This is a genomic window from Bacillus sp. FSL R9-9410, from assembly GCF_038050385.1.
Taxonomy (GTDB): Bacteria; Bacillota; Bacilli; order Bacillales; family Bacillaceae_G; genus Bacillus_A; species Bacillus_A cereus_U.
The window spans coordinates 403,382-458,565 of record NZ_JBBOTV010000001.1; the positions used below are offsets into that span (position 1 = coordinate 403,382).

Here is a 55,184-nt window from a genome sequence, read left to right on the forward strand (position 1 = left end):
GAAGCATGGAAAGCAATTCATAGAATGACAAAAACAAAAAACGCGTGACGAATGTCGCGCGTTTTTTTTATTTACTAAACCTTTAGCGTACGTTTAATGTAACTTCAATATTTCCTCTTGTTGCTTTAGAGTAAGGACATACACCGTGAGCGGCTTCTACAAGTTCTTGTGCTTCGGCATGAGAAACACCAGCAACATGTACGTCAAGTACAGCAGATAGTCCGAAACCACCATCTGTATCTTTACCGATAGAAACGTGTGCAGTCACTTCTGTACTTTCCACTTTCATACGTTTTGTACGAATTACAAGTTGCAATGCGCTATCAAAGCAAGCTGCATAACCAGCTGCAAATAATTGTTCTGGATTTGTTGCCTCTCCGCCTGCGCCACCTAGTGCTTTTGGCATTTTTACATCAAGATTTAATATGCCATCATCTGAAACTACCTTACCGTTTCTTCCACCTGTAGCTGTTACTGAAGCAGTATATAATTTATCCATGTTTATTCCCCTTTTCTATCATCAATTTTTTTCATTGTTTCAATTAATGTGTTTAATTGGATTAATAAAGAATGATATTCTTGCTTTGTAATTCCTAAATTTGTAGCCATCGTTGTCGGTAATGAACAAGCTATTTCTTTTAAATCTTTACCTTGTTCTGTTAATTCAATACAAACTTTTCGCTCGTCTTCTTTTGAACGAACACGTTGTACAAGTTTTAATGATTCCATCCGTTTTAACATAGGTGTTAAAGTACCAGAATCTAAAAATAGACGTTCTCCAATTTCTTTTACTGTTAGTCCGTCTCGTTCCCAGAGTACGAGTAAAGTAATGTACTGGGGATATGTAATGCCCATTTCTTCTAAATAGGGTCGGTAAAAACGAGTAACCTCTTTAGAACAAGCGTAAATAGAAAAACAAAGTTGGTTATCTAGATGTAAAGGATTTTCTTTCATAAGCAACTCCTTATATTTTTAAATTGTGCACAATTTAATTTTGTAAAATCAATATAACGAAAAATAAATACAATGTCAAATGCATTGCATTGAGAAAGTGAGTACTATATTTTGGAACAATCATACATATTTTCCTTCATGATGAAAGAAGATAGAAAAGATGATGTTATAATTAATATGGAATAGTTTCCATCACTTGATTATGAGGACTTTTTTTGGTAACGTACAAATAGAGTTATTATTTTATAATCATTATAAAGTAGAGAGTTCTTTATTAATCTTACTGAAGCTCCTTTATTACATATGGAGAAAAAATAATCAGTTGTTCACACGATTGTCAGATTCATAAGAGGAAAGTTGTATTATGATAGTAGATAAAGTGATAAAACGGGTGAAGGGGGACATGCTGCGTGCATATTCTTGTTGTTAGTGTAAATTATCGAACAGCCCCTGTAGAATTTCGTGAGAAACTCACATTTCAGGCAGCAGAGCTAGAGCAAGCAATGACTACATTACAAAACCAAAAGAGCGTACTAGAAAATGTCATTGTATCAACTTGTAATCGCACTGAGATTTACGCTGTTGTCGATCAATTACACACGGGACGGTATTACATTAAGAAGTTTTTAGCTGATTGGTTTCAGCTTGAAATAGAAGAAGTCGCACCATACTTGTCTATTTTTGAACAAGATGGCGCAATAGATCATTTATTCCGCGTAACGTGCGGTTTAGATTCTATGGTTGTTGGAGAGACGCAAATTTTAGGTCAAATAAAAGATAGCTTTTTAGAAGCGCAACAAGTAAAAGCGACAGGTACAATTTTTAATGAGTTGTTTAAGCAAGTGGTTACGTTAGCAAAACGTGCGCACTCAGAAACAACGATTGGTGAAAGTGCGATGTCTGTTAGTTATGCTGCTGTTGAGCTCGGAAAGAAAATATTTGGGGATTTAACAGATTGTCATGTACTTATTCTTGGTGCGGGTAAGATGGGTGAACTTGCACTGCAAAACTTATACGGAAGCGGTGCTCGTAAAGTAACAGTTATGAATAGGACGCTTACGAAAGCGGAAGTGATGGCTGAGAAATATATGGGACATGCAAAGCCTTTAAGTGAATTGCAATGTGCATTATTAGAAGCGGATATTTTAATTAGTTCAACGGGTGCATCAGAATATGTCATTACGAAAGAGATGATGACGAAAGTAGAGAGAATGCGCTCTGGTCGTCCGTTATTTATGGTTGATATTGCAGTACCACGTGATATTGATCCTGCGATTGATGAATTAGAAGGCTCTTTCTTATATGATATCGATGATCTGCAAGGTGTAGTTGAAGCAAACCGTGCTGAACGTTTAAAAGAAGCAGAGAAAATTCAATTTATGATTGAAGAGGAAATGGTTTTATTTAAAACGTGGTTAAGTACGCTTGGTGTTGTACCGTTAATATCGGCTCTTCGTGATAAAGCGCTAGCAATTCAAAGTGACACGATGGAAAGTCTTGAGCGAAAAATACCAAACCTTAGTGATCGTGAGAAAAAAGTAATTAGTAAACATACGAAAAGTATTATTAATCAATTGTTAAAAGACCCAATTTTAGTAGCAAAAGAATTAGCTGCTGAAGAGGGAGCTGGCGAAAAATTAGCTTTATTTGCGAAGATTTTTGATTTAGAAGTGGAAGAAGCGGGAAATACGGAAGAAGTAGAACATAAAAGAGCGTGGACACCATCCGTTCCATCTTTATAACTTGGAAGGATGATCGGATGAGTTTTTTAAATAACAGTATTATTTATCATATTGCAATTATTTTATATGCTTGTAGCATTAGTTTATATTTTATAGATTATTTTCAAAGTAACCGAAAGGCGAACCGATTTGCTTTTTGGTTACTTTCGATTGTATGGGTATTGCAGTCTATCTTTATGTTGCTTAGGGCTACAGATTCAGAAACGAATCCTATTTTAACTTTATTGTCAGGGATTTATTTTTATGTTTGGTTATTGATTACGATGTCATTAGTCATTAATCGATTTATGCGCATTGACTTTTTAGTCTTTTTTACAAATGTTGTAGCATTTGGCGTAAGCGCTTTTTCTATTTTTACACCGCTCGGAAAGATGTCGCCAGTACTTGCAGAGCAATTAGTTTCAGAACTTGTATACGTGCATGTCGGTATGGCGATTATTTCTTATGCAACGTTTACTGTATCGTTTATTTTTTCTATTATGTATTTATTGCAATATCGGCTATTAAAAAAGAAAAAATGGAATGCGAGATTAAGAAGGTTAGGGAATTTGCCGAAGCTTGAATCTATGTCTTACGGATTAAATTTATTTTCTGTTCCGTTTTTCTTATTAGCAATTATATTAGGATGCATATGGGGATATACAAAATTGGATAATTTCCATTGGTATGATACGAAAGTAATCGGGTCTTTTGTCGTTCTATTTGTATATTGCGTGGGCTTATATTTACGAGCGGCAGATGTGTTGCAGGGTAAGAAAATTGTGCTGTGGAATATCGGGGCATTTCTCGTAATGCTAGTTAACATTTTTTTATTAAGCAGTTTATCTAATTTCCACTTTTGGTATTTATAATGAGGAGAGAGAATTATGCGCAAAATTATTGTAGGTTCACGAAAGAGTAAACTAGCATTAACACAAACAAATTGGTTTATCGATCAATTAAAAGCGCTTGGTTTACCATATGAATTTGAAGTGAAAGAAATCGTCACAAAAGGTGATGTTATTTTAGATGTTACTCTTTCAAAAGTAGGCGGAAAAGGTTTATTTGTAAAGGAAATTGAACATGCGTTGCTTACGAAAGAAATTGATATGGCTGTACATAGTATGAAAGATATGCCAGCTGTACTTCCAGATGGATTAACGATTGGTTGTACGCCAAAGCGCGTTGACCCTCGTGATGCTTTTATTTCTAAAAACGGAGAATTGTTTAAAGACTTAGCAGAAGGCGCGATCTTAGGGACGAGTAGTTTGAGACGTAGTGCACAATTACTAGCTGCGAGACCAGATTTACAAGTGAAATGGATTCGTGGGAATATCGATACACGCTTACGTAAGTTAAAAGATGAAGATTACGATGCAATTATTTTAGCGACAGCTGGATTACAGAGAATGGGCTGGGACGGAGAAGTTATTACAGAACATTTAGACGAAACGTTATGTGTACCAGCCGTAGGACAAGGCGCATTAGCGATTGAATGTCGTGAGGATGATAAGGATTTACTTCAGTTGTTAGCACATATTAATGATGCAGTAACAGAAAGAACAGTGGCTACTGAACGAGTATTTCTTCATAAACTTGAAGGTGGATGCCAAGTTCCAATCGCTGGATATGCAACTCTTAAAGAAAATGATGCAATCGAATTAACGGCGCTGGTCGGTTCTATGGACGGTTCTGTTTTATTGAAAGAGATAGTAGTAGGCACTGATCCGAAGCAAGTTGGATTAGAGGCTGCGGAACGTTTAATTAAACAAGGAGCAAAAGAGCTCATCCTTGCTGCAAATAAGGAGCAACAATAAATATGGATGCTCTCGCTGGCAAAATAGTATTGATTACACGTGCCCAGCATCAAGCGAAACAAATGAGTGTAGCAGTGAAAGAAAGGAGCGGAATTCCATTGGAAATTCCGCTTTTGCGTATGGAAGGCACATCTCATAGGCAAATTCAACGTATAACAAGGCAACTACATTTGTATGACTGGGTTATTTTTACGAGTAAAAATGGTGTAGCTTTTTTTCTAGATGGTTTGAAAAAGAAAATACCATTAACTATTAAAATTGCTGCGGTAGGCGTGAAAACAAAATTAGAGTTAGAAAAAAGGGGCTATCAAGTGGACTTTGTTCCAACTTCATTTGTTGCAGAAGTATTTGCAGAAGAGTTTGTAAGAAAACTAAGTGGAAACGAGTGCATTCTATTTCCGAAAGGGAATTTAGCAAGAGATGTAATCCCGGTTAAACTTAGGGAATTTGGTGTTTTTCTAGATGAGCTAATCGTATATGGTACGAAGGTGAATGTAGAGAAAAAACAAGAACTTATAACAGCATTGAAATTAGGGGAAGTAAATATTATTACATTTACGAGCCCTTCAACTGTTGATAGTTTTGTTCGTTTACTTGAGGGTACAAACTGGAGAGAATGGACGAAAAAATGTACAATTGCTTGTATAGGGCCTATTACGGAAAAAGAGGCGCTCCTTTATTTTCCACATGTTATTGTGCCGAAAGAGTACACTGTAGAAGCATTACTGCAATGCATTTGTGAATCTATAAAGTGAAACTTTAATCAGTGGGGGTTTTGTTCATCCCCCACTGATTATTAGCCTTCACCAATCGGGCGTTTACGGGCAGTTGATCTCCCGCCTAACTTCTTTGCTCCAGCCGAATTTTGAGGTGGGGGTCTTACTGCCCGCAAATAGCGGGATAAAATAAAAGAATGGGGATAGAAATCTATGAATTCTTTACAATTTAATCGTCATCGTCGTCTAAGACAAAGCGGGGGCATGCGTGCACTTGTGCGTGAAACATTTTTACATACAGAAGATTTTATTTACCCTATTTTTGTATTAGAAGGAGAAAATACTCGTAATGAAGTTCCTTCTATGCCAGGCGTATATCAAATGTCTTTAGACTTATTGCAAGCTGAAATGCAAGAGGTCGTTGATTTAGGCATTCGTTCTGTTATTGTATTTGGTTTACCTGCTGAAAAGGACGAAGTTGGATCATCGGCATATTGTGAGCATGGAATTGTACAGCGTGCAATTAAGCAAATTAAAGATGAGTTCCCAGAGCTAGTAGTAGTTGCAGATACATGTTTATGTCAATTCACAAGCCATGGTCATTGCGGTGTTATAGAAGATGGCGTTATTTTAAATGATGAGTCTCTTGCAGTTCTTGCAAAAACAGCTGTAAGTCAAGCGAAAGCAGGCGCAGACATTATTGCACCATCAAATATGATGGATGGATTCGTAACAGCAATTCGCCATGCATTAGATGAAAATGGTTTCGCGCATGTACCAGTTATGTCGTACGCTGTGAAATATTCATCAGCATTTTACGGACCGTTCCGTGATGCAGCACATGGTGCACCGCAGTTCGGTGACCGTAAAACATATCAAATGGACCCAGCGAATCGTATGGAAGCATTCCGTGAAGCAGAATCAGATGTAATGGAAGGGGCAGACTTCTTAATTGTAAAGCCAGCTCTTTCTTATTTAGATATCGTTCGTGATGTGAAAAATAGCTTTAACTTACCAGTCGTTGCTTATAACGTAAGTGGTGAATATTCGATGATTAAAGCAGCAGCGCAAAATGGTTGGATTAATGAAAAAGAAGTTGTACTTGAGAAATTAATTAGCATGAAACGCGCAGGAGCAGACTTGATTATTACGTATCATGCAAAAGATGCAGCAAGATGGTTACAAGAAGGAGGCGCTAAATAATGAAAAAGTTCGATAAGTCGATTGCGGCGTTTGAAGAGGCACAAAATTTAATGCCTGGAGGCGTAAATAGCCCTGTTCGTGCCTTTAAGTCTGTTGGTATGAATCCGCTGTTTATGGAGCGCGGAAAAGGCTCTAAAGTATATGATATCGATGGGAATGAATACATCGATTACGTATTATCGTGGGGACCTTTAATTCATGGTCATGCGAACGACCGTGTTGTTGAGGCTTTAAAAGCTGTTGCTGAAAAAGGAACAAGCTTTGGTGCCCCAACAGAAATTGAAAATAAATTAGCACAGCTTGTTATTGAGCGCGTGCCATCAATTGAGATTGTACGTATGGTTAACTCTGGAACAGAAGCGACAATGAGTGCACTACGTTTAGCTCGAGGTTATACAGGGCGTAACAAAATTTTGAAATTCATTGGTTGTTATCATGGTCATGGTGATTCTTTATTAATTAAAGCAGGTTCTGGTGTGGCGACGCTAGGTTTACCAGATAGCCCTGGTGTACCAGAAGGTGTAGCGAAAAATACGATTACAGTAGCGTACAACGATTTAGAAAGTGTAAAATATGCTTTCGAACAATTCGGTGATGACATCGCTTGTATAATTGTAGAACCAGTGGCAGGGAATATGGGTGTTGTTCCTCCACAACCAGGATTTTTAGAAGGACTTCGTGAAGTGACAGAGCAAAACGGTGCACTACTTATTTTTGATGAAGTAATGACTGGATTCCGTGTTGCTTATAATTGTGGACAAGGTTACTACGGCGTAACTCCTGACTTAACTTGTTTAGGTAAAGTAATCGGTGGTGGCTTGCCGGTAGGAGCATACGGTGGGAAGGCAGAGATTATGCGTCAAGTTGCACCAAGCGGACCGATTTACCAAGCCGGAACATTATCGGGTAATCCACTTGCAATGACAGCAGGCTATGAAACGTTAGTGCAGTTAACACCAGAATCATATGTGGAATTTGAGCGTAAAGCAGAAATGTTAGAGGCTGGACTACGTAAGGCAGCTGAAAAGCATAATATCCCGCATCACATTAATCGTGCAGGTTCTATGATTGGTATTTTCTTTACAGATGAGCAAGTTATTAATTATGATACAGCAAAATCTTCAAACTTAGAATTCTTTGCAGCTTACTATCGTGAAATGGTAGAACAAGGTGTATTTTTACCACCTTCTCAATTTGAAGGTTTATTCTTATCGACAGCACATAGTGATGCAGATATTGAGGCGACAATTGCGGCGGCCGAAATTGCAATGTCAAAATTAAAAGCATAATTTCTTAGAGAAAATCGCTTTCCATTAGGGGAGCGATTTTTTTTATTCATAAAGTAGCCTTAGGGAACATAAATCTGTAATGACCTATAGTTTGGGAGGGGGAAAAGAAGTGGCAACAGATCATTCATTACGATTTTCATTAAAAGAATCTGTTTGGTTCCAGAAGGGACAGGAAGTCGAAGAACTTTTGTCAATTTCGTTAGATCCAGACGTTGAGATAGAGGAGCTCGATCATGAAGTTATCGTGAGAGGGCAATTAGATTTAACGGGAGAGTACGTTGCAAGGCAAGATGATTCAGCTTATTCATTAAGAGAGCTATCACCAGCAAAGGCAATTGATTATGTAGAAACAAGGGCAGACGGGGTTAATGAGCTTGTCCATTCCTTTCCGCTCGAAATATCAATTCCAAGAAATCGAGTGAAAGTAATTGAAGAATTATATGTATCAATCGAGGAATTTGATTATGAATTAAAGGAAAATGGTTGCTTACAACTATTAGCGGATATATCTATTACAGGTTTATGTGACGAAGAAAGAACCGAGGATGAAGAGGAAGAGACGGCGTATGCCGAGTTGGAAGCTGATTCAGCTGAAGAAGATGAAAGTAGACCTGCGCCGCACGAAGAGGTACCAGCCTATAAAGAATCAGATGGATGGGAAGATTATGCATTTGAACCGTTTCAGTTAGAAGAAAGAAAAGAGCAAGAAATAGAAGAAGAGGAATTAGAAGAACAGGAACTTGTGGAGCGTGAAGAGGAGCAAGAAACGACGCCACAATTTGAATTGTTCGGGCGGAAAAATTTCAAGAAAGAAAAAGCAAAAAAGCAGGAAGAGCCAGAGGAAGAAGCATATTCACAGCGAGATGAAAATGCACTTTATTTAACGAAATTATTTACGAAAGAACCAGAAGAAGAATTTACGAAGTTAAGAATGTACTTCGTACAAGAAGGAGACACAATTGAATCGGTTGCAGAACGTTATGAAACGACTGTACAAAGCTTATATCGTGTAAATCAATCAGAAGATATATATTTAACTACAGGGCAAATTATATATATTCCTGTTTCAAAAGCAACAGCGAAATAAGTGAGTGAGTTTTTTCACTCACCTCTTTTCTTTTCCTAGAAGCTATGTTTTGAATAAGAAAGGGTTATTCGTATGGATATTGAATTACGAAATCGCTATGAACCCATTGTGAGGCAATATAGATTGGACACTCAGCATATGGAAGAGCACGGAAGTGTAATGAAAATTTATACGAATCAAGGTCCGTATGCGTTAAAGAAAATACAAGATAGAAAATTAGAGCGGAATAATTTTTTGCACCATATTCAATATTTGAAGGAGAAAGGTTTTTCGAATTATGTACCTATCTATCATGCGACGGACGGGAATTATGTTTTAAGTGATGGGACGTATAGCTATTATTTAATGCCTTGGTTAGAACGTGCGGAAGGAAATGGCGAAGATAATGATCAATACCATAAGATGTTTCAAACTCTCGGGACGTTGCATCAAAAAACGGTGAAAGAGGAAACTTATACAGAAGAAGATTTAGAAAAACATTATACAAATATATCCGAACGTTGGGAAAATGATGGTGAGATATTAGAAGAGTTTCTTGTAGAATCTGAAGCGAAGTGGTATATGTCGCCATTTGAATTACAATATTGTACGTATTATCACCATGTTATGAGAGCACGTGAGTTCGCAACGAAACAATTAAGTGAATGGCATGATGCAATGAAAGAAAAGGAAACGACACGTACTACTTTCGTTCATGGAAATGTATCGCTTAATCACTTTTTATTTGATTATGAACGAAACGGTTATTTTATTAGTTTAGAAAAGTCTCAGTTTGCTACACCGGTACAGGATATCGTCAGCTTTTATTCAAGGTCTTTAAACACATATCCAATTGCGCGGAGTGACCGCTTTGAATGGTATCAAATGTATCAAAAAAATTTTCCGTTTACGAAAGAGGAGCAGATTCTTATGTTTGCGTATATGACGTACCCGTCGCATTTTATTCGGCAAATTCAGTCGTATACGAAAAGAAGAAAGAGTCGTAATGAAGAAAATGAGCTTCGCGGGGTGAAAAGCCTGCAGCAATCGCATTGGCTCATTAGCAATACAGAATATTTCCTTTCGCAATTACAAGCTGCCCAGCAAGGGAACGGATAAAGTGAAACTTTAATCAGTGGGGGGTTTGTTCATCCCCCACTGATTATTAGCCTTCACCAATCGGGCGCTTACGGGCAGCGGGGCTTCCACCTAACTTCTTTGCTTCAGCCGAATTTTGAGGTGGGGGTCTTACTGTCCGGCAAATAGCGGGATAAAAAAGATAAGTAGGGAGAACCCTGCTTATCTTTTTTTATTAGTTCCATAAAGAGATAAAAGCCGTAGTTTCAAATTTATCTTGACGAATAAGGTTTCGTTTTTTACACTATTGTATATAATAATTAACAATCACATAAATGCATTGAAGGGGAAGAGTATAACATGAAACGTCTTCAGAGAGGGGAACCATTGGCTGGGAGGTTCTCTAGATAGTTATGTTAGAAGGTAGCCCTGGAGCATCTTTTCTGAACGGAATGATTCTTATTAGGAAAAGACGGATTTGTCCGTTATCAAATTAAGAGTATAAGCAAATTCTGAATTTGTTTGTAAATAAAGGTGGTACCGCGATGTCCCTCGTCCTTTTTTGGATGAGGGGCATTTTTTATTTTAAGGAGGGAAAATAATGTCAAACACGGAAAAAAATTTACCAACTAAATATGATCATATGTCCGTTGAAGAAGGCCTTTACAAGTGGTGGCTTGAAGGCAAATATTTCGAAGCAACAGGAGATGAGAAGAAACAACCATATACAATTGTAATTCCACCTCCGAACGTAACTGGTAAGTTACACTTAGGTCATGCTTGGGATACGACACTTCAAGATATTTTAACTCGTACAAAGCGTATGCAAGGTTATGATGTATTATGGCTTCCAGGAATGGACCATGCTGGTATCGCAACGCAAGCGAAAGTAGAAGGGAAACTTCGTGAAGAAGGTATTTCACGTTACGATCTTGGCCGTGAGAAATTCCTTGAAAAAGCTTGGGAATGGAAAGAAGAATACGCTTCTCACATTCGTCAACAATGGGGGAAAGTTGGTTTAGGACTAGACTATTCTCGTGAACGCTTCACATTAGACGAAGGTTTATCTAACGCTGTTAATAAAGTATTCGTTCAATTATATGAAAAAGGCTTAATTTACCGCGGTGAGTATATCATCAACTGGGATCCAGCAACACGCACAGCTCTTTCTGATATTGAAGTAATTCATAAAGAAGTTCAAGGTGCATTCTACCATATGAACTATCCGTTAACAGACGGTTCTGGGCACATTCGCCTTGCAACTACTCGTCCAGAAACAATGCTTGGTGATACAGCAGTAGCAGTTCATCCAGAAGATGATCGTTACAAACATTTAATCGGAAAAACAGTTACACTTCCAATCGTAGGCCGTGAGATTCCGATTATTGCTGATGAATACGTAGAAAAAGACTTCGGAACAGGCGTTGTAAAAATTACACCAGCTCATGACCCGAATGACTTTGAAGTAGGTAACCGTCATGACTTACCACGTATTTTAGTAATGAACGAAGATGGAACGATGAACGAAAAAGCTGGTAAGTACAACGGTATGGATCGTTTCGAATGCCGTAAAGAGTTAGTGAAAGACTTACAAGAAGCTGGCGTATTAGTAGAAATTGAGCCTCATATGCACTCAGTAGGTCATAGTGAGCGTAGCGGTGCAATTGTTGAGCCTTACTTATCAACACAATGGTTCGTAAAAATGGCTCCACTTGCTGAAAAAGCAGTAGAACTTCAACAAAAAGAAGAAGAAAAAGTAACGTTCGTACCAGAGCGTTTTGAAAACACATACTTACGCTGGATGGAAAACATTCATGACTGGTGTATTTCTCGTCAATTATGGTGGGGACACCGTATTCCAGCTTGGTATCATAGAGAAACTGGTGAAGTATACGTAGGCACGGAAGCGCCAGCGGATATTGAAAACTGGAATCAAGATAACGACGTACTTGATACATGGTTTAGTTCAGCACTATGGCCATTCTCAACACTTGGCTGGCCGAATGAAGATGCAGCAGACTTTAAAAAGTTCTATTCAACAGATGCTTTAGTAACTGGTTATGACATTATCTTCTTCTGGGTATCTCGTATGATTTTCCAAGGTTTAGAGTTTACAGGAGAGCGTCCATTTAAAGATGTATTAATTCACGGTTTAGTTCGTGATGAGCAAGGACGTAAAATGAGTAAATCTCTTGGTAACGGTATCGACCCAATGGATGTTATCGAGAAGTACGGTGCAGATGCAATGCGTTACTTCTTATCAACAGGAAGTGCACCAGGTCAAGATTTACGTTTCAGCATGGAAAAAGTAGAATCTACTTGGAACTTCATTAATAAAATTTGGAACGCATCACGTTTCGTATTAATGAACATGGATGACATGAAGTATGAAGAAATCGATTTAACTGGTGAAAAATCAGTTGCAGATAAGTGGATTTTAACTCGCTTAAACGAAACAATCGAAAGTGTAACACGTAACATGGATAAATATGAGTTCGGTGAAGCTGGTCGTTCATTATACAACTTCATTTGGGATGATTTCTGTGACTGGTACATTGAAATGGCAAAACTTCCACTATACGGTGAAGATGAAGCAGCTAAGAAAACAACTCGTTCTATTTTAGCTTACGTATTAGACCAAACAATGCGTCTATTACATCCATTCATGCCATTTGTAACAGAGAAAATTTGGCAGCATTTACCGCATGAAGGCGAGTCTATTACAGTAGCAGCATGGCCAACAGTTCGCGAAGATTTACAAGATAAAGAAGCGGCAGCAGAAATGCACCTTCTAGTTGATATCATTCGCTCTGTTCGTAACATCCGTGCGGAAGTAAATACACCAATGAGCAAAAAAGTTCAAATGCAAATTAAAGCAAAAGACGAGGTAGTACTAGCTCAGCTTACGAAAAACAGCTCTTACATTGAGCGTTTCTGTAACCCAAGTGAACTAACAATTAAGATTGATTTACAAGCGCCAGAAAAAGCGATGACTGCAATCGTATCAGGCGCAGAGTTATTCTTACCGTTAGCTGATCTTATCAATCTTGATGAAGAGAAAGCGCGTCTTGAAAAAGAACTTGAGAAGTTCGGTAAAGAAGTAGAACGTGTACAGAAGAAACTTTCAAACCAAGGATTCGTAGCGAAAGCTCCTGCAGAAGTTATTGACGGAGAGCGTGCGAAAGAGCAAGATTACCTAGAAAAACGCGAAGCGGTTCGTCAACGTCTAGCTGATCTTGAGAAATAAAGTGAAACTTTAATCAGTGGGGGGTGTTCATCCCCCCCCCCGCTGATTATTAGCCTTCACCAATCGGGCGTTTACGGGAGCCCGACTCCCGCCCAACTTCTTTGCTCTAGCTGAATTTTGAGGTGGGAGTCTTACTGCCCGGCAAATAGCGGGGTAAAAATGTTTTCAGAGACTCACTATATTGGTGAGTCTCTTTTCTTTGCGTATAATAGAATTACAGCCCTTTCCGAACGAGAAAGTCCATCGCCTTTAGGCATGGGATGAAAGTGAGGTTGGATACGGAGTGCCACTAAAAATCGTAAGGTTCGTGGTACTTTAAGTATACAAAGTATAGGTAGTTTCATTGGGTCTTTTTGTTGTGATTTTTCGAAAATAAATGATACATTGTAACTATGGTAAATGATTATAGAAGAACGTTGCAAAGTTTATGGACACGTTCTTATTTTGTTTCTACAGCTAAAAATGTAGCAAATGAAAATATGTTGAAAATCAAAAAACAAGGGGTGAAACGTATGTCACAGACCCTAACAGTGAAAGTGAAATTGATTCCAACAAAAGAACAAAGTCGTTTATTGGAAGAAAGTAGTCGTGAGTATATCAAAGTCATGAATATGCTTGTATCGGAAATGGTTGAAGCAAAGAAAAGTACGAAAAAAAGCACAAAAGATATCGAAGCGAATATCCCCAGTGCGGTGAAGAATCAAGCAATCAAAGACGCGAAAAGTTTGTTTGCTACAAAAGTAAAGAAAAGTAATTATAAAATCATTCCGATTCTAAAGAAACCTGTTTGTGTATGGAACAATCAAAATTATTCATTTGACTCCACTCATATTTCAATCCCGTTTAAGGTAAATGGAAAGTCCACTCGTTTAAAGGTCCGTGCTTTATTAATCAATAAAAAAAATCGCAATTTGGATTTGTTAAAACATAAGTTAGGTACACTTCGTATCACAAAGAAATCGAGTAAGTGGATGGCCCAAATATCTGTCACACTTCCTACAAATGAAAGAGCAGGAACGAAAGTTTTAGGGGTAGACTTAGGTCTCAAGGTCCCTGCAGTAGCAATCACAGATGATGACAAGGTTCGTTTCTTTGGGAATGGTAGGCAAAACAAATATAGGAAGCGTAAGTTTCGGAGTGTTCGTAAGAATTTAGGAAAAGACAAAAAAGTGAATGCCATTCGGCGATTTGATGATAAAGAACAAAGATGGATGCAAGAAAAAGATCACAAAATAAGTCGTGAAATCATTGATTTTGCGATTGCTAATCAGATTTCTGTCATTCGATCGTTTGGCACAATTTATTGCTTATAAAGCAACGATAGCTGGTATTCAGATTGAATATGTGAATCCAGCTTATACAAGTCAAAGTTGTCCGAAATGTGCTGAAAAGAATAAGGCTCGAGATAGAAAATACAAGTGTCCATGTGGGTTTAAGACACATCGTGATATCGTTGGAGCGATGAATATTCGCTACGCAACTGTGATTGATGGTAACAGTCAATCAGCCTAAGCACCTATATGGTCTGGTTTAGGAGGGGCAATGAGATGCCCTTATCTTGAAGGCTGTTCAAAACAGAAATGGACTGCGAACGCTTAGTTATTCAAGAATCCCACCCGTAAATCCGTAAGGATTCGGGCTTGCGACTTTAGTCGTGGGAGTCTCAAGAAGTTTGTCTTTTGAAAGGGGAATAGCAAACGTGATACATACATACGAAGAAGCAATAAGCTGGATTCATAGCCGATTGAAATTTGGGATAAAACCAGGACTAGAAAGAATGCAATGGATGTTAGAAGAACTCGGAAATCCAGAGCGTCATATAAAATGTGTTCATCTTGCCGGCACAAATGGAAAAGGTTCAACTTTAACATATATGCGCTACATGTTAGAAGGCGCGAAATATAAAGTAGGAACGTTTACATCGCCTTACATAGAAACATTCAATGAACGTATTAGTGTAAACGGAATACCGATTGCAGATGAAGAGATTGCGGAACTTGTAAATATGGTAAAGCCAGTCATTGAAAAATTAGATGAGACGGAATTAGGAGAAGCGACTGAGTTTGAAATCATTACAGTAATGGCAATTTGTTATTTCGGTAAAGTTAATTTCTGTGATGTTGTTTTATTTGAAACGGGGCTTGGGGGAAGATTTGATTCTACAAATGTTATTCATCCGGTTCTCACGATTATTACGAATATTGGTCACGATCATATGCATATTTTAGGAAATACACTAGGAGAAATTGCATATGAAAAGGCAGGAATTATTAAGTCTGGTGTTCCAGTTATTACTGGTGTGAAAAATGAAGAAGCATTACAAGTAATTCAAAAGGTTGCTAAGGAAAATCATGCAAGCTTATATGAATTTGGAAAACAGTTTACAACACTACATAAACATTCTAATGAAGATGGGGAACATTTTGATTTTGCTTGTCCATTTGCCTCGTTTGAAAATGTTCGGATTTCAATGAAAGGTATTCATCAAGCAGGCAATGCAGCGCTAGCGCTTATGGCAGTCATGTATTTAAAAACATATTTATCATTTTTAATTAATGAAGAGGAAATGAAAGCTGGCTTACAAGAAGCCTACTGGATTGGTCGATTTGAAAAGTTACAAAGTAATCCAGATATTATAATAGATGGTGCTCATAATCCAGAAGGTATTGAAAGTCTTGTAAAAACAGTAGAGGCACATTATAAAAAGAAGAATGTAATAGTTTTATTTACTGCTCTTGGTGACAAACAGTTACATAACATGGTAGGGCAATTAGAAAAAGTTGCTGATGAAATAATATTTACGACGTTTGCCTTTGATCGTGCCATTTCTGCTGACAAGCTTGCATCGTATTCACAACAAGAGTCAAAATTAGTTTTTGAAGATTGGAAAGAGGCAATTGATACAAAAGTTGGTATGATTGGAGAAAATGATGTCTTTATCATAACAGGTTCTCTTTATTTCATTTCTGAAGTTCGAAAATATATTCGCGAGAAAAACTAGATAGTCTTTGCTATCTAGTTTTTTGTTCTACAAATGAAGTCAAATGCATACATATAAGATAAATATATAGGGTTATTTGGCGAATTTCTCTGACAAATATCTCGTTTTTTTGCGAAGTGAATATGATATGATGCGGACAACGATAAGAGGTGAGGTGTGAGTGTATGGACAAGCAATCACGAACGATCTCAGTGAAAGTAAATGGAACAGAAGCGAAGTATGAGGAAAAAAAGAAGGATGAGTTTGACTGGATGGTAGTAGAAAGTGAAAGACTAAAAAACGTTGTTCCGTTTCAAAAAGCGAAATTAGTGTCTAAGGAAAAAAAACGAAAGAAGTGGAGTAATACAATAATTGCAATCGTTGCAACTGCAATTGTTATTGGTACGGCGTTTGGAATGGGAATGCTGCATTTACTTAATGGACAAGGGACGACAGGGGGAAGCGAAGTAACAGCTTCGAAGCAGACGGGGAATGAAGAATCAAAGGTGGGTGGAACGGCAGAGCAAACACCGGCACCAAAAGAGGAAAAACAAAAAGCGCAGGTAGGAACGTCATTAGACCCGATGAAATTATTTTTTGTTCAAGGAGGGATTTATTCTTCCGAAGAAAAGGGACAGGCCGCTCTTGAAGAGTGGAAAGGCAATGGAGGCGTGGCTGCTTTGAAACCGAGTGGTGATAAGTATGCGTTAGTTGTTGGTATTACGAGCGATGAACAGGCTGTTAATCAATTAATAGATCAGTATAAGCAAGATGGTGTTTCAGTTTTGAAAAAAAATTGGGATATTACAGATAAAGCATTGCTCAAAAATGATAAAGAAGTAGGAATGTTTTTAGCGAAAGTGCAGCCATTATATACTCATTTAACAAAATATGTGTCCAGCGTACAAACTAGTGGAAAAAGTAATCCAAAAGATATAGAGGCGATTGAAAAAGAGTGGAAAGCTATTGAAAAGGAAGCGAAGAGTATGAAGCGTGAAGATGCGAAGAAGCTTTATACGTATACGTCAATAGCGGTGCAAACGATTAAGGAAGGGAAGGGCGATAAGGAATCTGTAGCTAAATTAAATCAAGTTATTATTGATGGATTACTTTCGTACGAAAAAATGGTTTCACAAAAAGTAAAATAATAAGATAATAAGATGAAGGAGAAAGAAGTACATATACTTCTTTCTTTTCTTTTGAATTTAGAGCAAAGTGCTTTCTGTATGGGCAGAATATAATCGTATTTAAAAAGAACTATTATTTTGTTTAGAGAAAATGATATTTCTAGAATTTGTGGGGAAACTATTCCTTTGATACGATTGATTTGAATTATTCTGCTTCATGCGAGAAGGGAAGGAGAAAATATGAGGAAAATTATTTTAGCTTCAGGATCACCTAGGAGGAAGGAACTGCTTGAATTAGCTGATGTGCCATTTGAAATCGTTGTTAGTGAAGTAGAAGAGACGATTGGTGCATATTTATCACCTTCTGATATTGTTATGTCGCTTGCTTTGCAAAAAGCATCTGCTGTGGCAGAAAATCATAGTGATCACGTTGTATTAGGTGCAGATACAATTGTTACATATGATTCACGTATTCTTGGAAAGCCGTCTAATGAGGCTGAGGCGAAAGAAATGTTACGATTATTATCGGGGAAAACACACGAAGTATACACAGGTGTTGCAATTATATTGAAAGAAAAAACGGTAACTTTTTATGAACGTACAGAAGTAACATTTTGGGAATTAACAGAAGAGGAAATAGACGTATACGTTGCATCGAAGGAACCACTTGATAAAGCAGGAAGCTATGGAATTCAAGGTAAAGGGTCTATTTTTGTTCAACATATTCAAGGGGACTACTACAGTGTAGTTGGCTTGCCAATTGCGCGTCTTGTCCGTGAATTAAAACAGTTTGATAGCGATGTAACCCATGCGTAAAATTGCATGGGGTTTTCTTTAGGAGAAATCGTAAAAAAAGGGGTGGAGAGATGAACGGTATTCGTGATGTTGTGAGAGAAGAACAGCCACGGGAGCGTTTATTGTTAGAAGGAGCAGGAAGTTTATCGAATCGAGAACTTCTTGCAGTTTTACTCAGAACGGGTTCTAAAGAAGAAACGGTGTTAACGTTATCAGATAATATTCTACATCATTTTGACGGCTTACGAATGTTAAAGGATGCAACGTTAGAAGAGATGATGAGCATTCATGGTGTTGGGATTGCAAAGGCGTCGCAGCTTATGGCTGCTTTTGAATTAGGTAGAAGAATGATACGTTTAGAATATCAAAATAGATATAGTATTCGAAGTCCAGAAGATTGTGCGAGTTATATGATGGAAGAGATGCGTTTTTTGCAACAGGAGCATTTTGTTTGTGTAAACATACCATAAATACTAATAAAACTCTATGTCTAATACTTCCGTAGTTCCTTCTTTTTTATCTATTTTGATATTTTCTATAAACATACTCATAAAACGCTTTTTCTCACCTGAAGGTAGAACGGGCCAGTTATTTTTAATATTGTTTACAATCTCTTTTATAACGTCATTGTTCACGTCTTTGTTATTAGGTTTTAAAAGAAGTAAGTTTTCTTTTACTGAATCTAGTATGTGTTTTGTTTCTTTCATTCGTGCAGCAAATTCATCGTCTGTCATTAAATCATTAGACCAAGCTTTTTGGAACTTTTCTCTTTGGCGCTCTACTTTTGCAATTTGTTTTTTTAAAGTTTCTGATTCATTATCTTTTTTCTTTAATGGTGTAACTTTTTCAAAATGTAACGCAGAAATATAATCTAGGAAGGCCTTTTCTACTTTTTTTTCACTAGTAGCAAAAGCTTTCTTTTTGTTTAAGGCACAGGCTTGGCAACGATATTGGTTACTTTCAACATGCTGAGCATCTTTTTTTCTATAATACATAGATCGTTCGCTAGTTAGATGGTTACCGCAGTTTGGACAAATCAATTTCATCTGATAAATAAAAATAGAGCTAGTTTGTCGTTTTTTTAGGTTTTGTCGACTTGATAATATCTTTTGTAATTTCATAAATCTATCTTTTGTAATGATTCCTTGGTGAGCTCCTTCTATTATTTCATCAGACCATCTTATGGCCCCGTACATAGCGTGATTAGAAAGAATATCTAATATGGTACGTATATGCCACTTGTAACCTCTTATGGGCTTAATATAGCCGTCTAAGTGTGTGGAAAGTTGTCTTATAGAGTAACCTTCTTCGACTTTTCTTACCATATCTACAACAACTTTACCTTCTTCTGGATGTATAATGAGTTTGCTATGTTCATTTTTATCAAATCCAAATGGAGCCTTCGCTGAATATTCACCTTGTCGAGCTTTTTCTAATTGCCCCATTCGTACGCGTTCTCCTAAGTTTTCTCTCTCCCATTGTGCAAGCGCAGCAACTATAGTTATAAACATTCTCCCCATCGCGGTGGACGTATCGTATACTTCAGTCGCTGACTTAAAAGCACAATTATATTTGTCAAATTCATCAAGTAACTTGTATAGGTCCATAACGGACCGAGTTAAACGATCCAGACGATAAACGAGAACTGTAGTAATCAAACTTTGTTTAATATGATCCAACATAATACCTAATTGTGGACGATTTGTATCCTTTGCTGATACACCTTCATCCACATAGAACTTAAAATTATCCCAATCCTGGGCCACGCAATATGCTTTTAATTTTTCTCTTTGAGCCGAAATAGAGAAACCGTCTCTTGCTTGTTCTTCTGTACTTACTCTTATATAAATTCCAACCGTCACTTTTTATCTCTCCTTTAAAAAAGAGGACAGCTGTACTGGCTGTCCATTAAATTCTTAGCGCTAAGGATTTAATTAATCTAACTCTACGATGTAAAGAACTACTTTACCATGTATTTTTAAGTTCTTTGCATTTTCATAAGAAACCGTGTAATCAAAGAATCTGTTATCGTATGAGTCAGGTCTAAATATCACACGCTCATTTTCTTTATCATGGAAAAATCTTTTAACCGAGTAGTCTCCACCATTACTAAAAACAACTATATCTCCATTTTTAAGATCCGATAACTCTACTTTTTTAACAACAATTAAAGAACAATGTGGAATAATTCTATTCATTGAATCCCCATTTACTCTAGTTACAAATACATCTTTGTTTCCAGCCCATTTACCCATTAATGAATTTGGCATTGATATCTTTTCAAGTTCATTATCTGAGATTGAATCAACACAGTGTGGAAGACCAGCTGAGATTGATGTTGGAAAATAATTATATTGAGATTCCGCTATCATAGATGTTGTTTCATTAGTGCTTGTATATGGTTCCATTGTCGAAGGGAACAAGTCATTGATTGACACATCTAATGCATTTGCTATTGCAAATAACGCATCTTGTTCGGGTTCATTCGTTCCATTTTCATAAGATGAGATTGTATTATGTTTTTTTCCTATTCGTAAACCTAATTCCTTTTGAGTCATTTTCTTTAACTTCCTATAGTGCTTTATCTGTTGTCCTACATACTTAGAAATATCCTGTTTCATGAAGTTTCACCACCTTTCTAAATACATTATACCACATTTCATGAAGTTTTAAACAATAAATTTCATAAAGTATGAAAGTAATTGTTGAATATTGTCTTTTTTTCATGTATCATGAAAATCGTTAGCGAGGAGGTGGATAAAGTTGCAAGATAAATTAATATCTTTTCGTATGAGCAAAAGGGTGACTCAAAAGGATATGGCTGAATTATTGGGCGTTGACAAAAGAACATACATAAATAAAGAACATGGCGTTACTCAATTTAAAGCCAATGAAATGTTCTTAGTCGCTCAATATTTCGGTGCGGAAATCGAAGAAATTTTTTTACCTACAAACTTCATAAAACATGAAGTTTTAGTAGCGGAAGGATGAAATGGATGAAGCGATCTATATTAGATAATCCGCCAAGCGAAGAAACTAAGTTAAAAATGTTGGAATTCTTTATGGAAACTTTAGTTCCTCGTGTATTAGCTGCTCGTAAAGCAGAAGCAGAATCGAAGAAAGGAGGTAAATCTGCATGAACGGAGTATTCGCAGCGACAAGAATAATGAAAGCATCCCAAGTACGTAAGCAATATGTTGAGACGCGAAATGAAACGTCAGGTTCGTACTTGAAGGGAGGAAAGTTAAGTGAAGAATGGTAAAAAAACAACTAAGAAAGAGAAAATTCATATCAAGTCATACGATTTAAACCCCGATAATTGGTTAATCTTCAAAAAAGTAAGTAATGAATTACATTTAGTACATCGTTATACAAATACAACTAAAGTAATTCCCAATCTATAGATAGGAGGAAAACAACATGGATCAATTAACAGTAGTAAACGAACTACATATTTTAGGTGAAAAAAATATTGCAGGTTATCAATTCACTGGAATTGAGGGCGGATTTGGTGAAAGTAAGAAAGCGATGTTAGTAAAAGAAATTGCAGAAATTCATGGGCAACCATTTAAAGAAGTGAATCGCCGCATTAATGATAATCGAAATCGTTTTAAAGATGGTGTGGACATTCTTGATATTAGGGCTAGTGGTTTTGAGCCACTAGGTCGATTATTTGGATATACTAAGCAATCTTTTAATCAATCTAATAACATTTATCTACTATCCGAACGAGGATACGCAAAACTCTTAAAAATCCTTGAAGATGATACAGCATGGGAATTATATGATCAATTTGTTGACGGGTATTTCAACATGAGAGAACAACAACAAATCCCTACAGATCCAATGAGTGTTTTAAAACTAACATTCGAAGCGTTAGAAGGACAGAAACAAGAAATCCAGCACATTAAGACAGATGTGAAAGACTTGCGAGAAAACGCACCATTATTTGCGATTGAATGTGATGAGATTTCAAATGCTGTAAAACGTTGTGGAGTTGCTTTACTTGGAGGTAAAAATTCCAACGCCTATCGAGACAGAAGTGTTAGGGGTAAGGTTTATAAGGATATATACAGACAGTTACGTCGTCATTTTGATGTGAAGAGCCATAAAGCTATCAAACGTCGTCATTTAGGAGTAGCGAAAAACATAGTGGCGAGGTACGAATTGCCAATGGTATTAAGTGAAGAAATTACTTTTGCAAACTCACAAATAAACATGGCGGAAGTTCAATAGGAGGAAGTAGTATGCAAGAACAAAAGTATTTAGTCATTCATCATAGTGGGTTTGGTACTGCTAAGGTTTATGAATTTGAAACAAAGGATGGAGTAAAAGAACAAGTAACACAATTAATTGAGAATGGAGAAAGCCCTGGTTCTATTCGTATTACTAAAGAAATTCCAGTAAACATTCAAGTTAAAGTAGACGTTAATTTTGTGTGAACAAAAAGAAGCGTTCTTTAATTGGGTGGAGAGGAGTGCAACAGCATGATGGAAGATCCAATTTCATTATCAATCTTTACAATGATAATAGTTTTGAGTGCGTGGTTGTTTCACATCACATATGAGCCAATTAAAAAATGGGCTTGGAGTGATGTAGAACAAAAGAAAAAGACCCATGACAGTGGGTCCCTTTAGAAAAAACACTTGTTATTAGTATATCACGGAAAGCGAGCAAATAGTACATGCAGATAAACCTAGTGACTTATCAAGTACTGTTACCTCAAAAGTTTTGGGAACAAACAAATAATGAAGAGGAATTAAATCTGATGATTGAACAATACTTTAGTGCTGGTTACCCAAATTATGAGATTCAAGAAATTATTGAAAGCGGAGTAGCGCACATAGCGGTTTGCATAAGGAGGTAAAGACTATGTCTGAAGTAAAGGTGAAATGGATTAAACTTTCCGTAACGATGTTCGAGGATGAAAAAATCCGTCTGATTGAGAGCATGCCTGAAGCTGATACATTATTAATTATTTGGATTAAGATGTTGGCTCAAGCAGGGAAAACAAATGCAAGTGGGTACATTTTTTTGAATGAGAATATCCCATATACGGAAGATATGTTAGCAACACTTTTTAATAGACCTCTAAATACAGTTCGTATGGCATTAAGTATATTCCAGAAGTTTGGAATGATTAGTATTGACGAGAATCACTATATCAATGTGACTAACTGGGGAAAACATCAAAGTCTAGATCGATTAGAAAAGATGAAGGATGATACTCGAAAACGCGTAGCAGCACATCGTGAAAGAAAAAAACAAGAAGTACTGAATTGTAACGTTACATGTAACGATGTAGTAACGGACATAGATAAAGATTTAGATAAAGATATAGATAAAGATATAAAAAAAGAACATAGTCCTGAAAAACCTCAGGACAATGTTCAATCTATTCCATATCAAGAGATTGTTGATTATCTCAATATGAAAGCAAAAACCAATTATAAACATACATCTAAAAAAACACAGGATCTAATCAAAGCAAGATGGAAAGAAGGGTTCGGATTAACTCATTTCCAACAGGTAATTAATATTAAAACTTCACAATGGATTGATAATACAGAAATGAGCGGCTATTTGAGACCTATCACATTATTTGGAACTAAATTTGAAAGTTATTTAAATGAAAAACCTGTACAACGAAAAGGAACATTTAAAGGAGGACCAACTAATGCAAGCAATCAAAAAGATAGTAGCTTCATCGAAAAATACGACTTCAAGAAACGCTAGTCAAAGATATGTATTGTCTCCTAATAGATGCACGAATGTCTTTTTAGTAGGGAAAGAAAAATTTAAAGACGTTTGCAGTAAACGCATGTTGATAGATATAGAAACAAATGAGGAATTTTGTCCTCAATGTAGATCGGTAGAAAAAGAAGATCAGAAATTAGCTATAGAGACACTAGCTATAAAAAAGAAAAATGAAATCATTCATTTATATGATTCATTTGCTGATAACAGTTTAATAAATGACAAACTCAAAAAAGCCACATTTGAAAATTATGCACCACCTAAAAAGGAATTGGCTGATGCGAAAGAAATGATTATGAATTTTGTTACTTCATTCAATAAAGAAGAACCGACAAGCATGATTATTACAGGTGATTACGGAGTAGGAAAAAGTCATTTGTGTGTGGCAGCCACTAAAGAACTTATGAAAAAGGGTCACAGTGCAATGTTTATTCAAATGAATAAGCTATTTACTAAAATCAAATCAACTTGGAATAAAAACAGTGAAATGACAGAGGACAAGCTTATGTCCCTTCTAGCAAAAGTTGATGTCTTGATTATCGATGACTTTGGAGCAGAATTCACGGAGAAAGATAAAGAAGGTGTCACTTGGAAGCAAACGAAGACAAACGAAATTGTAGATAGCCGTATAGGTAAAAGTACTTTATTTACTACCAACTTTAACATTGGTGAATTGGCAGGAATGTATGGAGAACGTGATTTTAGTCGGATGATGGAAAATGCCGAAATGTTAGAAATGCATGGGGATAATTATAGATTGCGAAATTTTAAAAAGGGGGAATAAGCATGTGTGCATTATGTCATGATACAGGAATTATTCGTAAAGAAACTTATCCAGGTGTAATTGAAACGAACGGTTGTAATTGTGAAGTGGCAAAGCAACAACAAGAGGAAAATGATAAGCGTTGGGAAGCATGGTTAATAAAATTTGAATCAATGAAACAATCATTAAAACAGAAACAGCAAAAAGCTAGTTAACAAGGGGGAGCAAGGTATGAAAAACACAGGTGTTGCAAGAAAAGTGGACGAGCTAGGGCGTGTAGTAATTCCGGTAGAGTTACGCAGAACTTTGGGGATTGCTGAAGGAACGGCACTAGACTTTCATGTTGATGGGGAAAACATCGTTTTAAGAAAACATGAAAAGTCATGCTTTGTAACGGGTGAAGTTTCCGAATCAAACATGGAATTGCTTGGTGGTCGAATGTTTTTGAGTAAGGAAGGGGCAAGTGAGTTACTTAACCTTCTTGAAAAGAGTGAGATAGCACATGCCTAAGCAATTAAATATTTTCGATGTAGAGCCAGACATTTGTCAGTTCGATGTAATGAAAGCGAATGTAAAGAAAGGAACTGGACGCACTACATACGCAGATGTACGCGTCCAAGTTCCAAAGAATGCAAAGTGTACGGATGAATTACCACGAGAGACAAAACCAGATCCACGATATGAGACGTTTGAGGAATATGCAATAGCAATATGGCGGTTTCAACGTTCATTAGATAGATTGTTTAATTGGGAGACAGCTGAAGAATTGTGTAAGGCAGCAAGGGATAAAAAAGAAGCTATTCCGGTAAGAATTTATTTAGGAAGTGGCTTTAAACCTGATGTTGTCGAGTACATGCGGTAGTAAAAAGGAGATGGACATATGAAAAAAATAGAAATTGATGTTACTAGCAATAAGCTCTATGTAGTTAAGGATGGAAATGTTATAGCAGTTAATCCACCGGTGAGCGGATTTGGTGAACAAGTTGCGGTTTGGGTTAATGGGAAGGTTGATCGCGTGGATACTAAGTTTACTGAAAAGATAAAATAAACATTTTTAGAAGGTGGGTTCGCATATGAGCGTAGCAAGAAATCATGAAGCGATGAAGGAATCACGTTTGAAAATATACATCGCTTTAGAAGAAGCTAACTTCATTTGGGATGAAAGGGACATTATATGGTTTCGTGAAATGTGGAAACAAGATATGAGTTTACCAGAAATGGCGAAAGCATTAAGAAGACACCAATCAGAAGTAGCGCTTCTTGTAATAGATCAGGCTGATAAATATATGATTGAAAACCGTCCAATTGGATTAGGAGTTTGTTAAAGAGAGGGGAAAGCAAAATGAAAGCAATGGAAAACGGTGTATATGCAACAACTAAATTAGTTAGTGAATCAAAGGGAGGACAAGCTGTAATGAATATCAATCAAATTTGTGAATTAGATCAATATCAGGAAGCAACATTACGTACATGGAATACAAATAACGATTTTGGTGGACGTGTATTAAATGCATCCTTAGGGATTACAGGAGAAGCTGGTGAGGTTGCTGATATTGTAAAAAAAGCTATTTTTCACGGTCATGGATTTGATCCAGCACATTGTCCAGGAGAAGAGAACGGGAATACTCACAAATTGGCTTTAGAGTTAGGGGATATCATGTACTATATCTCCATTATGGCCCACGAAATGGGATATACATTAGAAGATATTGCTCAAATGAATATCTCTAAATTGGCAACAAGGTATCCGGATGGGTTTAGCAGGGAAGCAAGTCAAAAACGTGTTGATGTGAAGTAAGACCAAATTTGAATTTTATTAAGAAATGGGGAATGAGAAATGAACGATTACTACATTACTCCAGAAGATTTCGAACGAGCAGAAGAGAACGGCATCAGTAATGAAACTTTGCGTCAGCGCGTCTACGGACGTGGCTGGCCAAAGGAAAAAGCGATTACTAAGCAAATCACAAAGGGGACAGGATGGAGGAAATATAAACGTGTCGCTGAGGAACATGGGATTTGCTATAGAACATTTGCAGATCGTATAAGAAAAGGAATGGAGCCATATGAAGCGGCAACGAAGCCGATAATGGATAATAAAGAAGCTGTTAAAGTCGCTAGAGAGAGCAAGACAGATACAGTGTTCACTGAAGATCAGGTACAAAGAGCAGAGAGAAACGGGATTTCAAGGGATTTACTTTGGTGCAGAGTTAGACGATGGAAATGGGATGTGGAAGTTGCGATTAATACGCCAGTTCTTACACCATCGCAAGCAGCATCAAGAGGATATCAAGCGAGTCCTTTCAATTATAGAGGAGCAAACACATTTTGGAATAAGAAACAAGCGTAAAGGGGAATGGGGAAATGATAGAACAAGTGGAGATCGAAGGGCAATTATCCATGTTTGAAATGGATGAGACGAAAAACAAGCTGTACGAAGTGTTGGAAGCTAACAACTACAATTACGAGATTCAGAGTTATTACATGCACAATGATTACAGGGGATATGTTAAGTACTTTTATGCTAGAACGACAGATAACGAAATTATTGATCTGTGCTTGAGTGATTTTCCAGAAGTGTTTGCGATACATAAAGACCTTTCGGATATTGAGATCAAGAACATCTTTAAAGGAAGATTATAAAAATTTCATTTTGTAGAAAAGGGGAATGTGAGATGGCTAGATATTTAAAAGTTAAGAGAGATACAGAGTTGCATAAGGCATTTTCGGAATATGCAGCAGACATAGAATTGTTAGAACAAAACAAAGGGAAGATGGAAGGGTTTTTAAAGTGTGAAGTAAACGAAAATATGTCTCATTCTTCTTATTTAAGTTTAAGAAGTGTCCCTGAAGAGTTAGAATCAGAGTTTAGAAAAAGACCAGATAGACAAGGATTCCGTGCAGTGAAAGTTCGTTCGAAGTTAAAAAAAGAATGGGACAAATTCATCAAGGAAATAGGAATTGAATTCCGTGACATAAGACAGATCATTTTTAAATTCAACTTATCTTCAGCCTTCGGAAAACCAGCGTTGAGTAGGTATTACAAGATGAATAATGATTTCTATTTTGAAGCAGAAGAACAGAGATATGACGATGAAAAAGTTCATGAAGATATGGAATTTATTTCGGAAATAGAATTCATGGAAGTTCGCACAGCATTTTTGAAAGAAAGTGCTTAATTAAAAGAGCAGCTAGCAAAAGCTAACTGCTCACCTCTCGACCAAGAGAGCTAGAGTGGGAAGAATTTAAAACAACCTTTTAAATTCTTCCATAGTATCGGAAAAAAATTAGAATTTTATTCACTTAAAACTTAAATTAGGAAGTTCAATAATTGATTGTATCTATAGCATAGACAAGTTTTAGAAATTTATTCAAGGGGGAATGGATATGGCGTCTGGTTGTATCATAGCTGAATGTCCTATTTGTGAGGATTTGGTATTTGAAGATGAATGGATACTTGATCAATATGACAACGTGGTTCATGAGAGATGCCTTAAAAAAAGGAATAACAACAATAAAACGATTCATCTGTTAAATCAAGAAATAAAAAGGCTTGAGAAGAGAGTAAATGAATTGGAAGAGCAAAATAAGAGCGGACAGATGACATTGTTTTAAATAAAAGAGCAGCTAGCAAAAGCTAACTGCTCAGGTTAAGAAATGGGTTGTCTACAGTATTGACGTAATATTGAGTTTTATTCAGGGAGGTAGAGGGAAATGAAAGTTATAGTACATTTTGTCCATGGCGGCCAGAGAGAGCTGTATGTTTCTGATGAAGAATTCGAAAACGAGTTTGGACCAATTTTTAACCAAATGTATCAGAAATCAGATTGGCAAACCGGATGTATTCAGTTTCAAAACGCATTAATTCCTAATAGAGAAATTAAATTTATAGAGTTTAAGGAACCACCAGAACCACCAAAATTGCCAAAAAACCAAACAAAATAATCCTTTGAGTAGAAAGTGAGGTTAGGAGAAATGTCTAAATTAAAGAAAAAGAAAACCAGAAAAGCTATTGCTCGACGTGCGAAATCCTTTGAAAAATATAGAGTTAAAAGCGCTTGGAGAAACATTTTTGTACAAGCTGGTATTTTAAAGTGAAAAGAAACTGAATATAGTCCGGCTAGAAAACTAGAGGACATCAATTTTTAGAGCAGCAATAAAGCTGTTTTAAGAAATGGTGTCCTCTTTATTTTGTGAAGGGAGATGGGGAAATGAAGGTGCTAAGAGATCAATTACGTGAGTGGAAAAAGCAATCAGAGCAAGAGAAAAAGAAAAACAAGAAAAAACGAAAAGAGAAATTAAGCACTCGTGATATTGAAGATTTAATGGGGATTCGTGGACCACGTTATGAGCGTAGACGTGGAGCGTTAAGACAAAAGTAATTTAAAAATAAAAAGGAGTGGTCTTACATGACTAAACAATTATCTTTCTTACCAAAAATCGATAGAACGGCAACACAAGAAGAATTAGAAGGTGTGTTGGAAAGCGTACGTATATATAGACAATTTGGGGTGATGCGTAAAGAAATGAAAGTCACTCCTTCTTATGAAATGCGTGAGCATGGTCCTACACATGCAGTTGGTAAACCGTTAGAAGATGTTGCTATAGCGAATATTCAACAAAGTAAACGAGAAGAGTGGCTTGGAATAATGTCAACACGTATTCATCAATTTCTAAACCGATTAGGAAACGGACGTGCAGGAAGTATCCAAAGGGATATTATTTGTAAACGTTATTTAGAAGAAGAGGATGTATGTGATTACATGGTTTATAACGAAATTGGAATGTCAGAGCGTACTTATCGACGTTGGAAATCTAAAGCGTTTTATAAACTCGCTTTTGCACTTGGATTAGAAGTTTACGAGACGGAAGAGACTGGAGGTAATGAATAATGAATTTTGTTCAGCCAATACGTGATCCAGAGCAAATACAACAAATTAAGGAACATCTAAAGGAAAAGAGTGAACGTAATTATATTTTGTTTGTAATGGGAATTAATACAGGTTTACGTATAAGTGATATTTTAAAACTAAAAGTTGGAGATTTAAAAGGTAGTCACATCTCAATGCGTGAAATGAAGACAGGTAAGCAGAAGCGTATACAGATTACAGCAGCACTAAAGAGAGAACTTCGATGGTTCAATGAAAATAGAGAAGATGATGAGTATCTATTGAAAAGTAGACAGGGGAAGAATCGTCCAATTGGCCGCAGTATGGCATACAAGATATTAAGTGGAGCCGCAGCAGAGTTTGGATTAGATGAGATAGGGACGCATACTTTGAGAAAGACGTACGGGTATCACATGTACATGCAAACCAAAAACATAGCATTACTTATGGAGATATTCAATCACTCGTCAGAGAAGGTCACGTTACGTTATATAGGTGTAAATCAAGATGCAATGGATAAAGCAATGAGTAGATTTAAAATCTAAGCATTGTTTTTTCTTTTTAATTCATACAGTTACTCATAAATTTTGTACTGTGTAACTCAAAAGAGAAAGTCTTATGAATTCAATGATGGCAATGGATTTCGCGAAGGGGTCAGTTACACAGAATATAAGATATGGGTAAGTGAAGAGGGTGATTGAGGGAATATTCTTTCCATTGTGATAAAATAGATATGAGAATATTAAAATATGGGAGTGATTAAAATGAATATTTCAAATCAAGAAAGATTTAATGCAATGGAAGCGATTTTCAAAAACGCTAGGAGTTTCATTGTAAATAAAGTGAAAGAAACATCGACATATAAAGAATATGATTTGTTAACAATTAAAAATAATGAAAAAGAATTGCATCTACTATTTGAGGAAATAAATGAACAATTAAGAAATAATGACAATACATTAGAACTTATGAAAAATCCTCAATATAACAACTTAATGAATAAAGCTGATAACTTATCCAAGGAACAAATCTGTTTTGGAAAGATTAAAGCAGGACTGAATTTAGTAACAAAAGAGATTAAAGTAATAGTAGAAACGGAAAAGGAAAATAAAATTTTTATCTATGATGAGCAAAGGTATATGGATGATTTAATTGATTATATGGATGAAATTAATAAAATTGCTCATAATGAATGGAAATAAAATAATTAAGAAAAGTGTGGCAGAGTCGTGACCGCTTTTTGGCAGTAAATGTGCCGGTTGTTTTGGAATTATCGTGTTATATTTATATTGTGAGTAGTGGCGGAAAACATTACTCACAAGATTCCAGATAATCGAAAATGGATCGTCATTACCGGTGGCGATGGTTGCAGATTGGATGAACAGTTGTTTCTTGATTTCACATTCAATTGCAATTTACGTTGTGTAAACGGAGAAGGGCTTTTGCTCTTCTTTGAGCTAACAACATCCTAGGTAGACAGAATGAGGGAGCCTGATAAGCGGACCAAGAGTGTCTGTCGTGGTTGTTAGTTGAAAGAAGAATAAAACTTCATTTACCGTAATCAAAGTACAAATTAATAATTGAGAACAAGGCATCCATTCGGGTGCCTTTTATTTTGGAGGAGGATGAAGGATGGATGAAATTGATTTAAACCATAGATATTGGTGTTTTGGGTTCGATCAATATTATCCTTGCGGTGGATTTGCTGACATTCATATAACTACTGATTCTAGAGAAGAAGCGATTAAGTGGTATGAAGAAGAAAAAGAACACATCGACAATTGTGAGGTTTGGGATTCTGAAGCTCGTGAGTATATAGATGAAGAATGATAAAGGGTGAGAGTAATGTGTGAGCATAAGTATCAAGTGCTAGATAGTGAGACTACTACTTTTTATTCAGATGATAAACAATTCATCAAGGGAGTCTCTGCTACTTTCTACTGCGAGAAGTGTCTTGATATTACACGTCGTGATAAAAGAATTAGTAAAGGTCATCACACTGTGAGAAATAACAGTAAACAGAGTGGTGGGACAATTAAAGGTGTAGGCACTGTAACTCATAGTAGTTATTGTTAGATTGCGAGGGGAATGAATGGCAAAGGAATACGCAAAGAAGTTTTACAAATCTACAGCATGGAAGAAGTGTAGAAATTCCTATTTTAATTTAAGACACGGTTTGTGTGAGAGATGCACAGTGCGACCAGGTAAGATTGTTCACCATAAGAATTACATAACACCAGAGAATATTAATGATCCAGAGATTACGTTGAGCTTTAGTAACCTAGAGCTATTGTGTCAAGACTGTCACAACCGTGAGCATCATGAGAAGAACAGTCCAGTTGTTGAAGGTGTAATGTTTGATGATAATGGGGATTTAATTAGGAGGGATTAGGAATGACATTACGTAGTTATGAAGTTACTTTAAAGGATGGTAAGTCAGAGGTTGTTAACGGGAAAGTATTTCTATTTAGTGAGAGCAATGCAGTAGTTCCAATAGCAACTAATCTTAATGTATACAATGCTAACCTAGTACAGTCTATTAAAGAAGTTAAACAAGAGTCGTGTACAGAAGGACAGTATGAAGGTGTAGCTTTAACGAAGGTAGAGAAAGCTATTGCTCTTAGTATAATCTTTAATGCTATTGATAATAAGGAACTAGATGGACATGTAAGTAAAGAAAAAATAACGGACGTACTTAAAGTATTTGAAGAGCTACAAGAAGATACAGAACCAGAGGAAGAAAAAGAAGCTCATATAAATATAATTAATAAACTAATTGATAATTTATCAGCAGAAAAGAATCAGGAGCAAAAAGAACCAAGCCCCCCCTTTCAAAAATAAATCAAAGACCCCTAAGGGGACCGATAGGGGAGCTTCACGTAACACACGGGTCATTTCTATAGGGGGTGTGGTCATGAAAGGAGTGGAATTTTATGAGTGATAATCTAGATATAGAAAAAGAAAAACGAATTAAGAGAGAGATGACACGATTAAACAGTTTATTGAAGAATTTAGATCCAAAGAAGAAAAGAGCTATTTCTTCACTCATAAAAAATGCTGCTTTTATGGCTGTCACTTTAGAAGATTTACAAGAAGAAATAAATAAGAATGGGGTTACGGAGCAATACCAAAATGGAGCAAATCAATTTGGTATTAAGAAATCCTCAGCAGTAGAAGTATACAATACTATGATAAAAAACCACGTCCAGGTCATGAAGCAATTAACTGATTTGTTACCAAAAGAGCAACCTAAAGAAGAGGACGATGGATTTGATGAATTCGTGGCTGATAAATGAGTAAACGAGTAAGAAAGCAGTACCCGTTAACTTATAATCCAATCATTGAGTATTACAATCAAATCGAATCTGGAGAAGTAATTGTATCTAATAAAGTTAGGCGAATTTATAAGAAGCTTGTTGACGATGTGTATGATACTTCTTCTGTATTTGAGTATGATGCTAAGAAAGCGAATCATGTAATAGAATTTATTGAGAATTTTTGCAAACACTCAAAAGGTAAATGGGGCGGTAAGCCCATTGAATTAGAGATTTGGCAAAAAGCATTTTTAGCAGCTTCGTTTGGATTTGTACATAAAATTGACGGTACAAGAAAGCACAGAGAAATACTTTTAATAGTAGCTCGTAAAAATGGGAAATCAACAATTGCTTCTGGAATTGGATTGTATTTACAAGTGGCTGACGGAGAACCTGGTGCCGAGATATATGCGGTTGCTACTAAATTAGACCAAGCGAAATTAGTTTGGTTAGATGCAAAAAGGATGGTTAAGAAATCACCTGTATTATTAAAGCGAATTAAACCGCTTGTTCGTGAGTTGAACGCAGATTTTAATGATAGTACGTTTAAACCATTGGGAAGTGATTCGGAAACACTTGATGGTCTTAATGTTCATGGAGCAATGATGGACGAAATACATGCTTGGAAAGATAAGAATCTATATGACGTTATAGTGGATGGTACTTCCTCAAGGGAACAACCAATGATATTTATGATTACAACAGCTGGAACCATTCGTGAATCTGTTTATGATATGAAATATGAAGAAGCGGAGATGCTTTTAAATGGTTTGGATGATCCAGATGGTTATAAAGATGATCGTTTCTTGCCGATTATATATGAATTGGATAAAAGAGATGAATGGACTGATAATGCCAAATGGGCAAAAGCTAATCCTGGTTTAGGTACGATAAAAAAAACGGATCAACTTGAAACAAAAGTAAATAAAGCAAAAGCAAATTCGTTATTAGTTAAAAACTTATTAACAAAAGATTTTAATATTCGTGAAACAAGTACAGAAGCTTGGTTAACATTTGAACAATTAAATAATAAAGCTATCTTTGATATAGTAAAATTAAAGCCTTCTTATGGGATTGGTGGTTGCGATTTATCTTCAACAACCGATTTAACCGCAGCGAAGGTTATTTTTATGCTTCCAAATGATCCGCATATCTATGTTAAACAGATGTATTGGCTCCCGGAGGATTTACTTGAACAAAGAAGTAAAGAGGATAAAATCCCCTATAATTTATGGGAAGAACAAGGATTATTAAGAACGACACCAGGCAACTCAGTACATTATAAATTTGTGACTGAATGGTTTTTAGAAATACGTGATGAATACGGTATTTATATTCCGTGGATCGGTTATGATAGATGGTCCGCAAAATATTGGGTAGAGGAAATGGAAGGCTACTTTGGTAAAGAAGCAATGATTCCAGTTGCCCAAGGTAAACAAACACTTTCTAGCCCTATGAAACTATTAGGAGCAGATTTAGAATCAAACTTAGTAAATTATAATAATAATCCTATTGATAAATGGTGTTTATCAAACACAGCTATTGACGTTGATAAAAACCTTAATATACAGCCGAACAAAACAAATAATCAACGTAGAAGGATTGACGGAACCGCAGCTCTTTTAAATGCATATGTGGTACTTCAAGAGAAACGTAATGATTACCTAAACATGATTTAAGGGAGGTGAGAAATTGGGGTTATTTAACAAGATATTCGGTAAGAAACAACCGCCTACTACAACTCGTTTTGAAATGATAAACGACAATGGAGGGGGCTTTTTTTCGTGGGGCGGAGATATCTATCAGAGCGATATTATCAGGGCTTGTATACGTCCAAAAGCAAAGGCTGTCGGCAAACTAGTTGCTAAACATATAAGGGATAATACGAATGAATTTAAAGTGAATCCTGAGCCATATATCAGATTTATTTTAGAAGAGCCGAACCCGTTAATGACAGGTCAAATATTTCAAGAAAAAATGACTATTCAATTAGAGTTGAACCATAATGCATTCGCTTATATTAAGCGCGATGAACTAGGGTTTCCAACTGAAATTTATCCTATACCATGTGTAACTGTAGAAGTTGTAGAAGGAGTTCAAGGTGATATTTTTCTCACTTTTTATTTTAAAAATGGTAAGAGGATGACTGTTCCATATGTAGATATTATCCATCTTAGAAAAGATTTTAACGAAGATGATTTTTTTGGTGAACATCCAGGTAAAGCATTATCGTCACTAATGGACATTGTTACAACTACTGATCAAGGAATTGTAAAAGCAATTAAAAATAGTGCAGTGGTGAAATGGATACTAAAATTTAAATCTGTTTTAAAACAAGAGGACATCGATACGCAGGTTCAAAATTTCAAGAAAAATTACTTGAGTATTGATAACGAAAATGGTGGAGCGGCTTCATCTGATCCTCGTTATGATTTAGAGCAAGTTAAACCAGAAGCGTTTGTTCCAGATTCCAAACAAATGCAAGAAACAACTCAAAGAATTTACAACTTCTTTAATACAAACGAAAAAATCATACAAAGTAAATATACAGAAGATGAATGGAATGCTTACTACGAATCTGAAATTGAGCCATTAGCAATGCAGCTTGCTGGAGAATTTACCAGGAAGCTTTTTTCACGTCGTGAACGTGGGTTTGGTAACAAAATCATTTTCGAAGCAGCAAGCCTTCAATACGCTTCTATGTCAACAAAGATGAATTTAGTTCAAATGGTTGATAGAGGGGCGATGACACCGGATGAATGGCGTTCCATTCTTTCACTTGGACCAATTGAAGGTGGATCTAAGCCAATCCGAAGACTAGATACAGCGCTAGTTAAAGACGGAAAGGTAACTGATAAAGGAGGTGGGAACAATGGACAAAACGGAGACAAGGGAAATAGTAACGCAGAAGATTGAAATCAGAGAAGATGACAATGGAAATCGGACGCTTATAGGCTATGCAGTAAAGTGGGAAAAGAAATCTTTAGTCATGGGATATTACCGTAAATTTCGTGAGCAATTCAAAAATGGAGCATTTACAGAAACGTTGCAAAATGATGACCAACGTTTTTTATGGTCTCATGATACGTCTAAAGTACTAGGAAGAACCAAGAATAATACTTTGCGTTTAAGTGAGGATGCTGTGGGCTTGCGCTTTGAATTAGATTTACCAGATACAACTCTAGGCAATGATACTTACAAATCTATTAAGCGTGGAGATGTAGATGGTGTTTCGTTTGGATTTAGCATGATAAGTGAAGAAATCCAAGAGCCAGATGATGATCTTATGCTACGAACTGTTACAAAAGCAAAACTATTAGAAGTAAGCGCAGTAGCTTTTCCAGCATACCCAGATTCAGAAGTAAGCGCTAGGGGATATGATCCTTATAAACACTTTACAGAAGAAAAAAAGCGCTCGGAAAAGCGTAAAAGACTATATTTACAAACATTATTATAAAAGGTGGACATTAACATGAACAAAGAACAATTATTAAAACGTAAATCTGAAATTGGTGAATTATTAGGTGATGAAACTCGTTCTATTGATAACCTGGAGGCAATTGAAACAGAGTTACGAGACATTAATGAACAGTTGGCAGCAATTGAAAAACGTGAACAACTTTTAATTGAGGCACGATTTATTAATGAAGGTAATGCAGCAGGTGCTCATAAGATTGAGACTTTTAGTACAGATCCATCGAAGGAGAAACGTGAGCTTGGTACAGATTCCCCTGAATATCGTAATGCCTTCATGAATTATGTGTTACGTGGTGAAGCAATTCCGACTGAAATTCGCGCAAATGCAGTTACAAAAACGGGTGATGTTGGCTCTGTTATTCCACAGACTGTGTTAGATAAGATTATTGAAAAAATCGAAGCTGTAGGAATGATTCTTCCATTAGTTACTCGTACAGCTATTAAAGGCGGAGTGACTGTACCAACTTCATCAGTTAAACCAGTTGCAACGTGGGTTGCTGAAAGTTCTGGAAGTGATACGCAAAAGAAAACTACTGGTAGCATTACTTTTAACTACCATAAATTACGTTGTGCTGTAGCGGTTTCACTTGAAACAGATACGATGTCTCTTGCAGTTTTTGAAACGACGTTAATTAATAACGTTGTGGCAGCAATGACAAAAGCAATTGAGCAATCTATTATTAGCGGTGATGGAACAGGTAAACCAAAAGGTATTCTTACAGAGACTCCTGTTGATGGACAAGCTTTGGATGTATCTAAAATTGAATATAAAACTTTAACAGATGCAGAGGCGGCTTTGCCACTTGAATATGAAGCAAACGCGGTATGGACAATGACGAAAAAAACATTTATGGCATTTTCAGCTATGACAGATACTGCTGGACAACCAATTGCGCGTACTAACTATGGTATTTCAGGAAAACCAGAGAGAACTTTACTAGGACGTTCAGTTGTACTTTGCAACTATATTGAAAGTTTTTCAACTTCATTGGAAAAAGGAGCTCCATTCGCTTTCCTATTTAACTATCAGGATTACATCCTTAATACAAACTATCAAATGGGCGTTAAAAAGTATGAAGATAATGATACGGATGATTTGGTAACAAAAGCAATTATGATTGTGGATGGAAAAGCCGTTGATTTTAATTCCCTTGTTGTTCTTAAGAAAGCTACAGGAACTACTACACCCTAATGCGCCCCAAGGGTTAAGGAGCTCTAATCTAACGGATAAAAGTGTGAAGTTGGATTGGAGCCCTTAATTATTTGGGGAACAAAAGAAAGGAAGGTATAAATGACAACAACTTATAATGTGTATCGAAATGGAAATAAAGTGAAAGAAGGACTCACCGAAACGACATTTACTGACACGGGATTAACTCCAAATACAAGTTATTCTTATCAAGTGTCAGCTGTGAACGATGCAGGGGAAAGCGCCTTGTCTGAACCACTATCAGTAAAAACACCATACAGTGCACCTACTGGTGTTTCAGTAAATAAAGCAACAACAACCATCGTTACAGGTGGAAATGAAACGCTAACAGCTACAGTAGCACCGGCAACAGCAAATCAAAGTGTAACGTGGTCTTCTAGTTCGTCCGCTAATGCGACAGTTGATGAAAAAGGTAAAGTGACTACTGTGAAAGCTGGTAGTGCGACAATCACCGCAACAAGTAAAGTAGATAGTTCAAAGTCATCTAGTTGTGTAGTAACAATCAATGATCCAGTTGTAGCAGTAACTGGTGTAACCCTAGATAAAACAACAGCAAGTGTGGAAGTAGGAAAAACGGCTCAACTGACAGCTACAGTAGCACCAGCAAACGCAACAAACAAAGCTGTAACATATTCTTCTTCAGATGCAGCGAAAGCAACTGTGACAAATGCAGGACTTGTAACAGGCGTAGCCGCTGGAGTAGCAACAATTACTGTAAAAACAACAGATGGTAACAAAACAGCAACTTGTGTTGTTACTGTGACAGCTCCAGCAGGTGCTTAAGATGTTGGATATTGTAAAGTTAGCTCTTCGGATTACTCATTCGCACTTAGATGATGAGATTACAGATTTAATTGAAGCGGCCCGGCATGACTTAATGTTGTCGGGCGTTTCTAGTTTAAAAACAAATGACGATGCTGATCCATTAATTAAGCGTGCAATTATCACTTATACGAAAGCTAATTTCATTCCAGATTTAAAGGAAGCAGTTCGTTTTCAATCATCTTATGACATGCTTAAAAATCATCTCACTTTAGCAGGTGATTACAAATGAACGATATTTTATTATTTCCAGTTTCAACTACTACTAAAGATGAATTAGGACAAGTGGAAGTATCAGAAGACTTTACAAGACAAGTATTTTGTGAGAAAAAAAGTGTTTCTCAAAATGAGTTTTTCCAAGCTGGTCAAAATGGATTTAAGCCTAAATGTGTATTAATTGTTTACACATTGGATTACCAAGAAGAACAAAAAGTAAAGTATCGTGAAAAGGAATATAGTATTTATCGCACATATGAAAGAGATGATGAAAAGATTGAGCTATATTGTGAGGTGAAAACTGGTGGCTAATATTGACGATTTATCAAGTGAGATTGCTAGAGAATTACAAAGGTATACAAATGTGATTGAGGAAGATATGGAAGGTGCAAAGGAAGAAGTAGCAAAGAATCTTGTAGATGAATTAAGACAAAAAAGTCCTAAGAAAACAGGTAAGTATAGTAAAGGGTGGCGTAAGAAAAAGGATGGTAATGCAATTATTGTTCACAATGCTTTAAAGCCACAGCTTACGCACTTATTAGAGAAAGGTCATGTAAAGGCAAGTGGTGGACGTGTTCCAGCTCAAGTTCATATTGCTCCGGCTGAAGAACATGCGATTAATGACTTTGTTGAGCGTGTTGAAAGGGCGATTCAACAATGACATTAGGTGAATTCAAAAAAATCCTTGATGCTACAGGTTATCCTGTGGCTTATTCGCATTTCACCGAAACACCAGGTAATCCTGTGCCAGCGCCACCTTATATTTGTTACTTTGTAGATGGTTCTCCTAATATGCCAGCTGATAACAAAGTCTATCACAAAATAAATGATGTAAATATTGAGCTTTATACAATTAAAAAAGATTTAGTTGCTGAAGCCAAATTAGAAAAAGTCCTAGACGATCATGATATTCCTTATGAATCGTATGGGACTTTTATTGAATCTGAGAAATTATTTCAAAAAATATATGAAACGAGGTTGATGTAAATGAATGAAAACAAGGTAACATTCGGTTTAAAAAATGTACATTACGTGCCATTAGATATTAAGGATTTCTTAGTTACATTCGGGACGCCAATTCCATTACCTGGTGGAGTCGAACTAACTTTTGAGCCACGCGGTGATTTAATTGAATTCTATGCAGATGACATGCTTTATTACGCGGCAAGTAATAACCAAGGTTACGACGGAGCATTAAATATTGCTACTATCCCAGAAAAATTTGCTATTGATGCACTTGGTGAGGAATTAGACGAAACGGATGGTGTATTAAATGAATTGGCTGATGCAAAAGGGAAACCATTCGCATTATTATTTGAGTTTGATGGTGATGTGAACGCAACCCGTCATGTTATGTATAACTGTTCAGCAAGTCGTCCAACGATTGCATCTAAAACAAAAACAAGTTCTGCTGAACCAAATACAAATGAACTGAAGTTTGTTTCTAGCCCAATTATTTTAGCACCAGGCGGAAGACCAATGGTTAAAACGAAAACAACTGCTAAAACAGAACAAGCAATTTATAACGACTGGTACAAAAAAGTTTACAAAAAAGTGGTAACACCCTAACGTTCCCCAGGGATTGATTAGTTCCGATTTAACTGATACCACTGCTCGGTTAAGTTGGAACTAAATCATAGGGGATTAATCACTATACTTAAACTATTAAGGAGAATCATATGGAAACGACAATTACAATAGACGGAAAACAGGTCCGATTAAAAAGCACAGCCGGAACTCCTATTAGATATAAAGCTCAATTCGGAAAAGACATGTTCGCTGATATGTTTAGTTTACAAGCCTTTATGCCACTCTTAAATGGGAAAGTTGATGAAATGGATTTTAGTAAACTAGATTTCGATGTTATCTATAATCTTGTGTGGGCATACGCAAAAACAGCTGATGAATCCATCCCAAGTCCACTCACATGGTTAGATGGATTCGGTGCATTCCCTATTTATGAAATTGTGGAAGAAATTCAAGACATGCTTATGAAATCAATACAAACTTCAAAAAAAAAATAACTGAAAACGATAGAAAGCAAGGAGCGAAAGGTGAAGGAATTACAACCGAAACGTTCCTTGCTCTTTGTTATAAACACAAACTAACACATGCTGATTTAGAGATGATGACGATTGGTGGTTGCTTGGATTATATTGACGAATTTATCGAAATGAGTAATCCACAAAAAGAAGCGGTAAGAAAAGCAAATCAATCTGACTATGATTCTTTCTAATAAATGAGGTGAAAATATGGCAGGAAGAATTAAAGGGATTACGGTTGAGATTTCGGGAAATACCGTTGGTTTACAAAATGCCTTAAAAGATGTCAATAAACGTAGTAATGATTTAACTAAGGAATTGAAAGACGTTGAACGTTTATTAAAATTTAACCCCGGTAATGTTGAAGCTTTGGCGCAAAAACAGCAACTATTAACTCAGCGTATTGAAGCAACAACTGAAAAATTGAATCAATTAAAGACAGCGGAACAACAGGTTCAATCACAATTTGAACGAGGAGATATTTCCGCTGAACAATATCGGGCGTTTAGGCGTGAACTTGAATATACAGAAGGTTCTTTGGGAGGATTACAAAACCAACTAAAGAACATGAAAGATGAGGAAGAAAGGGTTGCTCGTTCCACTCGTGAATTGAATGTTGTTTTTGATGCGACAGGTACAAGTATAAATGATTTTTCAGAGATATTAGGTGGGCGATTAACATCAGCAATTCGACAAGGCACAGCTACATCCTCACAATTAGATGAAGCAATTGAACGAATTGGACGTGCAGCTTTGGGCACTGATGGTGATTTAGAACGTTTCAGAACGACTTTACGAAGTGTTCACGATGGGGCGGACTTAGAAAAAATAAGCAGAGAACTAGATGATATTGCAAACGAAGCACGTCAAGCTGAGCGAGCGGTAGATGAATTTGGATCAGGGATGGAAAGTTTAGCAGGTGCATTAGTAGCAGGTGGCGGAATAGCAAAAGCTATTGAGGAAGCTTTAAATGTTTCGAATTTAAATACTAAGATCGAAATTTCGATGGAAGTACCAGAGGCATCAAAGCAATCTGTTAAAGATGCAATTCGCACTGTGGAAGCATATGGTGTAGATGCAGAATCATCCCTCGAAGGCGTGCGGAGACAATGGGCATTAAATAAGAATGTAAGTGATGAGGCTAATGCTGCTGTTGTTAAAGGTGCAGCAGCTATCACCTCGGCTTATGGCGATATAGACTTTACTGAATTAATCCAAGAAACAAATGAAATTGCAAATGAATTAGGTATAACTAATGATAATGCTCTCGGATTAACAAATGCTCTTTTAAAAATCGGATTTCCTCCTGAGCAATTAGATATTATAGCTGAGTATGGAGGACAGCTAACGCGGGCTGGCTACAATGCTGAAGAAGTCCAGGCTATTATGGAAGCAGGGGTTGAAACTGGTACATGGAATTAGATTATAGTTCCCTTGTATGGCGACATACAATGAAAAACTCCTTTAATTCAGTGAAACTCTCAAAAGAGACAATACTGAGCGAAGCCTTTTTATTAAGGAACGTGCAACGACTAGTCAAAAGACGTAGGATGTAAGTAAATGACATCCGAAACGGGGAGCAACTCAAGTAGTTGAAGATATAGTCTAATCTATACGGTGACGTATAGCAGTTCATAAGAGAACGGGCGTGACGTTGCGAATCACGTTGAATATAAATGATTGATAATCTCTTAGATGGCTTGAAAGAAGGGCGTATTAAAGCCGCTGAGTTTGGTCAAGGTGTCGATAAGGCTATGAAGGAAGCCCTTGAAGGTACTAAAATTTCTGCTGAACAGTTAGAAAAATGGGGGAAATCTGTAGCAAAAGGCGGTAAAGAAGGTTCTGCCGCTATGACAGAAATTGCTAAGGCGTTAGTTGAGATTGAAGATGAAACGAAGCGAAATGAAATTGGAGTAAAGCTCTTTGGGACGATTTATGAAGACCAAGGACAAAATATCACTAACACATTGATAGGTGCTCAAGAAAAAGTTATAGATTTTGGAAAGAACCAGGATCAACTAAATGAATCAATTAAAAAAATGGATGCAAGTCCAGCGGTTAAAATGCAAAAAGCAATGGCTGATTTAAAGAAAGCACTCGAGCCTGTTTTAATAATTATAGCGGAGGTTATATCTGCAATTGCAACATGGGCTTCTGAAAACCCAAAACTCGCTTCTACTATTGTGGCTATTAGTGTAGCGTTGGGCGTAGTAGTAGGCGCTATCGCAGCGTTGGCACCTGGATTCGTAGCTCTTTCTGGTGCGATTGCCGGTGCAGGAGGTGCAGCTGCATTATTCGGTGGAGCTTTAGCTGTTATTACAGGACCTATTGGATTAGCAGTTGGGGCAATTGCAGCATTAACAGTCGGTGGAGTTGCTCTCTACAATCATTTTAAACAGTCATCTATAGAGGTTGAGTTGTTCGGTGATAAAGTGTCTGAATCTACTCAAAAAGCTGTGGGCGGTTTTTTAGAACTTGATGAAAAAGCAACTGTCGCTTTAAATCAATTAGCTTGGAGTGGTCAAACTGTAACGGGCGAGATGGCAAATAATATCGTTACTACCTTCTCGCAGATGGGAGACCAAGTGTTGGTAGCAATGCAAGAAGATCACGCGGCACAATTAGCAACTATACAATCATTTTTTGATTCCAGTGCAGCAATTACGGATGCGGAAGAAGCAGAAATACTAGCTAAAATGCAGACAAACCAACAGCAAGAACAACAGGTTATAACCGATGGAAAAGCGCGTATAGCTGAGATATTAAATACAGCAAAAGAACAAAACAGAGCTATAACAGATGCTGAACGAACTGAAATTAATGCGATTCAAGAACAAATGAAATTACAAGCTGTCGAGCATATGTCCGCTAATGAGAGAGAGCAAAAAGTAATCTTAGAGCGCATGAAAATGCAATCAGGCGAGATAACAGCTCAACAAGCGGCAGAAACAGTTGCTAATTCCGTTAAACAAAAAAATGCAGTTGTGAAAGAGGCGAACGATCAATACAACAAAACTATCGCTGAAATCATAAGACAACGAGACGAGACTGGTACTATTTCAGGTGAACAAGCAACAAAGTTAATCCAAGAAGCAGAAAAACAGAAGAATGAAACTGTTAACAAAGCTGAAGACATGCATAACAAAGTTGTTAGAGAAGCGCAAAACCAGGCGAAAGAACATGTTAGAGAAGTTGACTGGGAAACTGGTGAAGTACTTTCGAAATGGGATATGTTCAAAAAAGATTTTGGTGCAGCATTAGATATCATTGGAACTGTTTCGTCTGCAAAATGGAAAAGCGTAAAAAAAGATGCTTTGGATATTTGGGACCAAACTGTAAACGGTTTTAAAGATGGAATTGATAAAATTAAAGGCTTCTTTTCGGGATTAGATTTAAGTTTACCAGATATAAAAATGCCTAAAATGCCAAAATTTAAAATTACTGGCGGATTCGATCTTAATACAAGGTCTGTCCCTAGTGTCGACTGGTATGACAAGGGAGGTATTTTCACTGGTCCACAAGTTATCGGTGTAGGTGAAAAACGCCCTGAGTTTGTAGGGGCTTTAGAAGACTTAGAAGTGATAGTAAAAAAAGCAATGCTAGATGTCTCAAACCAGAACACTAGAACAAATGCTATCGATGTATCACCTTTGACGATTGGTAATGAAATGATGCAATCTACAGGGGGATTTCCAGTGCAAAGCGGAGGTTTAGTAATTGAAGTACCTGTTATCTTAGAAGGTAGAGATGTGGCACGAGGGACTTATAAATACACAACGGAATATCAAGATAGAGAAGCAAACAGAAACTCAGCCTTTTAGGTTTGGGTTTCTTTTATTTTATAAAGAAATGAGGTGTCAAAATGACTTCTTTTACATTTAACAAAGGACGTAAAGATTTTGTTCAAATAGAAAAAGGATGGAAAAGACCGACTTGGGCGCCATTGAAGAGGAATTTATTAAGTGTTCCAGGTTATCCAGGAGCGAGATTATTAAATACCCAAACCGATATACGTGTACTTTCCATTCCAGTTGGAATTATTGTTCCTGATGGATCTAATTTAGAAAAATTGAAAGAAGAAATCGCAGATTGGCTTATAACAGAACAACCTGTTGAGCTTATTTTCGATGTAGAGCCAAACAGAACATATCTAGCTGTTGTGGACGAGGGGTTTGATCCAGATGAATTCGTCATCCTTGGTAAAGGCGTTCTTAAATTCATTTGTCCTATGCCTTATAAATTAGGACCAACTCGAACGGTAGAATTTCAAATGGATGGTCGAGGGTTTATAGCTAATGTTCAAAATAAAGGTAGTGTAGCATCTAATCCCATTTTTGAAATTGAAGTAACGAAACCTTCCACATTTCTTGATATATGGAATGGAACGAATTACTTTCGCATTGGATATCCACTTAAAGCTGATCAAGTTCCTGTTGAAAGGAATCAGCGTGTATTGTGGGATGAAATGTCCACAACCGTAGGATGGACAAATGTAGCCAAAACAGAGGATATGACTGGCGGTGGTGAATTTAAGTTAGATGGATATCGCCTTGTACCACTTCATTTCGGAACGGAAGGCACAAAAGGATGGCATGGTGTTATCGCTAAAAAGAATATTCCACAAGGACCATTACAGGATTTCATTATGCAAGCATATGTTGGAGTAAGAAGTTTGCACTGGGACCAAATGGGACGCGTAGAAATCGGGCTTCTTGATGAAAATAGTGATTATGTTGCTCGTATATCTATGAGTGACGTGCAATGGGAAGCGGAACAGAATAGTGGATTTGCTTCTGTTGGAAATCGAAAGAAGCCAGGTGGTCAAGTATTTATTAACGAAACAGGCGACCATCCTAATACCTGGAATCAATATCGTGGTCGATTGTGGTTAGCGAGAACAGGGAATAGATGGGAAGCTTATATTTCAAGGTTTAAAGATGGTACGGAAATTGATGATTCAGAACGCTTTGTCGTGTGGATAGATGAAAATAATGTAAACATGACTAAAATTGCACAGGTTCAAATTAGTATATGTCAATTCTCGAATAATATGTTCTGTCAAAACATGTCTATTGATGATTTGAAAATATGGAAAGTCAATATGAATACACAAGATAATCCACCATATATTTTCGATGTTGGAGATAAAGTAGTCATTAATACAGAGAGAAGTCTTGTCACGATAAATGGTAAGAGTGCTATTAATCTAAAAGATATATTTAGTGATTATCCCGTTATTCATAAGGGGTTGAATAAACTAGAAATAATGCCTTCAACTGTCGGAACAGCCAAAGCAACGTACAGGGAGCGATTTAGATGAAGACACCAAGCGGAATTTTACATGTTGTTGATTTTAAGACAAGTCAAATCGTTTCCAATATACAACCAAAAGATTATTGGGATGATAAACGACATTGGGAGATAAAAAATAACATTGATACATTAGAGTTTAGAGTATTTGATAATACAGACCATGCAGCTACACTCATGCAGCAAAATTTGGTTTTAAAAGAGGTAAGGGATGGACGGATTGTTCCGTATGTCATTACTGAAACTGAAAAAAATTCAGACGATAGATCCATTATTGCTTATGCATCTGGTGAATGGATTCAACTTGCGAAAACTGGCATTATTAATCCGCAGAAGATTGAAGGTAGAACAGTCAATGAATTTATCGATATGGCTCTTGTGGGTACGAAGTGGAAAAGAGGAAAAACCGAATACGCTGGCTTCCACACGATGACAATTGATGAGTTTATAGATCCATTGAAATTTTTAAAAGATATTGCTTCCTTGTTTGAGTTAGAAATACAATATCGTGCTGAAGTGGTCGGCTCTCAAATTGTCGGTCGTTATGTGGATATGGTTAAGAAGCGAGGGCGTGTTGCTGGTAAAGAGGTAACTCTTGGTAAAGACCTGATGGGAATTAAACGTGTCGAAAACTCTCAAAACATCTGTACAGCTTTATTGGGGTTCGTAAAAAAAGAAGGTGGGGACTTTATAACCATCTCTAGTATTAATAATGGAGTTCCTTATCTCGTAGATAATGATGCATTTCAGCGATGGAATGAGCGTGGTCAACATAAATTCGGCTTTTATACTCCAGAAACAGAAGAAGATATAACACCGCAACGCCTTTTGACACTCATGAAAACAGAACTTGCAAAACGTGTAAATACATCTTATTCATATGATGTTCAAGCACAAAGTATAGGGCGTGTATTTGGGCTAGCTCATGAGCTGATTAATGAAGGAGATACAATTCGAATTAAAGATACAGGGTTCACGCCTAAATTGTATCTAGAAGCTCGTGTTATTGCTGGTGATGAATCATTTACTAATCCTACACAAGATAAATACGTTTTCGGAGATTATCGCGAAATTGTGGATGCTAACGAAGAATTAAGGAAGTTATACAATAAAATTCTTGCTTCATTAGGAGATAAACAAGAATTATTAGACAGGCTGGATGAACTTGTTAAAGAAACGACTGAAACAGCTAACAATGCTCAAAAAGAATCTGAAGCCGCAAAGAAACTTGCTGAAAAAGTACAAGAAAACATAAAGAACTATCAAACGACTATCATTGAAAGTAAAACAGCGCCGACCACAGGGTTAGAAGCTGGTAAAACAATATGGCGTGATATTAGTAATGGTAAGCCTGGTGTTTTAAAGGTATGGAATGGAACAGGCTGGGAGCTTCTTATTCCTGATGTAGAATCCGTTAAAAAAGAAACCCTGGATCAAGTGAATAAAGATATTGCAGCTACAAAAAAAGAATTAAATAAAAAAGTGGAAGATGCTCAAAAGGAAGTATCAGGGCAATATAACAAAGTAACGGAAAGCCTTCAAGAAGTCACGAGAACTATTGCCAATGTACAAAATGCACAGGGTGAAATAGATAAAACAGTTACTAAAATGAAACAGACCAACGAAGGTTTTACTAAATCCATTGAATCATTAACGAAAAAAAACGGTGAAATCACTGAAAAATTAACTACAGTAGAAGAGACTGCTGAAGGTACAAAAAAGACGCTTATTAAAGTGCAAGAAACAACTAATGACCTAAAAAAAACAACAACTGAAATCACGGAGAAAGCAGGAACGATTAATGAGAAGTTAGAGAGTATAGAAGCGAAAGTTGATAATACAACAATCGATGGTGAGAACTACATTATCAATTCATCCGCAAAAAATGAACGTCCTGCAATGTACGATGATAAAGGTGTAATAATTAATAAAGCAACTTCATGGGATGGTACGGATTACCTGGGGATAACATGCTCTGATTATACAGATTCGTTTTACCAAATTGGTAATTCCACAAATAACTCTTTGCGTGATTTTGATGTTAACACTGACATAACTTTAAGCCTTGATATGCAAAATGATATGAACGGCGTTGATTTAATTATTTTCCAATTTATCAATAATGCATGGAATGAAACAATGCTAATCAAGAAAATTGATGCAACTACCGGTTGGAAACGTTTTTCATATACATTCAAACTAGACGCAAATGCAAAGGGTTGGTTTATCCGGATCAGATTCCCACGCGTAGCAGCTTCTAACAATAAAAACATACGCTTTAAGAAAGTTAAGTTAGAAAAAGCCAATATCGCTACTGCATGGTCACGTTCTAGATATGATCTTACTTCAAATTATGAATTTACCAAGAAGACAACTGAAATTACAAAAAGTGTGGAAGGTATTACAGAGAGCATTAAAAAAGTAGAAAAGACACAAGGTGATTTCAGTGAACGTGTTAATACAGTAGAAAAGAATGCGGAAGGAACGACAGCAAGTGTTGAGAAATTACAAGAAACACAAACTAAGCAAGGGAAAACACTAACTCAAGCTACTACAACGTTAGAACAACATTCTGAATCATTGAAAATGCAATTGAAAATGAAAGATGTTGAGGATTATGTAGGTGGGCTTGGATCTATCAACGAGATTCGTGACGCTGGCTTTACTCAAGGGAATAAATACTGGGAGTTCCCAGCGGGTCACGGAGTTAACACCAGTCTAAAATACAAAGGATACAATTCATTCTCAATGATAACTACTGGTCAAACTGCTGATAAATGGTGGGGATTAGGTGGGCAAATGCTCAACTGTCAGCCAGGAGAAGATGTTGTTATATCTGCTTTCTTCAATACAGATAATGTAGCTACTGTCGACCAGGGTTGTTTTATCGAAATTGAGTGGTTTAACGCTAGTAGAGGTAGAATTTCTACGGCTAGAACTAAGGTCGATTTAAAAAATCATAATTGGATTAAAACTGTTTATACAGCTAAAGCTCCCGCTAATACGGCGCTTGTGAGATTCAGAACCTACCTAGCTAGAAACGGTAGAGCGTTTGTATGTATGCCTATGTTACAACGCGGTACTGTAGCGACAGAGTTTTGGTTACATCCAAAAGATCAAACTGATGTTGACAAAATGATAGCAGATATCGCTGATAGAATAGCAACTGAGGATTACAATAAAAAAGTAACGGACATTGAGAGGGAAATGAAAGTTACAGCAGACGGCATTGAATTAACATCGCAGAAACAAGAAAAGTTTATAAATGAGACTTATGCCGCTTATGTAAAAGACATGGGTTCTAAACTTAAGGTTCTTGATGAAGGGATCCTTGCAGAAGTTAAAAAAGGGAATATCATCGCAGCTATTAACTTTTCATCAGAAAAATTAGTAATTGATGTTGCAAAGGTAAATATCAATGCAGATACAATGGTGAAATGGTTAACAGCAAAAGGTATTGATACGAATGTCATTAACGTTAATGGTGATAAAATAACCATTGATAAAAATGGTGTAACCGTTAAAATGCTAGACTTTCTATTCCAAGACGAATGGGGAACAAAAACAACTGCGGTATCAAGACGAAACTTAATAGCAGATCCCGATTTTTCTAGTGTTGGAAAGAAAAACATAGGACATGCAGATTACTATGGATTTGAAGGTGGTTATGGTCTTTCGTGGAAGTCACAGGGCAATGTAGTTATAGAGAAAAATACATCTGTATTTGATTACGAACAAATGGTTAATGCAGCAAGGGTAGACATGTACAACTATCCAGAAGCAGTAGTTAACAATGGAATACATCCTGGAAATGAATATACTGTATCTGCTCACTTTAGGACATCTATGATAAATGGTGTACGTAAAACAGCAAAACCACGATTACATGTATGTTGTGTAAAATTTAGAGATAATGTGTCTTATGACATCTGGAACGAGCAAAAAATGGACTTTCCTGATCCATCTACATTTTATGGAGAGATTAGGAGATATTCATATACTTTCAAAGTACCAACAAACTATAAGCCACAAGAGCATGCGTTGATTATTAAAGTGTGTTCTGCAAATGGACAAATAAGTGCAGGAGCAGCAATTTGTGTATCAGGTGTAACACTATACAGCGGTAAATATGCATCTATGTATAACTGGGATCGTGCAGCAGCAGAAAGAGCCGCTGGTCTTCAACCGTTTAATTCGATTGCTGTAGGTAGTGTAAACAACAACATAGGTCCAGCACCTGATGGACAAACGTTTGATATATCAACAGAAAAAGATGTTAAGTTTTTTACTAATATACGAGCTGTACAAGGTGTAAATCTTGGTGGGAATGCATTTCAAGGCTGGGGGCATATTCGTTTTACAGACGGCAATCTTGGCCCTGGTTTTTATGTGAGCAGTGCGAATGGCTGGAAATTCAATGCCCTTGGATAAAAAAGGAGAGATATAGATGAATAAGTATGACATTCAAATGATGCCACTTCAAGCAGGTGAAAGCTTTCCTTTTATGGGTAGGCTGGTAGATGCAACAAGAACTGATACAGGAATCTCCGTCCAAATACCTGCTGATATGTTAAAAAATGCTGGCATTCCTGAAGGTGCTAGTAAGGTCGAGGTGTGGAGAGAAATGTCTGATGGGACAATCTGTTTCAGAATTGCAACAAGATGTGAGTTGTGTGGCCGTGGTTCGCGTCTGTATGAATTAGACATGGGGTTCGCAAAGAAAAATATTTGTGCGGATGATTATTTCAAACTTACAGGAAAAAATCCGCCGCAAGAAACTCAAATAACTGAAAATACAAAACCAATAGAGCAGCCATAAGCTGTTTTTTATTTTGCACAAAATACGGCTTTTATAACACAAGAGGGGCGAACATCGTCTCTCTTTTTATTTTGAAAGGAGCTGAACAAATGCAAGAAATCCAAGATTTAAAGCAAGAGATACAACAAATTAAATCGGATCAAAAAGATATGCAGCACGATATTCGCAAATTAGAAACACGTACTACTGTAAACGAAAAAGACATTGTGAATATAAACAAGCAACTTGAAAAAATAAGCGCCAATACTACCTGGATTCTCCGCATCATTATTGGTGCAATCGCAACAGCACTTATCGGCTTACTATTGAAGGGAGGTGGTATGTAATGTTTGAAATCACTGTAATGATTGGAATTGTCGTTGGTCTTTCACAGATTGCAAAAACAATTGGATTACAAACAAAATATGTTCCGTTATTGAATTTAACGCTTGGCATTGTGCTAGGCGTTTTATTTTTGGACGGAGATATCAAAGCAAATTTATTTCAAGGAATCATCATTGGACTGTCAGCAAGTGGATTATTTGACCACACAAAAATTATGAAAAAGGATGCTGATGCTAAATGAAAAAGACAATGAAACATGTTACCCCATTTCTTATGATTCTAGTACTTGTTGTTTCTTTCACAACAGGGGCTTTTGCTGATAGAACGCTTATTATTCCAGATTTACCAAAACAGCCATACCGTTATGGTGTCGGTGCTTATGAGGGCGTTGTGGCGCATAGTACAGCGACTCCAGAAGCTCCGGCTATTAATATTCAAAAGTATGAGTCTCGTACATGGCGCAACGCATTCGTTCATTATGCAGTCGATTGGAACGAAACAATTCAGATTGCGGATACAAATTATATTGCTTATGGGGGCGGACCTGGTGCAAATAAACGATTTGTACATGTAGAGCTTTGCGAAACAGCTGACTATGATAAATTCAAACGCAGCTATGATAAATATGTAAAGTTACTAGCCAAAATCCTACGTGACCGTGGATTATCTGTAGAAAAAGGATTATGGACTCACTACGATGTAACAAAGTACCTTGGCGGTACAGACCACGAAGACCCACTTGATTACTTACGTAGCCATGGCGTTTCTGAAGCTCAATTTAGAGCAGATGTGCAACGTGCATACAAGAATTCTAGTGTAGAAGTTTCTGTTCCTGAAAAGCCATCTAAGCCAGCAGAAGTTCCAACTGCTGTAACAGACGGTATTGCTTATATTGAAGGAAACAACGTTAACTTACGTAAAGGACCAGGTACAAGCTATTCTAAAATTCGTCAGCTAAACAAACCAGAATCATATGTTGTGTGGGCTGAAAAAGACGGTTGGTTAAACCTTGGTGGAGAACAATGGATTAAAAATGATCCATCTTATGTGAAGTTTAATAAGAAAAGTACAGTGGATTCATCTATTGTAGGGAAACGCGTTGTTTCAAAAGTTAACAACCTACGTTTCTATGATGCTCCATCTTGGCAGAATAAAGATGTTGTAGGTACCGTTGATGCAGGATTAGGGTTTACAATTATTGATAAAGTATCAGTGAATGGTTCACCGCAATATAAAGTGAAAAACTCAAAAAGCAATGTCTTCTATATTACAGCTAGTCCGACATATATTGAGGTAAGATAAAAATTAAAAGCCGACTCTAATTAGTTAGAATCGGCTTTTTTGTGAGAAAAAATGTCTTTGTTGATTTTATTGAAATCAATTGATAAAGGTAATTTGGTATTTAAGGCTTTTGTATCGAAATATTTGTAGTTCATAATAAGTGCTCCATTGAGTTTTTCATTTTCTTCTGAATAACGAAGGAAAATATTCGGTTCAATTTCATCTTCATAGGATATCTCTGGGGGTCCGATAAAAAGATATAAAATGTCGAAATCGGAATCGTAGTTATATCTTAATGAATTATTATGTGCTCCGTTTTGGGCGTACATAATATGCCCCTCCTTCCGTTGATTGTGAAACTCTCGATTGAGCAATAGTTGTAACTACATGACCTACGTCATCTTTATCATATTCTACAATGACTCTTAGATATTTTAATTTATTTGTAGTTGATAATTCAACTACATCTATAAATCGGTATCTTTCTTTTCCATCGGGAGTTATCTGATCAGGATAAATGTATTTAGGATCTTCTATAACCTCTTTTACTACTTCTTCTTGATTTAGTAATTCGACCCTTTCCGGGTGATCTCCTCCTGTAATATGATTATCCCAAGTTGAAGCCTTTAAATGTACCTTTTTTCCTAATGGATCTCTTGTTGAAAATTTATAATCGGTATCTGAATGTGACGTTTTCTTCTCCATTTTATCCACCTACAGAAATTATGTTATTGTTGTGATTTAGTTGGAATTGTGCCATGTTTTTGTTCGTATTCTTCGACACATTCCACAAGAACTTTTGAAAATGCTTTTGTGTGTTCAGGACTCATCATAAGAGTACTAATTTCTATGTCGCCTGTAGGATTTGATTGTTCAAAAGTTAATGTGAAATTATAGATGTTAGTATTAACGCTTACGCTATTACTATATTCAAATACCCTAGGTTTGCTTTGGGATTCTGTATCAAGTTTTTCTACTACTTCTGCTACTTCTACTTCTACTACATTTTTAGTCATTATATTATACCTCACTTTTCATTTTTGTGTTTTTACATATTTTGAATTCATTACAAAATATGTAAAAACAACACTTCACTGAATAATATTAATGTAATTGTAACTAAAAAATATAAAGTTTTATTGGGGGTTATTTACATTGGTTTTCAGTGTAAAATTCATCATTTTAAAGTTATATATTGATATAGTAACAATATGTTTGTTAAAATACAGTCGAAATTTGTCGAATGAAAAAAGTATCTAGCTTTTTATATGATAATTAACGATTTTGATACTAAAGAAGCGTTGATTCATTTTAATCAAGAAGAGGTTATCAATACCTTGAAATATATGGAAAATTTAGGTTGTTATTGTTGAAACTTAAATGTAATGGTGCAGAAAGAAAAAGTGAAGCCGATTAAAGAAATGCCTCGAGATTGGTTATATTTCAAAGAGGATATTTTAAAAAGTAAAGAACAAATGAGGAAGTAGCCCCGGATTAAAGGGTTACTTTTTTTTAATTTCAAGGGATATTATGACAAAAACCTATTGATTCAAATAAATAGCTATGGTATAATTATATATGTAAGGGAGGTGAGAAACATGGATTGGGACTTAATAGAAAAGATTCTTCGGAATCTAGCTTACATAGTAGGCATGGGGGTAGGAATTACAACCGCAAAGAAAAACATAAACGATATGAAAGATAGAAAGGAGAAGAAAAATCAAGAAGAAATAGAAAAACGCCTAGCCCGCAAGACTAGACGAAAGAACTAACAACACGGGGGAAGAAGTTCCCCCAACCTTAAAAAATATTATAACATGATTACAAAATTACACAAAATCCAATCCATGTAAAAATGAAGTTAGATCGAAACACTTTAGTACTAGTATTATTTTTAATATTAGTGGTTACAGTGACAGATTATAGAACAGCAGAGATGACCACCTACTTAGGTATTATGGCTACAGTGATTTTAAGTGTAGCACTTATTATTAATTTAATTGCCTTGTATATGAAAGGAAGGGATAAATAGTATGGATATTAATAATATTATGAGTGAAGAGTATAAACGCAAAATAGCAAAAGAAGTTGTATTAACGGCGCCTGAAACTGCACATGTTTTAGGCGTTACAACTCAAAGATTACACACGCTTGTAAAACAAGGTCGGATAACACCTCTTAAAGTATCGAATAGAGTTGCGGTCTACTTTCGACCAGATGTAGAAAAGTTAGCTGAAGAATTAGCGCCATTAAGAGATAAATATCGTCCATATGAATAAATTGAAAGCCAACTCTTTTTATGAGTCGGCTTTTTTGTCGTTATGTAGCTAGAATTTACTTTTAGATAATGCCTTTAATATTGGTTTTACAATCAGACCTATTAGACGAAATCCCTTAAATATAGATCGTACAACCTTCATAATATATCCTCCTAAAATTTAAGTGGACTATGTTAATTCTACTTGTTCATTTTAATTAAAGCTTTATCCATTTGGCGCTCATTAGCTAATGTAGAACCACTTGTTGTATTTTCTACACCGCGGTAGTTATATTTAGAGTTTTGCCAGAAGTCGAAGGCGAAATCTTTTAATGGTTTTTCTGATGCGTTTTTATCGACTACTTGTGATTTGAAAATATTTGTTAGCATATATTCATGGTTAGACACATCTTTAATATAATTCTTATCTTTATATTCTTTAATGATTTCAGTACCAAAAGTGTTCACTTCATCATTAGATGGTTTGTAGCCATTGGCATATTTACTTATTTCATCAAATTTTTCAGTTGTAGATTTATCACTGGATGCTACTTCTTTAACCGTATTTCCCCAGTCAACTGTTTTAACCGTCTCTTTTGCGGCAGTGTCTTCTTTTTTAGGTTGTTCTTTCTTTTTCAGTAATCCAAAGTCTAAAATAGTATCTACTTTGCTGTCATTAAACAATATGTAAACATAACCATCTTTTTCTAT

The 55,184-nt window shown here is 36.4% G+C and carries 72 protein-coding genes, 4 pseudogenes and 1 other annotated feature (2 of these 77 running past the window's edge); of the genes and pseudogenes, 68 read left to right on the forward strand and 8 right to left on the reverse strand.

Features of this window, described 5'->3' with window-relative positions; translation table 11 throughout:
* Positions 1-48, forward strand: the 3' portion of a protein-coding gene (gene yihA, locus MKX77_RS02195) for a ribosome biogenesis GTP-binding protein YihA/YsxC (protein WP_215554311.1). Its footprint begins 549 nt before the window's first position; 48 of the gene's 597 nt are visible here — the last part of the coding sequence; the start codon falls outside the window, past its left edge; its stop codon occupies positions 46-48.
* A 34-nt stretch (positions 49-82) separates the two neighbouring features.
* On the opposite strand, the gene MKX77_RS02200 is transcribed toward yihA, so the two are convergent.
* Positions 83-499 carry an organic hydroperoxide resistance protein gene (locus MKX77_RS02200; RefSeq protein ID WP_002015349.1) on the reverse strand — a complete coding sequence of 139 codons (417 nt, stop codon included), beginning with the start codon at positions 497-499 and terminating at the stop codon, positions 83-85.
* A 2-nt stretch (positions 500-501) separates the two neighbouring features.
* Positions 502-954 carry a MarR family winged helix-turn-helix transcriptional regulator gene (locus MKX77_RS02205; RefSeq protein ID WP_215554310.1) on the reverse strand — a complete coding sequence of 151 codons (453 nt, stop codon included), beginning with the start codon at positions 952-954 and terminating at the stop codon, positions 502-504.
* A 410-nt stretch (positions 955-1,364) separates the two neighbouring features.
* Between MKX77_RS02205 and hemA the strand changes: the two genes are divergently transcribed.
* From hemA to MKX77_RS02275, 14 genes and pseudogenes are all read left to right on the forward strand, one after another.
* Complete coding sequence (gene hemA, locus MKX77_RS02210; protein ID WP_002112063.1) at positions 1,365-2,696, forward strand: glutamyl-tRNA reductase; 1,332 nt, start codon at positions 1,365-1,367, stop codon at positions 2,694-2,696.
* 17 nt (positions 2,697-2,713) lie between these two features.
* The gene (locus MKX77_RS02215; protein WP_215554308.1) at positions 2,714-3,547 is read left to right on the forward strand and encodes a cytochrome c biogenesis protein; all 834 of its coding nucleotides are present in this window, start codon (positions 2,714-2,716) and stop codon (positions 3,545-3,547) included.
* A gap of 15 nt (positions 3,548-3,562) precedes the next feature.
* The gene (gene hemC, locus MKX77_RS02220; RefSeq protein ID WP_341305704.1) at positions 3,563-4,492 is read left to right on the forward strand and encodes a hydroxymethylbilane synthase; all 930 of its coding nucleotides are present in this window, start codon (positions 3,563-3,565) and stop codon (positions 4,490-4,492) included.
* A 2-nt stretch (positions 4,493-4,494) separates the two neighbouring features.
* Positions 4,495-5,247 (forward strand): uroporphyrinogen-III synthase, encoded by a 753-nt coding sequence (gene hemD, locus MKX77_RS02225; RefSeq protein WP_341305705.1) that lies wholly within the window; start codon positions 4,495-4,497, stop codon positions 5,245-5,247.
* Between the two features lie 174 nt (positions 5,248-5,421).
* Entirely contained in the window at positions 5,422-6,411 is a 990-nt protein-coding gene (gene hemB / locus MKX77_RS02230) for a porphobilinogen synthase (protein ID WP_002112058.1), read from the forward strand.
* Positions 6,411-7,700, forward strand: a complete 1,290-nt coding sequence (hemL, locus tag MKX77_RS02235) for a glutamate-1-semialdehyde 2,1-aminomutase (protein WP_002112056.1) — start codon at positions 6,411-6,413, stop codon at positions 7,698-7,700. Before hemB ends, hemL begins: the two co-directional genes overlap by 1 nt.
* 79 nt (positions 7,701-7,779) lie before the next feature.
* Positions 7,780-8,787: a stage VI sporulation protein D gene (gene spoVID / locus MKX77_RS02240; RefSeq protein WP_215554305.1), complete on the forward strand. Its 1,008-nt coding sequence runs from the start codon at positions 7,780-7,782 to the stop codon at positions 8,785-8,787.
* A gap of 72 nt (positions 8,788-8,859) precedes the next feature.
* A complete protein-coding gene (gene ysxE, locus MKX77_RS02245) occupies positions 8,860-9,885 on the forward strand; it encodes a spore coat protein YsxE (protein WP_002112053.1) in 1,026 nt (341 codons plus the stop codon).
* Positions 9,886-10,174: 289 nt separating this feature from the next.
* Positions 10,175-10,406 (forward strand) — a binding site (T-box leader).
* 38 nt (positions 10,407-10,444) lie between these two features.
* The gene (locus MKX77_RS02250) at positions 10,445-13,090 is read left to right on the forward strand and encodes a valine--tRNA ligase (protein ID WP_341305706.1); all 2,646 of its coding nucleotides are present in this window, start codon (positions 10,445-10,447) and stop codon (positions 13,088-13,090) included.
* Between the two features lie 512 nt (positions 13,091-13,602).
* Positions 13,603-14,602 (forward strand): annotated as a pseudogene (locus MKX77_RS02255) (RNA-guided endonuclease InsQ/TnpB family protein).
* A 187-nt stretch (positions 14,603-14,789) separates the two neighbouring features.
* A complete protein-coding gene (locus tag MKX77_RS02260) occupies positions 14,790-16,091 on the forward strand; it encodes a bifunctional folylpolyglutamate synthase/dihydrofolate synthase (protein ID WP_341305707.1) in 1,302 nt (433 codons plus the stop codon).
* Positions 16,092-16,255: 164 nt separating this feature from the next.
* A complete protein-coding gene (locus tag MKX77_RS02265) occupies positions 16,256-17,218 on the forward strand; it encodes a stage II sporulation protein B (protein ID WP_341305708.1) in 963 nt (320 codons plus the stop codon).
* 219 nt (positions 17,219-17,437) lie between these two features.
* Complete coding sequence (locus MKX77_RS02270; protein WP_002112047.1) at positions 17,438-18,013, forward strand: Maf family protein; 576 nt, start codon at positions 17,438-17,440, stop codon at positions 18,011-18,013.
* 50 nt (positions 18,014-18,063) lie between these two features.
* Positions 18,064-18,462, forward strand: coding sequence for a UPF0758 domain-containing protein (locus MKX77_RS02275; protein ID WP_341305709.1), 399 nt, complete (start codon positions 18,064-18,066; stop codon positions 18,460-18,462).
* 3 nt (positions 18,463-18,465) lie between these two features.
* Here MKX77_RS02275 and MKX77_RS02280 read toward each other — a convergent pair whose 3' ends face one another.
* Together MKX77_RS02280 and MKX77_RS02285 are read right to left on the reverse strand one after the other, a co-directional pair.
* Positions 18,466-19,854 carry a recombinase family protein gene (locus MKX77_RS02280; RefSeq protein WP_341305710.1) on the reverse strand — a complete coding sequence of 463 codons (1,389 nt, stop codon included), beginning with the start codon at positions 19,852-19,854 and terminating at the stop codon, positions 18,466-18,468.
* 72 nt (positions 19,855-19,926) lie between these two features.
* Positions 19,927-20,613 (reverse strand): helix-turn-helix domain-containing protein, encoded by a 687-nt coding sequence (locus MKX77_RS02285; RefSeq protein WP_341305711.1) that lies wholly within the window; start codon positions 20,611-20,613, stop codon positions 19,927-19,929.
* A gap of 142 nt (positions 20,614-20,755) precedes the next feature.
* Here MKX77_RS02285 and MKX77_RS02290 point away from each other — a divergent pair, with 142 nt between their 5' ends.
* The 50 genes and pseudogenes from MKX77_RS02290 to MKX77_RS02530 all read left to right on the forward strand — a co-directional run bounded on the left by MKX77_RS02290 (position 20,756) and on the right by MKX77_RS02530 (position 52,237).
* Positions 20,756-20,983, forward strand: coding sequence for a helix-turn-helix transcriptional regulator (locus tag MKX77_RS02290; protein WP_341305712.1), 228 nt, complete (start codon positions 20,756-20,758; stop codon positions 20,981-20,983).
* Between the two features lie 5 nt (positions 20,984-20,988).
* Entirely contained in the window at positions 20,989-21,132 is a 144-nt protein-coding gene (locus MKX77_RS02295; protein WP_341305713.1) for a hypothetical protein, read from the forward strand.
* Positions 21,129-21,254 carry a hypothetical protein gene (locus MKX77_RS02300; RefSeq protein ID WP_341305714.1) on the forward strand — a complete coding sequence of 42 codons (126 nt, stop codon included), beginning with the start codon at positions 21,129-21,131 and terminating at the stop codon, positions 21,252-21,254. Before MKX77_RS02295 ends, MKX77_RS02300 begins: the two co-directional genes overlap by 4 nt.
* On the forward strand, positions 21,241-21,396 hold the full coding sequence (locus MKX77_RS30590) for a DUF6906 family protein (protein ID WP_445819099.1): 156 nt from the start codon (positions 21,241-21,243) through the stop codon (positions 21,394-21,396). Before MKX77_RS02300 ends, MKX77_RS30590 begins: the two co-directional genes overlap by 14 nt.
* Positions 21,397-21,412: 16 nt before the next feature.
* Complete coding sequence (locus tag MKX77_RS02305) at positions 21,413-22,228, forward strand: ORF6C domain-containing protein (protein ID WP_341305715.1); 816 nt, start codon at positions 21,413-21,415, stop codon at positions 22,226-22,228.
* 11 nt (positions 22,229-22,239) lie between these two features.
* Positions 22,240-22,434 (forward strand): hypothetical protein, encoded by a 195-nt coding sequence (locus tag MKX77_RS02310; RefSeq protein WP_341305716.1) that lies wholly within the window; start codon positions 22,240-22,242, stop codon positions 22,432-22,434.
* A 45-nt stretch (positions 22,435-22,479) separates the two neighbouring features.
* Positions 22,480-22,629 carry a hypothetical protein gene (locus MKX77_RS02315; protein ID WP_341305717.1) on the forward strand — a complete coding sequence of 50 codons (150 nt, stop codon included), beginning with the start codon at positions 22,480-22,482 and terminating at the stop codon, positions 22,627-22,629.
* Between the two features lie 47 nt (positions 22,630-22,676).
* Positions 22,677-22,859 (forward strand): hypothetical protein, encoded by a 183-nt coding sequence (locus tag MKX77_RS02320; RefSeq protein ID WP_341305718.1) that lies wholly within the window; start codon positions 22,677-22,679, stop codon positions 22,857-22,859.
* A 5-nt stretch (positions 22,860-22,864) separates the two neighbouring features.
* Entirely contained in the window at positions 22,865-23,728 is an 864-nt protein-coding gene (locus MKX77_RS02325) for a phage replisome organizer N-terminal domain-containing protein (RefSeq protein ID WP_341305719.1), read from the forward strand.
* A complete protein-coding gene (locus MKX77_RS02330; RefSeq protein WP_341305720.1) occupies positions 23,670-24,533 on the forward strand; it encodes an ATP-binding protein in 864 nt (287 codons plus the stop codon). The genes MKX77_RS02325 and MKX77_RS02330 overlap by 59 nt, the downstream gene beginning before the upstream one ends.
* Before the next feature lie 2 nt (positions 24,534-24,535).
* Positions 24,536-24,727 carry a hypothetical protein gene (locus MKX77_RS02335; RefSeq protein WP_341305721.1) on the forward strand — a complete coding sequence of 64 codons (192 nt, stop codon included), beginning with the start codon at positions 24,536-24,538 and terminating at the stop codon, positions 24,725-24,727.
* A 16-nt stretch (positions 24,728-24,743) separates the two neighbouring features.
* On the forward strand, positions 24,744-25,022 hold the full coding sequence (locus tag MKX77_RS02340; RefSeq protein ID WP_341305722.1) for an AbrB/MazE/SpoVT family DNA-binding domain-containing protein: 279 nt from the start codon (positions 24,744-24,746) through the stop codon (positions 25,020-25,022).
* The gene (locus MKX77_RS02345; protein ID WP_341305723.1) at positions 25,015-25,374 is read left to right on the forward strand and encodes a cell division protein SepF; all 360 of its coding nucleotides are present in this window, start codon (positions 25,015-25,017) and stop codon (positions 25,372-25,374) included. Before MKX77_RS02340 ends, MKX77_RS02345 begins: the two co-directional genes overlap by 8 nt.
* Positions 25,375-25,392: 18 nt before the next feature.
* Positions 25,393-25,560, forward strand: coding sequence for a DUF3954 domain-containing protein (locus MKX77_RS02350; RefSeq protein ID WP_002192984.1), 168 nt, complete (start codon positions 25,393-25,395; stop codon positions 25,558-25,560).
* Positions 25,561-25,585: 25 nt separating this feature from the next.
* A complete protein-coding gene (locus tag MKX77_RS02355) occupies positions 25,586-25,837 on the forward strand; it encodes a helix-turn-helix domain containing protein (protein WP_341305724.1) in 252 nt (83 codons plus the stop codon).
* A 17-nt stretch (positions 25,838-25,854) separates the two neighbouring features.
* Complete coding sequence (locus MKX77_RS02360; RefSeq protein ID WP_341305725.1) at positions 25,855-26,310, forward strand: nucleoside triphosphate pyrophosphohydrolase family protein; 456 nt, start codon at positions 25,855-25,857, stop codon at positions 26,308-26,310.
* A 39-nt stretch (positions 26,311-26,349) separates the two neighbouring features.
* Positions 26,350-26,862 (forward strand): hypothetical protein, encoded by a 513-nt coding sequence (locus MKX77_RS02365; protein WP_341305726.1) that lies wholly within the window; start codon positions 26,350-26,352, stop codon positions 26,860-26,862.
* A gap of 14 nt (positions 26,863-26,876) precedes the next feature.
* Complete coding sequence (locus tag MKX77_RS02370; protein WP_341305727.1) at positions 26,877-27,155, forward strand: hypothetical protein; 279 nt, start codon at positions 26,877-26,879, stop codon at positions 27,153-27,155.
* 32 nt (positions 27,156-27,187) lie between these two features.
* A complete protein-coding gene (locus tag MKX77_RS02375) occupies positions 27,188-27,691 on the forward strand; it encodes a hypothetical protein (RefSeq protein WP_341305728.1) in 504 nt (167 codons plus the stop codon).
* 208 nt (positions 27,692-27,899) lie between these two features.
* A complete protein-coding gene (locus MKX77_RS02380) occupies positions 27,900-28,127 on the forward strand; it encodes a hypothetical protein (RefSeq protein ID WP_341305729.1) in 228 nt (75 codons plus the stop codon).
* 99 nt (positions 28,128-28,226) lie between these two features.
* Positions 28,227-28,457, forward strand: coding sequence for a hypothetical protein (locus tag MKX77_RS02385; RefSeq protein ID WP_341074584.1), 231 nt, complete (start codon positions 28,227-28,229; stop codon positions 28,455-28,457).
* Between the two features lie 30 nt (positions 28,458-28,487).
* Positions 28,488-28,610: a DUF3983 domain-containing protein gene (locus MKX77_RS02390; RefSeq protein ID WP_002138060.1), complete on the forward strand. Its 123-nt coding sequence runs from the start codon at positions 28,488-28,490 to the stop codon at positions 28,608-28,610.
* Between the two features lie 113 nt (positions 28,611-28,723).
* Positions 28,724-28,894, forward strand: coding sequence for a hypothetical protein (locus MKX77_RS02395; protein WP_002138059.1), 171 nt, complete (start codon positions 28,724-28,726; stop codon positions 28,892-28,894).
* A 27-nt stretch (positions 28,895-28,921) separates the two neighbouring features.
* Positions 28,922-29,404: an ArpU family phage packaging/lysis transcriptional regulator gene (locus MKX77_RS02400; RefSeq protein WP_002138058.1), complete on the forward strand. Its 483-nt coding sequence runs from the start codon at positions 28,922-28,924 to the stop codon at positions 29,402-29,404.
* Complete coding sequence (locus tag MKX77_RS02405) at positions 29,404-29,946, forward strand: site-specific integrase (RefSeq protein WP_264539679.1); 543 nt, start codon at positions 29,404-29,406, stop codon at positions 29,944-29,946. Before MKX77_RS02400 ends, MKX77_RS02405 begins: the two co-directional genes overlap by 1 nt.
* 204 nt (positions 29,947-30,150) lie before the next feature.
* Complete coding sequence (locus MKX77_RS02410) at positions 30,151-30,603, forward strand: hypothetical protein (RefSeq protein ID WP_341305730.1); 453 nt, start codon at positions 30,151-30,153, stop codon at positions 30,601-30,603.
* Positions 30,604-31,033: 430 nt separating this feature from the next.
* Complete coding sequence (locus tag MKX77_RS02415; RefSeq protein ID WP_341305731.1) at positions 31,034-31,231, forward strand: hypothetical protein; 198 nt, start codon at positions 31,034-31,036, stop codon at positions 31,229-31,231.
* Positions 31,232-31,246: 15 nt separating this feature from the next.
* Positions 31,247-31,477, forward strand: a complete 231-nt coding sequence (locus tag MKX77_RS02420) for a hypothetical protein (protein WP_341307993.1) — start codon at positions 31,247-31,249, stop codon at positions 31,475-31,477.
* Between the two features lie 16 nt (positions 31,478-31,493).
* Positions 31,494-31,793: an HNH endonuclease gene (locus tag MKX77_RS02425; protein WP_341305732.1), complete on the forward strand. Its 300-nt coding sequence runs from the start codon at positions 31,494-31,496 to the stop codon at positions 31,791-31,793.
* Between the two features lie 2 nt (positions 31,794-31,795).
* Positions 31,796-32,242 (forward strand): hypothetical protein, encoded by a 447-nt coding sequence (locus tag MKX77_RS02430; protein WP_341305733.1) that lies wholly within the window; start codon positions 31,796-31,798, stop codon positions 32,240-32,242.
* A gap of 92 nt (positions 32,243-32,334) precedes the next feature.
* Entirely contained in the window at positions 32,335-32,697 is a 363-nt protein-coding gene (locus tag MKX77_RS02435; RefSeq protein WP_078176353.1) for a hypothetical protein, read from the forward strand.
* Positions 32,694-34,394 (forward strand): terminase large subunit, encoded by a 1,701-nt coding sequence (locus MKX77_RS02440; protein WP_341305734.1) that lies wholly within the window; start codon positions 32,694-32,696, stop codon positions 34,392-34,394. Before MKX77_RS02435 ends, MKX77_RS02440 begins: the two co-directional genes overlap by 4 nt.
* A gap of 13 nt (positions 34,395-34,407) precedes the next feature.
* The gene (locus MKX77_RS02445) at positions 34,408-35,631 is read left to right on the forward strand and encodes a phage portal protein (RefSeq protein WP_341305735.1); all 1,224 of its coding nucleotides are present in this window, start codon (positions 34,408-34,410) and stop codon (positions 35,629-35,631) included.
* Positions 35,588-36,172, forward strand: a complete 585-nt coding sequence (locus tag MKX77_RS02450) for an HK97 family phage prohead protease (protein ID WP_341305736.1) — start codon at positions 35,588-35,590, stop codon at positions 36,170-36,172. Before MKX77_RS02445 ends, MKX77_RS02450 begins: the two co-directional genes overlap by 44 nt.
* 15 nt (positions 36,173-36,187) lie before the next feature.
* Positions 36,188-37,384, forward strand: a complete 1,197-nt coding sequence (locus MKX77_RS02455; RefSeq protein WP_341305737.1) for a phage major capsid protein — start codon at positions 36,188-36,190, stop codon at positions 37,382-37,384.
* 99 nt (positions 37,385-37,483) lie between these two features.
* Entirely contained in the window at positions 37,484-38,185 is a 702-nt protein-coding gene (locus MKX77_RS02460) for an Ig-like domain-containing protein (protein ID WP_341305738.1), read from the forward strand.
* Position 38,186: 1 nt separating this feature from the next.
* Positions 38,187-38,456, forward strand: coding sequence for a head-tail connector protein (locus MKX77_RS02465; protein WP_341305739.1), 270 nt, complete (start codon positions 38,187-38,189; stop codon positions 38,454-38,456).
* Positions 38,453-38,752, forward strand: a complete 300-nt coding sequence (locus MKX77_RS02470) for a phage head closure protein (RefSeq protein WP_341305740.1) — start codon at positions 38,453-38,455, stop codon at positions 38,750-38,752. The genes MKX77_RS02465 and MKX77_RS02470 overlap by 4 nt, the downstream gene beginning before the upstream one ends.
* The gene (locus MKX77_RS02475) at positions 38,745-39,101 is read left to right on the forward strand and encodes an HK97 gp10 family phage protein (protein WP_341305741.1); all 357 of its coding nucleotides are present in this window, start codon (positions 38,745-38,747) and stop codon (positions 39,099-39,101) included. Before MKX77_RS02470 ends, MKX77_RS02475 begins: the two co-directional genes overlap by 8 nt.
* The gene (locus MKX77_RS02480) at positions 39,098-39,427 is read left to right on the forward strand and encodes a hypothetical protein (RefSeq protein ID WP_341305742.1); all 330 of its coding nucleotides are present in this window, start codon (positions 39,098-39,100) and stop codon (positions 39,425-39,427) included. The genes MKX77_RS02475 and MKX77_RS02480 overlap by 4 nt, the downstream gene beginning before the upstream one ends.
* Positions 39,428-40,009: a major tail protein gene (locus MKX77_RS02485; RefSeq protein ID WP_341305743.1), complete on the forward strand. Its 582-nt coding sequence runs from the start codon at positions 39,428-39,430 to the stop codon at positions 40,007-40,009. It begins immediately after the preceding gene.
* 110 nt (positions 40,010-40,119) lie between these two features.
* Positions 40,120-40,464 carry a hypothetical protein gene (locus MKX77_RS02490; RefSeq protein ID WP_341305744.1) on the forward strand — a complete coding sequence of 115 codons (345 nt, stop codon included), beginning with the start codon at positions 40,120-40,122 and terminating at the stop codon, positions 40,462-40,464.
* Positions 40,465-40,692: 228 nt separating this feature from the next.
* Positions 40,693-41,901: pseudogene (locus MKX77_RS02495) on the forward strand (DUF2207 domain-containing protein); the annotation flags it as partial.
* A 260-nt stretch (positions 41,902-42,161) separates the two neighbouring features.
* A pseudogene (locus MKX77_RS30595) lies at positions 42,162-44,303 on the forward strand (hypothetical protein); the annotation flags it as partial.
* A gap of 41 nt (positions 44,304-44,344) precedes the next feature.
* Positions 44,345-45,802 carry a distal tail protein Dit gene (locus tag MKX77_RS02505; RefSeq protein ID WP_341305745.1) on the forward strand — a complete coding sequence of 486 codons (1,458 nt, stop codon included), beginning with the start codon at positions 44,345-44,347 and terminating at the stop codon, positions 45,800-45,802.
* On the forward strand, positions 45,799-50,223 hold the full coding sequence (locus tag MKX77_RS02510) for a phage tail spike protein (protein ID WP_341305746.1): 4,425 nt from the start codon (positions 45,799-45,801) through the stop codon (positions 50,221-50,223). The genes MKX77_RS02505 and MKX77_RS02510 overlap by 4 nt, the downstream gene beginning before the upstream one ends.
* Positions 50,224-50,239: 16 nt before the next feature.
* Entirely contained in the window at positions 50,240-50,611 is a 372-nt protein-coding gene (locus tag MKX77_RS02515) for a hypothetical protein (RefSeq protein WP_341305747.1), read from the forward strand.
* Positions 50,612-50,700: 89 nt separating this feature from the next.
* Entirely contained in the window at positions 50,701-50,937 is a 237-nt protein-coding gene (locus MKX77_RS02520) for a hemolysin XhlA family protein (protein WP_098768177.1), read from the forward strand.
* Positions 50,937-51,176: a holin gene (locus MKX77_RS02525; protein ID WP_341305748.1), complete on the forward strand. Its 240-nt coding sequence runs from the start codon at positions 50,937-50,939 to the stop codon at positions 51,174-51,176. Before MKX77_RS02520 ends, MKX77_RS02525 begins: the two co-directional genes overlap by 1 nt.
* The gene (locus MKX77_RS02530) at positions 51,173-52,237 is read left to right on the forward strand and encodes an N-acetylmuramoyl-L-alanine amidase (RefSeq protein WP_341305749.1); all 1,065 of its coding nucleotides are present in this window, start codon (positions 51,173-51,175) and stop codon (positions 52,235-52,237) included. The genes MKX77_RS02525 and MKX77_RS02530 overlap by 4 nt, the downstream gene beginning before the upstream one ends.
* Positions 52,238-52,257: 20 nt before the next feature.
* On the opposite strand, the gene MKX77_RS02535 is transcribed toward MKX77_RS02530, so the two are convergent.
* Genes MKX77_RS02535 through MKX77_RS02545 form a run of 3 tightly spaced genes read right to left on the reverse strand, consistent with a single transcriptional unit; the run spans position 52,258 to position 53,232 of the window.
* The gene (locus tag MKX77_RS02535) at positions 52,258-52,545 is read right to left on the reverse strand and encodes a DUF2283 domain-containing protein (protein ID WP_341305750.1); all 288 of its coding nucleotides are present in this window, start codon (positions 52,543-52,545) and stop codon (positions 52,258-52,260) included.
* Positions 52,520-52,921, reverse strand: coding sequence for a hypothetical protein (locus MKX77_RS02540; protein ID WP_341305751.1), 402 nt, complete (start codon positions 52,919-52,921; stop codon positions 52,520-52,522). Before MKX77_RS02540 ends, MKX77_RS02535 begins: the two co-directional genes overlap by 26 nt.
* A gap of 23 nt (positions 52,922-52,944) precedes the next feature.
* Entirely contained in the window at positions 52,945-53,232 is a 288-nt protein-coding gene (locus MKX77_RS02545; RefSeq protein ID WP_341305752.1) for a DUF3467 domain-containing protein, read from the reverse strand.
* A 258-nt stretch (positions 53,233-53,490) separates the two neighbouring features.
* On the opposite strand from MKX77_RS02545, the pseudogene MKX77_RS02550 reads away from it, so the two are divergent.
* The 3 genes and pseudogenes from MKX77_RS02550 (at position 53,491) to MKX77_RS02560 (ending at position 54,495) form a co-directional block, all read left to right on the forward strand.
* A pseudogene (locus MKX77_RS02550) lies at positions 53,491-53,703 on the forward strand (DNA-binding protein).
* Between the two features lie 111 nt (positions 53,704-53,814).
* Entirely contained in the window at positions 53,815-53,988 is a 174-nt protein-coding gene (locus tag MKX77_RS02555; RefSeq protein ID WP_341305753.1) for a hypothetical protein, read from the forward strand.
* A 261-nt stretch (positions 53,989-54,249) separates the two neighbouring features.
* Entirely contained in the window at positions 54,250-54,495 is a 246-nt protein-coding gene (locus MKX77_RS02560) for a DNA-binding protein (RefSeq protein ID WP_341305754.1), read from the forward strand.
* Between the two features lie 179 nt (positions 54,496-54,674).
* Here MKX77_RS02560 and MKX77_RS02565 read toward each other — a convergent pair whose 3' ends face one another.
* Positions 54,675-55,184, reverse strand: the 3' portion of a protein-coding gene (locus tag MKX77_RS02565; protein WP_341307925.1) for a hypothetical protein. The gene runs 210 nt beyond the window's last position; only the last 510 of its 720 coding nucleotides appear in the window; its start codon lies beyond the right edge, outside the window — the gene reads right to left on this strand; it ends in the stop codon at positions 54,675-54,677.

Excerpts from the sequence above, each read along its gene's own strand:
- hemC (WP_341305704.1), top strand. The coding sequence starts at position 3,563 with ATGCGCAAAATTATTGTAGGTTCACGAAAGAGTAAACTAGCATTAACA.
- MKX77_RS02275 (WP_341305709.1), top strand. The coding sequence starts at position 18,064 with ATGAACGGTATTCGTGATGTTGTGAGAGAAGAACAGCCACGGGAGCGT.
- MKX77_RS02395 (WP_002138059.1), top strand. The coding sequence starts at position 28,724 with ATGAAGGTGCTAAGAGATCAATTACGTGAGTGGAAAAAGCAATCAGAG.
- MKX77_RS02380 (WP_341305729.1), top strand. The coding sequence starts at position 27,900 with ATGGCGTCTGGTTGTATCATAGCTGAATGTCCTATTTGTGAGGATTTG.
- MKX77_RS02350 (WP_002192984.1), top strand. The coding sequence starts at position 25,393 with ATGAAAAAAATAGAAATTGATGTTACTAGCAATAAGCTCTATGTAGTT.
- MKX77_RS02455 (WP_341305737.1), top strand. The coding sequence starts at position 36,188 with ATGAACAAAGAACAATTATTAAAACGTAAATCTGAAATTGGTGAATTA.
- hemB (WP_002112058.1), top strand. The coding sequence starts at position 5,422 with ATGAATTCTTTACAATTTAATCGTCATCGTCGTCTAAGACAAAGCGGG.
- MKX77_RS02270 (WP_002112047.1), top strand. The coding sequence starts at position 17,438 with ATGAGGAAAATTATTTTAGCTTCAGGATCACCTAGGAGGAAGGAACTG.
- MKX77_RS02435 (WP_078176353.1), top strand. The coding sequence starts at position 32,335 with ATGAGTGATAATCTAGATATAGAAAAAGAAAAACGAATTAAGAGAGAG.
- MKX77_RS02375 (WP_341305728.1), top strand. The coding sequence starts at position 27,188 with ATGGCTAGATATTTAAAAGTTAAGAGAGATACAGAGTTGCATAAGGCA.
- MKX77_RS02465 (WP_341305739.1), top strand. The coding sequence starts at position 38,187 with ATGTTGGATATTGTAAAGTTAGCTCTTCGGATTACTCATTCGCACTTA.
- MKX77_RS02320 (WP_341305718.1), top strand. The coding sequence starts at position 22,677 with ATGCAGATAAACCTAGTGACTTATCAAGTACTGTTACCTCAAAAGTTT.
- MKX77_RS02405 (WP_264539679.1), top strand. The coding sequence starts at position 29,404 with ATGAATTTTGTTCAGCCAATACGTGATCCAGAGCAAATACAACAAATT.
- MKX77_RS02345 (WP_341305723.1), top strand. The coding sequence starts at position 25,015 with ATGCCTAAGCAATTAAATATTTTCGATGTAGAGCCAGACATTTGTCAG.
- MKX77_RS02520 (WP_098768177.1), top strand. The coding sequence starts at position 50,701 with ATGCAAGAAATCCAAGATTTAAAGCAAGAGATACAACAAATTAAATCG.
- MKX77_RS02480 (WP_341305742.1), top strand. The coding sequence starts at position 39,098 with ATGACATTAGGTGAATTCAAAAAAATCCTTGATGCTACAGGTTATCCT.
- MKX77_RS02450 (WP_341305736.1), top strand. The coding sequence starts at position 35,588 with ATGGACAAAACGGAGACAAGGGAAATAGTAACGCAGAAGATTGAAATC.
- MKX77_RS02490 (WP_341305744.1), top strand. The coding sequence starts at position 40,120 with ATGGAAACGACAATTACAATAGACGGAAAACAGGTCCGATTAAAAAGC.
- MKX77_RS02370 (WP_341305727.1), top strand. The coding sequence starts at position 26,877 with ATGATAGAACAAGTGGAGATCGAAGGGCAATTATCCATGTTTGAAATG.
- MKX77_RS02415 (WP_341305731.1), top strand. The coding sequence starts at position 31,034 with ATGGATGAAATTGATTTAAACCATAGATATTGGTGTTTTGGGTTCGAT.
- MKX77_RS02560 (WP_341305754.1), top strand. The coding sequence starts at position 54,250 with ATGGATATTAATAATATTATGAGTGAAGAGTATAAACGCAAAATAGCA.
- MKX77_RS02300 (WP_341305714.1), top strand. The coding sequence starts at position 21,129 with ATGAACGGAGTATTCGCAGCGACAAGAATAATGAAAGCATCCCAAGTA.
- MKX77_RS02390 (WP_002138060.1), top strand. The coding sequence starts at position 28,488 with ATGTCTAAATTAAAGAAAAAGAAAACCAGAAAAGCTATTGCTCGACGT.
- MKX77_RS02340 (WP_341305722.1), top strand. The coding sequence starts at position 24,744 with ATGAAAAACACAGGTGTTGCAAGAAAAGTGGACGAGCTAGGGCGTGTA.
- MKX77_RS02420 (WP_341307993.1), top strand. The coding sequence starts at position 31,247 with ATGTGTGAGCATAAGTATCAAGTGCTAGATAGTGAGACTACTACTTTT.
- MKX77_RS02265 (WP_341305708.1), top strand. The coding sequence starts at position 16,256 with ATGGACAAGCAATCACGAACGATCTCAGTGAAAGTAAATGGAACAGAA.
- MKX77_RS02535 (WP_341305750.1), bottom strand. The coding sequence starts at position 52,545 with ATGTACGCCCAAAACGGAGCACATAATAATTCATTAAGATATAACTAC.
- MKX77_RS02555 (WP_341305753.1), top strand. The coding sequence starts at position 53,815 with ATGGATTGGGACTTAATAGAAAAGATTCTTCGGAATCTAGCTTACATA.
- MKX77_RS02315 (WP_341305717.1), top strand. The coding sequence starts at position 22,480 with ATGATGGAAGATCCAATTTCATTATCAATCTTTACAATGATAATAGTT.
- MKX77_RS02410 (WP_341305730.1), top strand. The coding sequence starts at position 30,151 with ATGGGAGTGATTAAAATGAATATTTCAAATCAAGAAAGATTTAATGCA.
- MKX77_RS02360 (WP_341305725.1), top strand. The coding sequence starts at position 25,855 with ATGAAAGCAATGGAAAACGGTGTATATGCAACAACTAAATTAGTTAGT.
- MKX77_RS02540 (WP_341305751.1), bottom strand. The coding sequence starts at position 52,921 with ATGGAGAAGAAAACGTCACATTCAGATACCGATTATAAATTTTCAACA.
- MKX77_RS02355 (WP_341305724.1), top strand. The coding sequence starts at position 25,586 with ATGAGCGTAGCAAGAAATCATGAAGCGATGAAGGAATCACGTTTGAAA.
- MKX77_RS02295 (WP_341305713.1), top strand. The coding sequence starts at position 20,989 with ATGAAGCGATCTATATTAGATAATCCGCCAAGCGAAGAAACTAAGTTA.
- hemD (WP_341305705.1), top strand. The coding sequence starts at position 4,495 with ATGGATGCTCTCGCTGGCAAAATAGTATTGATTACACGTGCCCAGCAT.
- MKX77_RS02285 (WP_341305711.1), bottom strand. The coding sequence starts at position 20,613 with ATGAAACAGGATATTTCTAAGTATGTAGGACAACAGATAAAGCACTAT.
- MKX77_RS02530 (WP_341305749.1), top strand. The coding sequence starts at position 51,173 with ATGAAAAAGACAATGAAACATGTTACCCCATTTCTTATGATTCTAGTA.
- MKX77_RS02525 (WP_341305748.1), top strand. The coding sequence starts at position 50,937 with ATGTTTGAAATCACTGTAATGATTGGAATTGTCGTTGGTCTTTCACAG.
- MKX77_RS02365 (WP_341305726.1), top strand. The coding sequence starts at position 26,350 with ATGAACGATTACTACATTACTCCAGAAGATTTCGAACGAGCAGAAGAG.
- spoVID (WP_215554305.1), top strand. The coding sequence starts at position 7,780 with ATGACCTATAGTTTGGGAGGGGGAAAAGAAGTGGCAACAGATCATTCA.
- MKX77_RS02505 (WP_341305745.1), top strand. The coding sequence starts at position 44,345 with ATGACTTCTTTTACATTTAACAAAGGACGTAAAGATTTTGTTCAAATA.
- MKX77_RS02510 (WP_341305746.1), top strand. The coding sequence starts at position 45,799 with ATGAAGACACCAAGCGGAATTTTACATGTTGTTGATTTTAAGACAAGT.
- MKX77_RS02200 (WP_002015349.1), bottom strand. The coding sequence starts at position 499 with ATGGATAAATTATATACTGCTTCAGTAACAGCTACAGGTGGAAGAAAC.
- MKX77_RS02310 (WP_341305716.1), top strand. The coding sequence starts at position 22,240 with ATGCAAGAACAAAAGTATTTAGTCATTCATCATAGTGGGTTTGGTACT.
- MKX77_RS02485 (WP_341305743.1), top strand. The coding sequence starts at position 39,428 with ATGAATGAAAACAAGGTAACATTCGGTTTAAAAAATGTACATTACGTG.
- MKX77_RS02440 (WP_341305734.1), top strand. The coding sequence starts at position 32,694 with ATGAGTAAACGAGTAAGAAAGCAGTACCCGTTAACTTATAATCCAATC.
- MKX77_RS02400 (WP_002138058.1), top strand. The coding sequence starts at position 28,922 with ATGACTAAACAATTATCTTTCTTACCAAAAATCGATAGAACGGCAACA.
- ysxE (WP_002112053.1), top strand. The coding sequence starts at position 8,860 with ATGGATATTGAATTACGAAATCGCTATGAACCCATTGTGAGGCAATAT.
- MKX77_RS02545 (WP_341305752.1), bottom strand. The coding sequence starts at position 53,232 with ATGACTAAAAATGTAGTAGAAGTAGAAGTAGCAGAAGTAGTAGAAAAA.
- MKX77_RS02385 (WP_341074584.1), top strand. The coding sequence starts at position 28,227 with ATGAAAGTTATAGTACATTTTGTCCATGGCGGCCAGAGAGAGCTGTAT.
- MKX77_RS02470 (WP_341305740.1), top strand. The coding sequence starts at position 38,453 with ATGAACGATATTTTATTATTTCCAGTTTCAACTACTACTAAAGATGAA.
- MKX77_RS02205 (WP_215554310.1), bottom strand. The coding sequence starts at position 954 with ATGAAAGAAAATCCTTTACATCTAGATAACCAACTTTGTTTTTCTATT.
- MKX77_RS02305 (WP_341305715.1), top strand. The coding sequence starts at position 21,413 with ATGGATCAATTAACAGTAGTAAACGAACTACATATTTTAGGTGAAAAA.
- MKX77_RS02515 (WP_341305747.1), top strand. The coding sequence starts at position 50,240 with ATGAATAAGTATGACATTCAAATGATGCCACTTCAAGCAGGTGAAAGC.
- MKX77_RS02250 (WP_341305706.1), top strand. The coding sequence starts at position 10,445 with ATGTCAAACACGGAAAAAAATTTACCAACTAAATATGATCATATGTCC.
- MKX77_RS02215 (WP_215554308.1), top strand. The coding sequence starts at position 2,714 with ATGAGTTTTTTAAATAACAGTATTATTTATCATATTGCAATTATTTTA.
- MKX77_RS02335 (WP_341305721.1), top strand. The coding sequence starts at position 24,536 with ATGTGTGCATTATGTCATGATACAGGAATTATTCGTAAAGAAACTTAT.
- hemL (WP_002112056.1), top strand. The coding sequence starts at position 6,411 with ATGAAAAAGTTCGATAAGTCGATTGCGGCGTTTGAAGAGGCACAAAAT.
- MKX77_RS02460 (WP_341305738.1), top strand. The coding sequence starts at position 37,484 with ATGACAACAACTTATAATGTGTATCGAAATGGAAATAAAGTGAAAGAA.
- MKX77_RS02430 (WP_341305733.1), top strand. The coding sequence starts at position 31,796 with ATGACATTACGTAGTTATGAAGTTACTTTAAAGGATGGTAAGTCAGAG.
- MKX77_RS02330 (WP_341305720.1), top strand. The coding sequence starts at position 23,670 with ATGCAAGCAATCAAAAAGATAGTAGCTTCATCGAAAAATACGACTTCA.
- MKX77_RS02425 (WP_341305732.1), top strand. The coding sequence starts at position 31,494 with ATGGCAAAGGAATACGCAAAGAAGTTTTACAAATCTACAGCATGGAAG.
- MKX77_RS02325 (WP_341305719.1), top strand. The coding sequence starts at position 22,865 with ATGTCTGAAGTAAAGGTGAAATGGATTAAACTTTCCGTAACGATGTTC.